Source organism: Candidatus Poriferisodalis sp. (assembly GCF_965208895.1).
In the GTDB taxonomy this organism is placed as follows: Bacteria; Actinomycetota; Acidimicrobiia; order Acidimicrobiales; family Poriferisodalaceae; genus Poriferisodalis.
In genome coordinates this window covers 3,145,656-3,203,326 of sequence record NZ_OZ242363.1, presented here as the reverse complement: position 1 = coordinate 3,203,326, position 57,671 = coordinate 3,145,656, and the positions used below count along the sequence as shown (strand labels likewise).

Annotated in this window: 53 protein-coding genes (2 of these 53 cut by a window edge); 25 read left to right on the top strand and 28 right to left on the bottom strand. The window is 65.3% G+C overall.

The window, feature by feature from the left end; translation table 11 throughout:
• Positions 1-1,136 carry the 5' end (the start) of a GLUG motif-containing protein gene (locus ACOGJB_RS14510; protein WP_419837800.1) on the bottom strand. The gene continues 2,221 nt to the left of window position 1, outside the view, so the window shows 1,136 of its 3,357 coding nt (coding positions 1-1,136); it begins with the start codon at positions 1,134-1,136; its stop codon lies off the left edge, out of view.
• A gap of 345 nt (positions 1,137-1,481) precedes the next feature.
• Here ACOGJB_RS14510 and ACOGJB_RS14505 point away from each other — a divergent pair, with 345 nt between their 5' ends.
• The 3 genes from ACOGJB_RS14505 to ACOGJB_RS14495 are packed head-to-tail and all read left to right on the top strand — an operon-like array spanning position 1,482 to position 8,379.
• Positions 1,482-4,418 carry an ABC transporter permease subunit gene (locus ACOGJB_RS14505; protein ID WP_419837799.1) on the top strand — a complete coding sequence of 979 codons (2,937 nt, stop codon included), beginning with the start codon at positions 1,482-1,484 and terminating at the stop codon, positions 4,416-4,418.
• Positions 4,415-7,180: a hypothetical protein gene (locus ACOGJB_RS14500; RefSeq protein ID WP_419837798.1), complete on the top strand. Its 2,766-nt coding sequence runs from the start codon at positions 4,415-4,417 to the stop codon at positions 7,178-7,180. The genes ACOGJB_RS14505 and ACOGJB_RS14500 overlap by 4 nt, the downstream gene beginning before the upstream one ends.
• Before the next feature lie 8 nt (positions 7,181-7,188).
• On the top strand, positions 7,189-8,379 hold the full coding sequence (locus ACOGJB_RS14495; RefSeq protein ID WP_419837797.1) for an RNA-binding domain-containing protein: 1,191 nt from the start codon (positions 7,189-7,191) through the stop codon (positions 8,377-8,379).
• Positions 8,380-8,440: 61 nt separating this feature from the next.
• On the opposite strand, the gene ACOGJB_RS14490 is transcribed toward ACOGJB_RS14495, so the two are convergent.
• The 4 genes from ACOGJB_RS14490 to ACOGJB_RS14475 all read right to left on the bottom strand — a co-directional run bounded on the left by ACOGJB_RS14490 (position 8,441) and on the right by ACOGJB_RS14475 (position 12,770).
• Positions 8,441-10,840, bottom strand: a complete 2,400-nt coding sequence (locus tag ACOGJB_RS14490; protein ID WP_419837796.1) for a xanthine dehydrogenase family protein molybdopterin-binding subunit — start codon at positions 10,838-10,840, stop codon at positions 8,441-8,443.
• A 66-nt stretch (positions 10,841-10,906) separates the two neighbouring features.
• Entirely contained in the window at positions 10,907-11,674 is a 768-nt protein-coding gene (locus ACOGJB_RS14485; RefSeq protein ID WP_419837795.1) for an SDR family NAD(P)-dependent oxidoreductase, read from the bottom strand.
• A gap of 116 nt (positions 11,675-11,790) precedes the next feature.
• The gene (locus ACOGJB_RS14480) at positions 11,791-12,342 is read right to left on the bottom strand and encodes a hypothetical protein (RefSeq protein WP_419837794.1); all 552 of its coding nucleotides are present in this window, start codon (positions 12,340-12,342) and stop codon (positions 11,791-11,793) included.
• 59 nt (positions 12,343-12,401) lie between these two features.
• A complete protein-coding gene (locus ACOGJB_RS14475; RefSeq protein WP_419837793.1) occupies positions 12,402-12,770 on the bottom strand; it encodes a hypothetical protein in 369 nt (122 codons plus the stop codon).
• A gap of 210 nt (positions 12,771-12,980) precedes the next feature.
• Between ACOGJB_RS14475 and ACOGJB_RS14470 the strand changes: the two genes are divergently transcribed.
• The 7 genes from ACOGJB_RS14470 (at position 12,981) to bfr (ending at position 17,996) form a co-directional block, all read left to right on the top strand.
• Positions 12,981-14,153, top strand: a complete 1,173-nt coding sequence (locus ACOGJB_RS14470; RefSeq protein ID WP_419840750.1) for an ISAzo13 family transposase — start codon at positions 12,981-12,983, stop codon at positions 14,151-14,153.
• A gap of 336 nt (positions 14,154-14,489) precedes the next feature.
• A complete protein-coding gene (locus ACOGJB_RS14465) occupies positions 14,490-14,747 on the top strand; it encodes a hypothetical protein (RefSeq protein ID WP_419837792.1) in 258 nt (85 codons plus the stop codon).
• Between the two features lie 200 nt (positions 14,748-14,947).
• The gene (locus ACOGJB_RS14460) at positions 14,948-15,544 is read left to right on the top strand and encodes a hypothetical protein (protein WP_419837791.1); all 597 of its coding nucleotides are present in this window, start codon (positions 14,948-14,950) and stop codon (positions 15,542-15,544) included.
• A gap of 56 nt (positions 15,545-15,600) precedes the next feature.
• Positions 15,601-16,155 carry an RES family NAD+ phosphorylase gene (locus ACOGJB_RS14455; RefSeq protein ID WP_419840749.1) on the top strand — a complete coding sequence of 185 codons (555 nt, stop codon included), beginning with the start codon at positions 15,601-15,603 and terminating at the stop codon, positions 16,153-16,155.
• A 76-nt stretch (positions 16,156-16,231) separates the two neighbouring features.
• Positions 16,232-16,909 (top strand): metal-dependent transcriptional regulator, encoded by a 678-nt coding sequence (locus ACOGJB_RS14450; RefSeq protein WP_419837790.1) that lies wholly within the window; start codon positions 16,232-16,234, stop codon positions 16,907-16,909.
• Between the two features lie 138 nt (positions 16,910-17,047).
• A complete protein-coding gene (locus ACOGJB_RS14445; protein WP_419837789.1) occupies positions 17,048-17,335 on the top strand; it encodes a (2Fe-2S)-binding protein in 288 nt (95 codons plus the stop codon).
• 184 nt (positions 17,336-17,519) lie between these two features.
• Positions 17,520-17,996, top strand: a complete 477-nt coding sequence (gene bfr, locus ACOGJB_RS14440) for a bacterioferritin (protein WP_419837788.1) — start codon at positions 17,520-17,522, stop codon at positions 17,994-17,996.
• A 132-nt stretch (positions 17,997-18,128) separates the two neighbouring features.
• On the opposite strand, the gene ACOGJB_RS14435 is transcribed toward bfr, so the two are convergent.
• Both ACOGJB_RS14435 and ACOGJB_RS14430 read right to left on the bottom strand, forming a co-directional pair.
• Positions 18,129-19,523 carry a DUF3179 domain-containing protein gene (locus ACOGJB_RS14435; RefSeq protein ID WP_419837787.1) on the bottom strand — a complete coding sequence of 465 codons (1,395 nt, stop codon included), beginning with the start codon at positions 19,521-19,523 and terminating at the stop codon, positions 18,129-18,131.
• 36 nt (positions 19,524-19,559) lie between these two features.
• Positions 19,560-21,524: a hypothetical protein gene (locus tag ACOGJB_RS14430; RefSeq protein WP_419837786.1), complete on the bottom strand. Its 1,965-nt coding sequence runs from the start codon at positions 21,522-21,524 to the stop codon at positions 19,560-19,562.
• Positions 21,525-21,693: 169 nt separating this feature from the next.
• On the opposite strand from ACOGJB_RS14430, the gene ACOGJB_RS14425 reads away from it, so the two are divergent.
• Complete coding sequence (locus ACOGJB_RS14425; protein ID WP_419837785.1) at positions 21,694-23,613, top strand: flavin-containing monooxygenase; 1,920 nt, start codon at positions 21,694-21,696, stop codon at positions 23,611-23,613.
• Between the two features lie 51 nt (positions 23,614-23,664).
• Here the strand turns inward: ACOGJB_RS14425 and ACOGJB_RS14420 are convergent, their stop codons facing one another.
• Together ACOGJB_RS14420 and ACOGJB_RS14415 are read right to left on the bottom strand one after the other, a co-directional pair.
• Positions 23,665-24,591, bottom strand: coding sequence for an NYN domain-containing protein (locus tag ACOGJB_RS14420; RefSeq protein WP_419837784.1), 927 nt, complete (start codon positions 24,589-24,591; stop codon positions 23,665-23,667).
• 335 nt (positions 24,592-24,926) lie between these two features.
• On the bottom strand, positions 24,927-25,742 hold the full coding sequence (locus ACOGJB_RS14415; protein WP_419837783.1) for an enoyl-CoA hydratase/isomerase family protein: 816 nt from the start codon (positions 25,740-25,742) through the stop codon (positions 24,927-24,929).
• A gap of 282 nt (positions 25,743-26,024) precedes the next feature.
• Here ACOGJB_RS14415 and ACOGJB_RS14410 point away from each other — a divergent pair, with 282 nt between their 5' ends.
• Together ACOGJB_RS14410 and ACOGJB_RS14405 are read left to right on the top strand one after the other, a co-directional pair.
• Positions 26,025-27,086: an LLM class flavin-dependent oxidoreductase gene (locus tag ACOGJB_RS14410; protein ID WP_419837782.1), complete on the top strand. Its 1,062-nt coding sequence runs from the start codon at positions 26,025-26,027 to the stop codon at positions 27,084-27,086.
• 195 nt (positions 27,087-27,281) lie between these two features.
• Positions 27,282-27,674, top strand: a complete 393-nt coding sequence (locus ACOGJB_RS14405) for a nuclear transport factor 2 family protein (RefSeq protein WP_419837781.1) — start codon at positions 27,282-27,284, stop codon at positions 27,672-27,674.
• A gap of 59 nt (positions 27,675-27,733) precedes the next feature.
• Here the strand turns inward: ACOGJB_RS14405 and ACOGJB_RS14400 are convergent, their stop codons facing one another.
• The 15 genes from ACOGJB_RS14400 to ACOGJB_RS14330 form a co-directional block, all read right to left on the bottom strand.
• A complete protein-coding gene (locus ACOGJB_RS14400) occupies positions 27,734-27,994 on the bottom strand; it encodes a type II toxin-antitoxin system Phd/YefM family antitoxin (RefSeq protein ID WP_419837780.1) in 261 nt (86 codons plus the stop codon).
• A gap of 29 nt (positions 27,995-28,023) precedes the next feature.
• On the bottom strand, positions 28,024-28,797 hold the full coding sequence (locus ACOGJB_RS14395) for an SRPBCC family protein (protein ID WP_419837779.1): 774 nt from the start codon (positions 28,795-28,797) through the stop codon (positions 28,024-28,026).
• A gap of 148 nt (positions 28,798-28,945) precedes the next feature.
• Complete coding sequence (locus tag ACOGJB_RS14390) at positions 28,946-29,254, bottom strand: helix-turn-helix transcriptional regulator (protein ID WP_419837778.1); 309 nt, start codon at positions 29,252-29,254, stop codon at positions 28,946-28,948.
• Positions 29,255-29,278: 24 nt separating this feature from the next.
• The gene (locus ACOGJB_RS14385; RefSeq protein ID WP_419837777.1) at positions 29,279-29,440 is read right to left on the bottom strand and encodes a hypothetical protein; all 162 of its coding nucleotides are present in this window, start codon (positions 29,438-29,440) and stop codon (positions 29,279-29,281) included.
• Between the two features lie 236 nt (positions 29,441-29,676).
• A complete protein-coding gene (locus ACOGJB_RS14380) occupies positions 29,677-29,931 on the bottom strand; it encodes a type II toxin-antitoxin system RelE family toxin (protein ID WP_419837776.1) in 255 nt (84 codons plus the stop codon).
• A 17-nt stretch (positions 29,932-29,948) separates the two neighbouring features.
• On the bottom strand, positions 29,949-30,224 hold the full coding sequence (locus tag ACOGJB_RS14375) for a type II toxin-antitoxin system Phd/YefM family antitoxin (protein ID WP_419837775.1): 276 nt from the start codon (positions 30,222-30,224) through the stop codon (positions 29,949-29,951).
• Positions 30,225-30,331: 107 nt separating this feature from the next.
• Complete coding sequence (locus tag ACOGJB_RS14370; RefSeq protein WP_419837774.1) at positions 30,332-31,105, bottom strand: SRPBCC family protein; 774 nt, start codon at positions 31,103-31,105, stop codon at positions 30,332-30,334.
• Between the two features lie 69 nt (positions 31,106-31,174).
• Positions 31,175-33,517 (bottom strand): S8 family peptidase, encoded by a 2,343-nt coding sequence (locus ACOGJB_RS14365; protein ID WP_419837773.1) that lies wholly within the window; start codon positions 33,515-33,517, stop codon positions 31,175-31,177.
• A gap of 200 nt (positions 33,518-33,717) precedes the next feature.
• A complete protein-coding gene (locus tag ACOGJB_RS14360) occupies positions 33,718-34,692 on the bottom strand; it encodes an AAA family ATPase (RefSeq protein ID WP_419837772.1) in 975 nt (324 codons plus the stop codon).
• A gap of 124 nt (positions 34,693-34,816) precedes the next feature.
• Positions 34,817-35,569 (bottom strand): M48 family metallopeptidase, encoded by a 753-nt coding sequence (locus ACOGJB_RS14355; protein ID WP_419837771.1) that lies wholly within the window; start codon positions 35,567-35,569, stop codon positions 34,817-34,819.
• A 67-nt stretch (positions 35,570-35,636) separates the two neighbouring features.
• Positions 35,637-38,885, bottom strand: coding sequence for a type I restriction endonuclease subunit R (locus tag ACOGJB_RS14350; protein WP_419837770.1), 3,249 nt, complete (start codon positions 38,883-38,885; stop codon positions 35,637-35,639).
• A complete protein-coding gene (locus ACOGJB_RS14345) occupies positions 38,882-40,057 on the bottom strand; it encodes a restriction endonuclease subunit S (protein WP_419837769.1) in 1,176 nt (391 codons plus the stop codon). Before ACOGJB_RS14345 ends, ACOGJB_RS14350 begins: the two co-directional genes overlap by 4 nt.
• Complete coding sequence (locus ACOGJB_RS14340) at positions 40,050-42,434, bottom strand: N-6 DNA methylase (RefSeq protein ID WP_419837768.1); 2,385 nt, start codon at positions 42,432-42,434, stop codon at positions 40,050-40,052. Before ACOGJB_RS14340 ends, ACOGJB_RS14345 begins: the two co-directional genes overlap by 8 nt.
• 63 nt (positions 42,435-42,497) lie before the next feature.
• Complete coding sequence (locus ACOGJB_RS14335) at positions 42,498-43,151, bottom strand: hypothetical protein (RefSeq protein WP_419837767.1); 654 nt, start codon at positions 43,149-43,151, stop codon at positions 42,498-42,500.
• On the bottom strand, positions 43,144-44,349 hold the full coding sequence (locus ACOGJB_RS14330) for an ImmA/IrrE family metallo-endopeptidase (protein WP_419837766.1): 1,206 nt from the start codon (positions 44,347-44,349) through the stop codon (positions 43,144-43,146). The genes ACOGJB_RS14335 and ACOGJB_RS14330 overlap by 8 nt, the downstream gene beginning before the upstream one ends.
• A 134-nt stretch (positions 44,350-44,483) precedes the next feature.
• Here ACOGJB_RS14330 and ACOGJB_RS14325 point away from each other — a divergent pair, with 134 nt between their 5' ends.
• The 5 genes from ACOGJB_RS14325 to ACOGJB_RS14305 all read left to right on the top strand — a co-directional run bounded on the left by ACOGJB_RS14325 (position 44,484) and on the right by ACOGJB_RS14305 (position 47,061).
• Complete coding sequence (locus ACOGJB_RS14325) at positions 44,484-44,723, top strand: hypothetical protein (protein WP_419837765.1); 240 nt, start codon at positions 44,484-44,486, stop codon at positions 44,721-44,723.
• A 44-nt stretch (positions 44,724-44,767) separates the two neighbouring features.
• Positions 44,768-44,995, top strand: a complete 228-nt coding sequence (locus tag ACOGJB_RS14320; RefSeq protein WP_419837764.1) for a hypothetical protein — start codon at positions 44,768-44,770, stop codon at positions 44,993-44,995.
• A 156-nt stretch (positions 44,996-45,151) separates the two neighbouring features.
• Positions 45,152-45,514 carry a hypothetical protein gene (locus ACOGJB_RS14315; protein WP_419837763.1) on the top strand — a complete coding sequence of 121 codons (363 nt, stop codon included), beginning with the start codon at positions 45,152-45,154 and terminating at the stop codon, positions 45,512-45,514.
• A 77-nt stretch (positions 45,515-45,591) separates the two neighbouring features.
• Complete coding sequence (locus ACOGJB_RS14310) at positions 45,592-46,707, top strand: hypothetical protein (RefSeq protein WP_419837762.1); 1,116 nt, start codon at positions 45,592-45,594, stop codon at positions 46,705-46,707.
• A gap of 102 nt (positions 46,708-46,809) precedes the next feature.
• Positions 46,810-47,061, top strand: coding sequence for a DUF4143 domain-containing protein (locus tag ACOGJB_RS14305; RefSeq protein ID WP_419837761.1), 252 nt, complete (start codon positions 46,810-46,812; stop codon positions 47,059-47,061).
• A gap of 135 nt (positions 47,062-47,196) precedes the next feature.
• Here ACOGJB_RS14305 and ACOGJB_RS14300 read toward each other — a convergent pair whose 3' ends face one another.
• On the bottom strand, positions 47,197-48,117 hold the full coding sequence (locus ACOGJB_RS14300) for a dienelactone hydrolase family protein (RefSeq protein ID WP_419837760.1): 921 nt from the start codon (positions 48,115-48,117) through the stop codon (positions 47,197-47,199).
• A 207-nt stretch (positions 48,118-48,324) separates the two neighbouring features.
• Here ACOGJB_RS14300 and ACOGJB_RS14295 point away from each other — a divergent pair, with 207 nt between their 5' ends.
• From ACOGJB_RS14295 to ACOGJB_RS14270, 6 genes are all read left to right on the top strand, one after another.
• Complete coding sequence (locus tag ACOGJB_RS14295) at positions 48,325-48,612, top strand: RDD family protein (protein ID WP_419837759.1); 288 nt, start codon at positions 48,325-48,327, stop codon at positions 48,610-48,612.
• A gap of 401 nt (positions 48,613-49,013) precedes the next feature.
• Positions 49,014-50,174, top strand: coding sequence for an NAD(P)/FAD-dependent oxidoreductase (locus ACOGJB_RS14290; protein ID WP_419837758.1), 1,161 nt, complete (start codon positions 49,014-49,016; stop codon positions 50,172-50,174).
• Positions 50,175-50,204: 30 nt separating this feature from the next.
• A complete protein-coding gene (locus ACOGJB_RS14285) occupies positions 50,205-50,939 on the top strand; it encodes an SDR family NAD(P)-dependent oxidoreductase (RefSeq protein WP_419837757.1) in 735 nt (244 codons plus the stop codon).
• 87 nt (positions 50,940-51,026) lie between these two features.
• On the top strand, positions 51,027-52,229 hold the full coding sequence (locus ACOGJB_RS14280) for a mandelate racemase/muconate lactonizing enzyme family protein (RefSeq protein WP_419837756.1): 1,203 nt from the start codon (positions 51,027-51,029) through the stop codon (positions 52,227-52,229).
• A gap of 3 nt (positions 52,230-52,232) precedes the next feature.
• Positions 52,233-53,531 carry a TauD/TfdA family dioxygenase gene (locus ACOGJB_RS14275; protein WP_419837755.1) on the top strand — a complete coding sequence of 433 codons (1,299 nt, stop codon included), beginning with the start codon at positions 52,233-52,235 and terminating at the stop codon, positions 53,529-53,531.
• A gap of 34 nt (positions 53,532-53,565) precedes the next feature.
• Positions 53,566-54,327: an SDR family NAD(P)-dependent oxidoreductase gene (locus tag ACOGJB_RS14270; RefSeq protein ID WP_419837754.1), complete on the top strand. Its 762-nt coding sequence runs from the start codon at positions 53,566-53,568 to the stop codon at positions 54,325-54,327.
• Positions 54,328-54,455: 128 nt separating this feature from the next.
• Here the strand turns inward: ACOGJB_RS14270 and ACOGJB_RS14265 are convergent, their stop codons facing one another.
• Positions 54,456-55,799 carry an MFS transporter gene (locus ACOGJB_RS14265; RefSeq protein ID WP_419837753.1) on the bottom strand — a complete coding sequence of 448 codons (1,344 nt, stop codon included), beginning with the start codon at positions 55,797-55,799 and terminating at the stop codon, positions 54,456-54,458.
• Positions 55,800-56,031: 232 nt separating this feature from the next.
• On the opposite strand from ACOGJB_RS14265, the gene ACOGJB_RS14260 reads away from it, so the two are divergent.
• Positions 56,032-56,910: an LLM class F420-dependent oxidoreductase gene (locus ACOGJB_RS14260; RefSeq protein ID WP_419837752.1), complete on the top strand. Its 879-nt coding sequence runs from the start codon at positions 56,032-56,034 to the stop codon at positions 56,908-56,910.
• An 82-nt stretch (positions 56,911-56,992) separates the two neighbouring features.
• Here ACOGJB_RS14260 and ACOGJB_RS14255 read toward each other — a convergent pair whose 3' ends face one another.
• On the bottom strand, positions 56,993-57,442 hold the full coding sequence (locus tag ACOGJB_RS14255) for a hypothetical protein (RefSeq protein WP_419837751.1): 450 nt from the start codon (positions 57,440-57,442) through the stop codon (positions 56,993-56,995).
• Positions 57,435-57,671: the final stretch of an enoyl-CoA hydratase/isomerase family protein gene (locus ACOGJB_RS14250; protein WP_419837750.1), read on the bottom strand. 558 nt of this gene lie beyond the right edge of the window; only the last 237 of its 795 coding nucleotides appear in the window; its start codon lies beyond the right edge, outside the window; the stop codon is at positions 57,435-57,437. Before ACOGJB_RS14250 ends, ACOGJB_RS14255 begins: the two co-directional genes overlap by 8 nt.

The window sequence follows — 57,671 nt, the reverse complement described above, 5'->3', positions numbered from 1 at the left end:
GATCTCACGAACACGCCGTCCACCTTGCATCTGCTTGCTCCGGTGGCGGTCACCGAACCGGTGGCATAGGCCGCCCGGATGTGGCCGTCGATCCGCCGCCCGATGAGCCCTCCCGCTACGCAGCGTGCTGTCACGTCGCCGGTGGCGTAGCTCGCAACGGCACCGGGTCCCGCGTTGAGGATCCCGATCAAGCCGCCCACAAGCGCCATGCCGGTCACGTCGCCGGTGGCGTAGCTCTCGACCACAGCGCTGAAGTTCCAGCTCGCCCCGACCAGGCCCCCGACTTCGGTCCTGCTGCCGGTCACGTCGACATCGGACCACACACCGCTGACAATGCCCCCCTCCACCGTGCCTGCCAGCGCCCCCACATGACGGTCGCCGCGCACCCCGCTGTCGGAGTTGGGGGCCGGCAGCCCCACATTGCGCACATGCCCGCCAGGGCCGACATAGCTAAACAGCCCCACATACCGCCGATCAGGATCGTCGATGAACAAATTCGAGATCGTGCGGCCGTTGCCCTCGAACACCGCGGTGAACATGCGAGCACGCGAATTCGGCCCGCTGGTACCCGCGTAGTCCATAAAACGCAAATCCGCATCCCAATCGCGGATCGCCTCGCCGCCCATCAACGGCAACCAACCCAGGCCGCCGTTCCAGAAGGCGTCACCCGCGTCGGCCTGCCCGTTGGCGTTGGTGTCGAAGTCCAAGTCCGCAGCCAGCTCATAGCCGACACACCCATCAGACGTGCAGCCCATGCCCGCCACCGCGTTCGGGAACGCTGCCGCATGCTTCGTAGCGCCGTCTGGGTCATGACCGGTGCGGCCCGCAATATCGGGCGGGTACACATCAGCGGTGCCGTCGCCGTCGAGATCCCACCGGATCGCGTTCAACTGCGCCAAGCTCGAAACCTCGATCAAGCCGTCATCATCGACGTCGTAATCCACCGCCGGAGGGGGGTTCTGCGCCCACGCCGGACCTGCCGACACCGGCACCACCAGCCCAGCCGCCAGCACCGCGACCACACCCGCAGCCACGCGGCGCCGCCCGGCGCCCGATCTCCGCGGCGCCGCCCGGCGACCATCGCCATCAGAGCCCGAACTGCTGCCCCGGCCCCGATCAGTGTCTCCTGCCAGCATGACCACCGTCCTTGAGCGTCGCTATGTCTGTGTCGCATCAGACCGAACCGCACCACGATCCCGTCCCGAGCACCCGAACACTACGTCAAGCAAACACCGGTGTACGCGACACGCGGCCCATCTGCCACACCAGCAGTGCCACGGCGCAGACGTGGGCCAGCAAGCTGCGATGAGACCCAGCGGCCGTCGCGCACCAACCCGCGACCCGCGCGTGACGCGGCCGGTGACACACCTGGACCCGAGCCGCGCTCGGGCGCCCAGATTCTCACGAGGACGGGAAAGAAGAGCGAGACACAGAACAAGCACTACGACACCTCACGCCCATCTGCGAGCATTCCCAGATGAGTGATCGGCCGGTCTGAGGTGAATCAGTACCTCCTCTTCGCGATCGTCGGCCTGGGATTCGGCTGCATCTACGCAGCGCTGTCGATGGGCTTGGTCATCACATACCGGGGCACGGGCGTCATCAACTTCGCCACCGGGGCCATGGCGATGTGGGGGGCCTACGTCTACGACGAGCTCGCCCGAACCGGCGACCTCGTGCTGCCGGTGGTGGTCCTGCGCAATCGGATCGGACTCGGCGGCAGTTCGGGCACGGTGCCGTTCGCGGTGGCGATCGTGCTCGCCGTGCTGTCGTGCAGCCTCATCGGCCTGATGGTGCACTTCCTGGTTTTCCGACCGCTTCGACGCGCCCCGATCCTGGCCCGCGTCGTGGCGTCGGTGGGCGTGCTGCTCGTGATCCAAGCCATGATCGTGATGCACTTCACGAGCACAGCACGCGTCGTCGCTCCGATCCTGCCGAACGAGCCGGTGAGCTTCGCCGGCATCAGCTTCTCTCGCGACCGCCTGTGGCTCACCGCCGTCGTGCTGGCGACTGCCGTGGCGGCGTGGGCATGGTTTCGCTTCACGCGACTGGGGCTCGCCACGCGGGCGTCCACCGAGAACGAGCGGGCGGTCAGCCTGGCCCGCTACTCGCCGCAGGTGCTGGCGGGCGCCACGTGGGTGCTCTCGAGCACCGTCGTCGGTTTCATCGTCATCCTGACCTCGCCGATCGTCACCTTGAGCCCGCTGACCTACATCCTCGCGATCGTGCCCGCGCTGGCCGCGGCGGTCATCGGTCGCCTGCTGTCGATTGCGGTCAGCGTGACGGCGGGGTTCGGCCTCGGCATCTTCCAGTCGATCGTCGTGTACCAGACCACCAACCCGTGGTGGCCCGACTGGGCCATCACCGGGATTTCCCATGCGCTTCCGTTCGGCGTCATCGTGCTCGCCCTGTTCGGCTTGGGTCACACCCTGCCGTCCCGCGGTGCTGTCGAAGCCGATTCCCTGCCCGAAGTGGTGAGGCCGAAGATGCGCCCCGGTGTGGTGACAGCCGCCGTGGTGGCCGCGATCGTGCTGACCGTGGTGACGCAAGGCAGCTATCGCATCGGAATCATCACCAGCATGATCATGACCATCGTCATGCTGTCGCTGGTGGTGCTGACCGGCCTCGTCGGCCAGATCTCGCTGGCCCAAGCCGCGATCGCAGGGGCGTCAGGCTTTGCGCTCAGCAAGCTGGGCGACTCCCTCGGCATCCCGTTTCCCATCTCCCTGCTGCTGGCGGCACTCATGGCCACCGGATTCGGCCTCGTGGTGGGTATCTCCGCCCTGCGGATCCGCGGCGCGCAGCTTGCTGTGGTCACGCTGGCGGGTGCCGTGGCGCTCGAGGAATTCGTATTCCGCAACACCGCCATCACCGGCCTGTATGGCAACCCGATCTCAGGGCCGTCGCTCTTCGGTGTCGACCTGTCCATCCGCGAAGGCAGGAATTTCGCGCGCATGGAATTCGGGCTCTTGGTGGTCGCGGTGGTGACCGTGTGCGCGATCGCCGTGGGAAACCTGGCGCGCAGCGCGACGGGGCGCCGGTTCCTGGCCGTGCGCTCGAATGAGCGGGCCGGGGCGTCGATCGGCATCTCGGTGGCCAAGACCAAGATGCTGGCGTTCGGGATCGCGTCGTTCCTCGCCGGCCTCGGCGGCGCATTCATCGGCTACAGCAGGGGCCAGCTGTCCGCAGAGAGCTTCGCCGTACTGATCGGCTTGAGTTTCCTGGCGCTGGCGTACCTGTGCGGCATCACGAGCGTCGCCGGAGCAATCATCGCCGGGCTGTTCGCGCCGCTCGGCATCGTCTACATCACCGCCGACCGGATCGCCGAGCTCGGCCGCTGGTACCAGTTCTCGGCTGGTGTGGCACTCGTGGTCACCGCCATCTTCTTTCCCGAGGGCCTTGCCGGCGCGTACCGGCAGAACCTCGCACGGTTCAAGGCGGTTCGGGCAGGCAGGCGCGCCAGGGCCGCGGTCCGCGGCGGCGAGTTCGGCACTGTGTTTGCCGCCGATGCCGCAGAGTCTCCCGGCGAGGTCCCAGCAGCATCGCGCTACCGGCGCAAGGTGCGCCCCCGAAGCTTCGAAGATGCACCCGTCGTGCTGGATGTCACCGATCTGACGGTTCGATTCGGCGGCCTGAAGGCGGTAGACGGAGCATCGCTGCGGATCCGTGAGGGCGAGATCGTCGGGCTCATCGGGCCGAACGGCGCCGGCAAGACGACGTTCGTCGATGCCCTCACGGGTTTCGTCCCATCGCGAGGGCAGGTCACCTTCTGCGGGAAGCCGCTCACCAGCGAAGCACCCCATGTTCGCGCCCGGTTGGGCTTGACGCGCACATGGCAATCGCTCGAGTTGTTCGACGATCTGACGGTGCGAGAGAACGTGCAGGTCGCTGCGGAACGTTCCTCGTTCGGCTCCGTCCTCGCCGATTTCGTGGTGCCGACGCGACCCGCGGAAGAGTCCCGGGTGGATGGGGCGATGGAGCTGGTCGGGTTGAACCGCGACACCGAGGTGAAGCCCGCAAGCCTGCCGCTCGGCAGCCAGAAGCTGGTCGGCGTGGCGCGGGCGTTGGTGTCGGTGCCGCGGGTGATGCTCGCCGACGAGCCCGCAGCCGGGCTGACGACGCCCGAGAGCATTGCACTGGGCGTGCGGCTGCTTGATGTGGCTTCCGAAGGCGTGTCGATCTTGCTGATCGACCACGACATGGGTCTGGTGCTCGAGGTGTGCGACTACATCTACGTGCTCGAATTCGGCCGGGTCATCGCACAGGGCACATCGGCCGAGATCCGCGTCAATGAGGCCGTGGTGAACGCCTACCTCGGCTCAAGCGCCGAAGCCGGAGCACCGCCAAGCTCAACGGTGCCAAAGCAGCCCGCTGCGGCTGTACCGTCGCAACCTAGGAACCAGCGGTCGGGGGCGTGAGCGTGGGATTCGTACGCCAGCAAGCAGACAACTGGCGTCATGAAGTGCCAGGAGTCCGCTGGTTCAAGGCAGACCTGCAGATTCACACCATCGACGACGCGCCCGGCCGCTCGGAAGGATTGCCAAGCGGCATTGACGCCTCATCGCCGTCGTCAGAACAGCTCTCGACCTATGCACAGCAGTTCCTCGACGCCGCCATTTCGAGCGGGGTTCAGGTGCTCGGCATCACACCGCGCAGCCCACGCTTCGCCGGTTCCGGCGACCTGAGCGCCACTTGGCACATCGTCGAAGAATGGAACAACGGCATCGATCACAGTGGAACGCCATATCGCGAGCAGGTTTTTGCTGTCTTCCCTGGTTTCAAGCCGAGACTCAACGACGGGCGCGATGGCCTAGACCTTGTGTTCCTGTTCGACCCCGAGATTGGTCACGAGCGGTATCTGCAACTCTTCGACCTGCTGATGCAAGGCAGACAACCGTGGGCCGACAAGCGGGTTGCTACCGCTCCGCTCAGCGCCACAGGGGCATTTGCCATCGTGCGCGACAACCAACGACCCGATGGGGCGCCCAGCGACGCTGCACCATGGGATTGCCTTGCGCTGGCACCGCATGCGTTCGGCGAGACAGGACTTCTCGGCACGCCGGGCGAACACGTCGAACGAGAAGACTTCGACATCGGCAACCTTGTGGCTCTCGAACTCCCGAAGAACTCTCTCGAAGATGAAGCCCTTCAAGGCAAGCCCTGGGTCAACGAGTTTGTATCGACCAATCGATTGGCCTTCTTCCACAGCAGCGCAGCACACTCACTCGAGGACATCGGCAGCCGTCATGTCTGGGTCAAGATGGCCGACCCAACCATCGAGGCGCTGCGACAGGCATTCGTCGCCCGTGTTACGCGCCTGCGCCCAGGCCACGAGCTGGACGGCGGCGGCTCGCTCAGCGACCTGAGCGAACGACCCGACGCCATGCGAAACGAGCGCCCGTGGCTCAAGTCCGTGACCGTGGATGGAGCGGCATCGTTCTTTGTCTCCGAGCATGTCGCCCAGCCGGTCAGATTCGAGTTCAGCCCGGACTTGACGTGTGTCATCGGCGGCAGCATGACCGGAAAGAGCACACTCCTCGACGGACTGCGTGTGCACGTCGGCGCCCCATTGCCGCAGGACGTCCGAATGCAACGACAGGTCGGTGAGCGTGCAGCCGGGCGTTTTCTCGCCGGCGCACCGTCTATCGAACTCGACATTCCTGGCAGTGACCCGACCGCGGACGCGCACGAGCGGTGGCCTGCTGAGTTCTACACGCAAGGCGAGCTGCAGCACTTGGCCCAAGATCCGGAGGCGGTACAGCACATCCTGTCCAGGTTGGACGCTTCGTTGACGGATGAACTCCATAGCCGTGAACGCGACCTGCAGGCACGCGACCGGGACCTCAGCAGGGTTGCCAGCCGGCTTGCCGATATTGACGACGAGCTTGCGGACGCCGAGCAATCGCGTGATCGCAGCTCACGAGCACGGGCCGAATTGGGGGTGTTCGCCGCCGCCGGAATGGAAGAGCTGAATCGTGCCGAGTCATCCACGTCCTCGTGGCGCGAGACCGTGAAGGCGACAGGCGAAATCCTGCAGGAGACTGGCGATCTCATCTCGTCGCTGAACTCGGTGAGGCGCCCGGTCATTTCTATAGCCGTTGACGAGTCAACAGAACAGGTCGACGCCGAGGCGGAGCGGCTCGATCAAGTGTGGGAGCTGGCATCGGATGCCGCCGAAGCTCTTCGCGACCGACTTGTCGAGGCGCAACACCTCGCCAGGACTGGCCTGCGAACACACGAGACACGGCGCGGCGAGCTACATGCGGAAGTGGAACGGACCCTCGCCGATCAGGGATTCGACGGCGCGCGGATCAATGAGTCTCAGGCACTCAATGCCCAAGCGGCCCTGCTGGACAGTTACGAAGCGAACCTCGACAGGATTCGTGCCGCAGCCGATCGGCTCCGCTCGGCGTTCGAACAAGGACTGCAAGAACGGCGAGAGCTGGTTGCGGAGCAACGTCTGGCCTACGACAGCATCCTGAATGTGATCGAACGGCGATTCGATGGGCGAATGGTTGCCCGGCGCTTGAACGACGGAGACTTCGAGCCACTGGAGGCGTTTGTCACAGACTTGGGCCAACGTGGCATTACCCGCTGGTGGAACGACACTAAGAACGGAGTCGTTCCTTCGCCCCAAGTGCTGCTCGCACTACTTGATGCTGGAAGCCTGAGCAAAATCGGAATGAGCGACGCCGTTCAGCAGACGTTCGTGAGCTGTATGACGCCGAACCGGCGACGTGATCTCGCTGCGCTGCGCTGTCCTGATCGATACTGGCTCGAGTTCAGAACCATGGACGGGCAATACCGGCCGCTCGACAGGCTGTCCGGCGGTCAACGTGTCAACCTCTTGTTGTCGTTGCTGCTTGCAACGAACGACCATCGCCCGCTCGTCATCGACCAGCCTGAGGACGATCTCGACAATCGCTTCCTTTTTGAGACACTGTTGCCCGCGCTTCACCGTCTCAAGGGAATCCGTCAGGTCGTCGTCGCGACCCACAACGCCAACATCGTCGTGAACGGCGATGCGGACCAGGTCATTCAACTCGACGCCGAATCCGAGCACGGGCACATCGCGTGCGCCGGTGCCATCGAAGAGCCGACGGTGCGAAACGCCATCGTCCAGACCGTGGACGGAGGCGACGAGGCCTTCCGCCTGCGTCGGCTCAAGTACGGCTTCTGAGGCCCGCTATGGAGTGGACCGACATCCTCAACCGGATTGCCGAAGGCGAGGACGAGCACACCGAATTCAAACCACACTTCAAGGACAAGTCGAAGGTTGGCAAGGCGATATGCGCATTCGCCAACACCGAGGGTGGGCTCGTCGTGCTAGGGGTCAGCGACGATCAGCAGATCATCGGCGTTGCCGAGGACAGCGAGAAGCTGCAGGAGCGGTTGACATCGTTTCTTCAGAGCGGATGCAGTTCGCCGGTCAGCGCTCGCCTCGGCCGGCACGAAGACCTGCACGGCTGGGTCCATTGGATCGAAGTACCCCGCCAACGCGGTTTCGAGCCGATGCGTCACGACGGCCGCGTGTGGGTGCGCCGCGGTCGCAGCAGCGTCGAGCCGTCGTCCACCGAGTTGCAGGAGCTCTACAACATCTTCGGGTACGTCCTGACGGAGGAGCGGGCTATCGGCGCAGCAACGAGTGCCGACATCGATCTTGGGTCCTTTCGAAGCTATCTGCGCAGGCTCGGAATCGAGACCGACGCCGAGCCCCAGCCGCACACAGACGACGATCTGCTCAATCGTCACGCCATCGTGGAAATCGGCGGCGAACTGAAGCCGACGCTATACGGCGTCCTCGCCTTCGGAAAGGAGCCTCAGAGCTACCCGCAGACCAGAAACTTCCGAATCGAATGCGCTGCCTACGCGGGCAGCGATCGTGCCGGTGAATCGCTCCAAGTCACCAGCGCTACGGGGCGCCTGGACGAACAACTGCGAGTGGCCGTGCGCTGGTTTCAATCGCTCGGTCGACTCGAGGTCTACGGCGCCTTGGCTAGACGCGACCGCTACCTGCTTCCGTTGGAAGCACTGCGGGAGGCCCTGACGAATGCTGTCGCTCATCGCGACTACTCCATCACTGGCTCCACGGTTCAGCTCGACGTCTTCGATGAACGAGTTGAGTTGACCAGCCCGGGCGCCTTGCCAAACCACATGACCGTCGAAGGAGTCCGCGCAGGCGGAACTGCCCGCTCACGCAACGAGTCCATTGCCAACTATCTGCTCGCGTCGGGCTTCATGGAACAGCGAGCGCGCGGTTGGCCGCTCATGCGAGCCGCCATGCGCAACTTCAACGCCACTGAGCCCGAAATGGTGCAAGACGCCGAGACCAGGTTCGTGCGCGTGACATTCCGGCTCGGCTCGAGCTCCAATGCCTAAACAGCGCCGAGCTCGGCGGCGCAGGCGGTGATATTGGCGCGAGAGCGTCCGGTGCGGCGTCCTAACGGTGCGCGCCTGCAGCGACGATCGCTGCATGGACCCGGGCGGGGCTGAGAGGCAGCTCGTCGATCGTGATGCCCAGCGGGGCAAGTGCATCGCAGACTGCGTTCGCTATGGCGGCATAGGGACCGAGCGTGCCGCCCTCGCCCACGCCACGGATCTGGTTCAGGTTGTGGGCGGGATCGGCGATGTGGCCGAGCTCGATCGGCGGCACGCGATCGGACGAGATTGCCAAGTAGTCCATGAACGTGCCCGACTGCAGCTGCCCGTTGCCGTCGTACACCAAGTGCTCGTACAGCGCCCCGCCCACGCCCTGGGCGATGGCTCCTTGCATCTGGCCGTCCACGATCATCGGGTTGATCGCGCGCCCGGTGTCCTCCACGCACACGATGCGCTGCACGTCCACCTCGCCGGTGTCGGGGTCCACCTCGACGACGGCCGCCTGGGCACCCGCGGCAAACGTGCCGGTGATCGGATCGTAAAAGCGAGTTGCCTCCAGTCCCGGCTCCGTGCCGGGCGGGAGGCGATGCGGCTCGAAGTAGGCGACCGCAGCGACGTCTGACAGCGACACGCCCACAGCAGGCGCGTCGGCGGTGTGAATGAACCCGTCGTCGATGCTCAGCCACTCCGGCTCGGCTTCCAGCAGATGCGCGGCTATGACGAGCGCCTTGGCCCGCACCGTGCGTGCTGCGAGCGTGGCCGCTCCAGAGCCGATGACGCCCTGACGGCTGGCGAACGCCCCCAGCCCGAACGAGATCCGGTCGGTGTCACCCATCTCCACCAACACGTCGTCGACGCCGACGCCCAATTCGGCTGCCACCACCTGGGCCATGGTCGTCTCGAGGCCTTGGCCCTGGGAGGTCGCCCCCATCGCCGCGGTGACGGCACCGGCGGGGTCGATGCGCACGCTGGCCGATTCGTGCCCGGTGCGGAACGGCAGCCGCGGACCCGCCGAGGCCTTCTGTCCCAGACCGGTCAGCTCGTTGTAGCAAGCGAATCCGATCCCGACCAGCCGCCCATCGCCGCCGGGCGCGCCAGATGCCTTCTGCAACGTGCGGAAATCCTCGTAGCCGACGCGTTCGACCACTCCTTCGAGACAGTCGAGGTAGGTGCGCGAGTCGTGCACCAAGCGGGTGGGCGCGGTGTACGGCAGGTCCGCGGGTGCCACCAGGTTCTTGCGGCGGATGTCGAGCGGGTCGATGCCCAGCGCCGCGGCGGCGTCGTCGAGCAGGCGTTCCATCACGAACACCGTGGCGGGCCGCGCCACCCCGCGATAGGGGCCTGTCGGCGTGGTGTTCGTGGCAACGCCTTTCACGTCGCAGCGGTAGTGGCCGAGCTTGTAGGGCCCGGTCAGCAGCCCGCCCGCCATCAGCGGTTCGATGCCTGCTGTCCACGGCGGCGCGCTGTAGGCGCCCACGTTGGCGTGCAGCACGGCGTCGACCGCGATGAGCGTCCCGTCGGCGTCGAAGCCAGCCCGCGCTGTGTAGTGATGGTCGCGGGCGTGCAGCGCTGTCAGCAGATGCTCCGAGCGAGTCTCGACCCAGCCAACCGGTCGACCGAGCCGCCGAGCGAGCTGAGCCACCGCAGCGTCCTCGGGATACAGCACTGCCTTGATGCCGAAGCCGCCGCCCACGTCGCCGACGAGCAACTGCACGGCGCCGTCGGGCACGCCCAGCACCTTCGCGAGACCGTTGCGGTGCAGGTACGGGACCTGCGAGGTCGAATGCAATGTCAGCTTGGTCCGTTCGCTGTTCCAGAGCGCCACCGCGCCCCGGCCCTCCATCGGCGTGCCGCCGTGGCGGTTTGTGCGGTAGTCCCGCTCGATCACCAGGTGCGCATCGGCGAGGGCCCCATCGACATCGCCGGCATCGAACAGGCGCGTGACGATGAGATTGTCGGGAGCCATGTCGTGCACTGGATCGCTCGGATCCGCTGCGGCAGCGACAGCATCGACGTGGCAGGTCAGCTCGGCGTAGGTGACCTCGACCAGTTCGGCGGCATCGGTCGCCAAGGCTGCACTCGTGGCGACGACGGCGGCGACTGCCTCTCCCTGGTAGCGGACCTTCTGCGCCGCCAGCACCGGCTGGGGTGTCGCGATGTGGGTTGGCAGCGCCGATTCAGCCACCAGCGCCATGTGCTCGAAGTCGGCGTCATCTCCCGTGGCGATGTCGACCACGCCGGGAGCGTCGAGCGCCGCTGAGGTGTCGATGCCCACGATGCGAGCGTGCGCGACCGGGCTGCGCACGAACGCCACCGCGAGCTGCCCGTCGTAGCGGATGTTCGCGATGTAGCTGCCGCGTCCGCGCAGCAACCGGTTGTCTTCCCGCCGCGGGATCGGCTCGCCGAACGGGCCGCCTTCGGTGGGCGCTGTCTCGTCCAGCCGGAACGGCTCGTCTGCCACGCTGCTTGCCCTCCGACCGGCATCCCACCGGCACGCTGGCACGCACCGGAAAGACAGTTTGGCCGCCTAGACCATCGAGTAGCCGCCGTTGACCGAAATGGTCTGGCCGGTCGTCCAGCCCGACAGCGGCGAGGCCAGCAGCAGGACCATCGGCGGAACGTCATCGGGTGCACCGACCCGTCGCAACGGATACATCTTGGCGATGCGCGCCATGCGCTCGTCGTCCGCATTGCCGGTGTGGTGGGCGAAGCGCTCCGAGCGCACCAGCCCGAGCGACACGGTGTTGGCACGGATGCCGTTGCGGCCGAATTCCTTCGCCACCGACTTCATCAAACCCATCGTCGACGCCCTTGTGGCGGCCACGCCCGCCAGGCGGCTCTCGCCGACCCGGCCGGAGTCGCCCATGAGCGACACGATCGAGCCGTCGATGCCCTCGTCGACCATGTGGCGCACGACGGCCTGCGTCATCCGCATGGTGCCCATGACGGTCACGTCAACCATGCGCTGCAAATCGTCGGCGTCGATGTCGAGGAAGGGCCCCGTGTCGGTGTACGCAGCGTTATTGACCAGCACGTCGATGCTGCCGAGTTGGCTGACCACCTCGTCGACGGTGCGCTCCACGTCGCCTCCGTTGGTGACGTCGCACCGGATCGCCAGCGCCGCGCGGCCGGCTTCCTGGGCAGCAGCAGCGCCCTTCTCCGCACCCTCGCTCGAAACGTTGTAGGCGAAAGCCACGTTTGCGCCTTCGTCAGCGAACGCCGCAGCGATGGCCAGCCCGACCCCCTGCCCTGCTCCGGTCACGAGAACGTTCTTTGCTGCCAGCTGCAGATCCATCGCGCACTCCGATTCGTGAGCCCTTGACCCTCTTCGATTCTACCAGTCGGGCGGCGTGAAGCTAGTCAAACACAGCAGCCTGCCCAAACGCCAGATTCGCCTGTCCGCTCCTGCTCTCAGTCTGGAGACACGAGCGCAACATTCTCTCGAACGCAATCCGTGTAGGGCCGCGTCTTCCATCTGGAGATTTGGCCCTGCTCGAAATGAAGATCAATCGCAACAATATCGCCCGATCGAGCATATCCGATCTGCTCGCCCGATAACGCAGCCGGGGACCACTCCTCCGTTTCGCGTGGCCAGTGCATTACAGGCCCAACGGTGAGTTCTCCGTCTTGCGCTTGAACACTCTCGTCATTCTCAAATACCAACAACATAGTGGCACCTGACGAATCTAGTCCTTGAATACACCTAGCGTCAATCAGTAACTCTACATAGTCAACGTCGTATGAATCATCCACACCGAAAAAGCTGCGTTCGATAGTCACAAGCTGTGAAATGGGGCCGCGATGAAACTGACGCGCTGTATAGATTACTATTGCCGGCAAGGCAATGAACGCCACCAGGACTCCGAGCAGTATCAGAAGGAACGGGACTCGACCGGATAATCTACGAAACCGCATGTACGCTGTACTCTCGATTGCTGAACCGCTGAGGTTGTTCATCGCCACGACGTGCATCTTCGATCCCAAGAGTTGGAAGATCTGACCACGCGAGCACTGGGGATCGGTCAGCAGGGTCGTTCGGTTAGCACCATGGACGTTGCGAGCCATGGCTCGCGGCGGTGAATGCTGCCCCCCATAGAAGTGTTGTCGCCACCTGCCGATCCACCGAGCGAGACATGATCCCCATCGGTCATCGGCCCGTCGTCCCAAACCCAGATTGATCGAGTATTTGGATCGTAGCGGGTTCCGGTTCGTGGAAGATTGATCCAGAGATATTCGAGACTCCCATCGTGGGTTTTCCTGCGGAGACCCGGGTCGATGTTGGGATCCCAACCGTGGCCTGTCGCAAGTACATGCACATAGGGCTCTTCGATGATCAGATAGCCGCACAGTTGGGCGTCATGGTGTTCGTCACCCAGTTCATAGCTCCACATACCCTCGAACTCTGCCAGCGGAGCAGTCGTTACAGAAACACTCACTGTTGTGTCCGGACTCGTTTGCGCCGAACCCGTCGACGACCGTGGCGGCTCGGAAGACTCGGCACAGCCAGCCGCTAAGGGTCCGCCATAAGATAAATCGTGTGGTGTAGTGTCGGGTGTGTGGAGTTGTCGGCGGACGCGGCGGGAGTGTTCTTCGACACGGTGATGCCGCATCTGGGCGAGCGTCAGCGGCGTGTGGCGGCAGGAGCGCTGGCCGAGGCGCTGGGCCGCGGCGGGCAGGCGTTCGTTGTGGAGGCGTCGGCGATGTCGACCTCGACGGTGTCGCGGGCGGTGCGCGAGGTGCGCGCCGGGGTCGAGCCGTCGCACCGTCAGCGGGCGGAGGGCGGCGGGGACCGCCCGGCGGTCGTCAAGCAGCCCGGCCTGGCCGAGGCGCTCGACGAGCTGGTGCATCCCAGCACGCGCGGCAGCCCGACCTCTGCGCTGCGCTGGACGTTGAAGTCGACCTATCAGCTCGCACGCGAGCTCGCCGCGCAGGGCTTCAAGGCGTCCGCGGAGCTGGTGCGGCGGCTCCTGCACCAGATGGGCTACTCGCTGCAGGCGCCCGCCAAGCAGAACGAAGGCACGTCCCATCCCGACCGCGACGCCCAGTTCGCCTATCTCAACGGCCTAGCGCAGGAGTTCCTCGACGCCGGCGAGCCGGCGGTCAGCGTGGACACCAAAAAGAAAGAGCTGATCGGGAACTACGCCAACAAAGGCACCGAATGGCAGCCCGCCGGCGAGCCGCAGCGCGTCAGCGTGCACGACTTCGCGGACCGCTCACTGGGCGAGTTCGCCAAGGCCATCGGCTACGGCGTCTACGACCTCGCCAACAACGACGGCTGGGTCAGCGTCGGCGACACCGCAGACACCGCCGAGTTCGCCGTCAACTCCATCGCCCGCTGGTGGGACACCCTCGGACAGCAGCGGTTCCCCGACGCGACCCGGCTGCTCATCACCGCCGACGCCGGCGGATCCAACGGATACCGGCCACGCGCCTGGAAATGGTTCCTCGCCCGCCTCGCCGCCGACACCGGCCTCGAGATCACCGTCGTCCACTACCCGCCCGGCACCAGCAAATGGAACAAGATCGAACACCGCCTCTTCAGCTTCATCACCATGAACTGGCGAGGCAGACCACTCACCGACATCGCCACCATCGTCGAGCTCATCGCCTCCACCACCACCCAAACCGGACTCACCGTCCAAGCAGCCCACGACCCCAACTGGTACCAACGCGGCATCAAAATCACCGACAAACAGATGAAACAAATCCCGCTGCAACCCCACCAATGGCACGGCGAATGGAACTACACCATCACACCCAACCACGCGACCTAACCCGCGGCGAACCCTAATACCGCCACCGCGATGATCATCACCGAGACGCAATTCATCTTGTTGCTGATGAGCCGCACTACGTCAGCCGATTGTCACGTTGTTGGCCACCATCACTGTTACACCGAGAAAATCCTCTACCTCGTCGAGTGCCGAGAACGTCGCGTAGACGTCGAAGTGGCGGGCACCGTCGGTGTTTCAGCCGGTTCCGAGTCCTTGGATCGTTCTGGGTGTTCTTGTTCATTTCTGCACCTCCTTGCATTCACTTAACAAACGTTTAGCAAAATGCACCGTAGCCTGGCGGACAGCGCAACGCAAGACCCAGTCGCATCCGTCGCGTTGCGGGGTACCGCGATGGTGGCGATCATGGGCTGCAAGCCAGTGGAGCACCACCCTGCCTTCGAGGAGTACTCCGAGACGGTGCACGAACTGACCGAGGATGGCGTCGAGGTCATCCAGGCGCGCATCGCCGAACGGCTGGACGTCTCGCATCCAGCGGTGTCGGAAATGATCCGACGCATGCAGAGAGAATGCCTCGTCAAGGTCGACGATGACGCCCACAGAGGGCGCCGTCAGTCTGCCCCGAAGAGACCGTGAGTGCCGATGCACTCTGATACCGGACCATTGCGACGGTAAGAACCCAGCCCCACGCAAGACGTGGGCGCCCACGCGTTCCGGCGCCGATCAATATGCAGGGGCTCATTGATGAGTCGATCGGTTGACGGGTTGACGATCTAGTTTCTAGGCTTGCTCCGAGGCCGATACCCGAACCGCCGTCCTGAACCGCGAGGTGTCACATGCCAACGACCGCTAGCGACGACGCACTCACCGATGCGCTGCGACAGCGTCTGACCGTTGGCGAGAATGTCCAAAGCGAACACGAGGCGCCGATGGTGATCGTCGCTCAGAGCTTCATCGACTCTCTCGCCCGACAATCGGGCCACAAGTACACCACGGTGATCGATGACGAGACGGCGAGGCGGATGGGAAGCACCGCTGCGGAGCAGGTCATGGCCGTCGCAGCGTGGGAAGCGGCGATCGGAGATCGCCTCGATACCACCCAAGTACGTGAGCTGCTTGGCATCAGCCGCCAGGCGCTGGCAAAGCGGCAGCGCAGTGGCTCGCTCATCGCACTCGAAGGGCAGCGCACGAGTTGGTACCCCGTGTGGCAGTTCGATCGCGAGCAGCGACGCGTCCGGCCGATCGTCGCCGACATCATCGCAGCATTCGGCGAATACCTCGACGAGGCCGACCCCGTCGTCATCGCGGCATGGGCCACGACTCCCCAGCTTGACCTTGGCGATCGCACCCCCGCGCAGTGGATCGCCGACGCGAACGATGACGAGCAGCTGACTCGCGCCGCAAGGCGCGCGGCGGTCCGACTCGCACAGTGACCGACTGGGAAGAAGCCGGGTGAGAACGACCAGATTGGGCCGAGTTCCCAGAACGGATCCTCGAGTCGAACACTCCGCTGCATCGAATTCATCGAAATTCCCGCAGCGCCGTCTTCTTCGGCGTGAGCGGTGACCACAGATTCGATCCACCGCCGGGGCATCCGCTCGCCTTCGGCGTCCGCTACTTCGGGCTCGCTCCGCTGGCTGCATTTGTCGAAGTGTTCGGCAGGGTCCGACCCGTGCAACGTCCGGAAGTTGATGGGCGCCGGCTCTCGACCGTGCGCCCAACCCAGCCGTTGCGAATCGCAGACCTGACGCAGCGCGAGGTACTTGGACGATTCGGAGTGAACGCAGCTCACTCGACCGGATCGGACTACCGTCCTGCACAACTGCTGAGCGTGCAACTGCACGCAGCAGGATTCGACGGCATCGCCTACCGCATTCGGCACGATCCGCAGATGCTGCTTGAGGCACTCGCACTCTTCGGCGAACCCGAAGCGACAGCCCATGCTCGCCTGAGGCGAGACAATCCGTCACCCATTCCTGGATCACTCATCAACGACGGCCGGCAGTTCGGCATCGAAGTGCTGCCGAGGTGGGTCGGCGCGTAGTTGGGCGCTCGGCACGAATGCAGGCGCCCCCAAACCCGGTGCAGCCGATCTGCGGGGTACCGCTATGGTGGCGATCATGGGGTACAAGCCAGTGGAATACCACCCGGCCTTCGAGGAGTACTCCGAGACGGTGTACGAATTGGCCGAGGACGGCGTCGAGGTCATCCAGGCACGCATCGCCGAGCGGCTGGACGTCTCGCGTCCGGCCGTATCGGAAATGATCCGGCGCATGCAGCGCGAGGGCCTCGTCAAAGTCGACGATGACGCCCACATCACCCTCACCGACGAGGGCCAGCAGATCGCCACGACCGTGGTGCGCCGCCACCGACTGGCCGAGCGCTTCCTGACCGACATCTTGAAGCTGAACTGGGCAGACGCCCACCACGAGGCGGGTCGCTGGGAGCATGTGATCTCCCCCGTCGTGGAACGGGCGATGATGGACGTGCTCCACGATCCGAACACCTGCCCGCACGGCAACCCGATCCCCGGCTCCGACTACATCGCTCCCACCGATGCCAAGCCGCTCGCCGATGTCGGCACAGCCGGGAGCTTCACCGTGCAGCGCATTCCCGAGGAGCTCGAGTTCGAGCCTGGGCAGCTGGAGTTCCTGGAGCAATCGGGGCTCATGCCTGGGCGCGCAGGGACGGTCATGTCGGTGTCACCCGACGGCACCGCCACCATCGAGATGGACGAGGGCACCGTGGGCGTCAGCGCCTACACGGCTGCGCGCATCCTCGTCACTGCCACCGGCTGAGCAACGCAGGGCCGCACGCTCGCGGAGTTCTTGCTGCACCGGTGTGATTGCGCTGTGCCGATCAGCGCTTGCGCGCTGGCTCGACCAGCACTTGCGCGTTGTGCGTTAGCGTCGCCTAACATTGGACATCAAGGTTGCGTGCGCCGCTCACGCTCACTGGTGTGCGCCTGTGCCATTCCGGAGACCACCGCTTCGATGATCGTCTGCCAGTGTCTCACCACCAATGAGACGACTATCCGCCACCTTGCGGCCCAGGGCGCCGACTCCGTGGGCGCCATCGGGCGGGCGTGCGGTGCGGGCACCGATTGCGGCAGCTGCCTGATGACGATCCGGGCAGTGCTGGATCAGTGCCGGGATGTGGCGCTTGAGGGGGCGCACCACACGGTGCGCTCGATCGCATTCGACCCGATCGCTGTCGGCGCATAGAGGCTGAACCCGCAGGCGAAGCCGTGGCCCGAGCGGCCCGCGAGCGACAGCGAGCAAAAGCGGGAAACAGGAGTTGCGACAGCGGACGGGTTGATCTTTTCGCGCGTCCTATTGGCTGCGAGGGCGCCCGCTTGGGTCATCGGCCGCGGTGTGTCTGCGCGCAGCCTGCGCGTAGGGTGGAACCATGCGTGGAGTGCCCGAGGTCATCGAGTTTCTGAACGAAGCACTGACGGCCGAACTGACGGCCATCAACCAGTACTTCGCCGCTTCGAAAATCGCTGACAACTGGGGGTACGGGCGGCTGGCGTCGCAGTACCACGAAGAGTCCATCGAAGAAATGCGAGACGCCGAGAAGCTCATCGAGCGCATCCTGCTGCTCGACGCGCTGCCCAATATGCAGCGCCTCGGGACCGTGATGATCGGCGAGACCGTTCCCGAACAGCTCGCGCTGGATCGCCAGCTCGAGGAGAACGCCATCGACCGCTACCGCAGCGGTGTCCGCCTGTGCCTCGACCACGGAGATGCGGGCACCCGGGAGCTTCTCGAGCATCTGCTGGTCGGCGAGGAAGAGCATCTCGACTGGATCGAGACCCAGCAGAGCATCATCGAAGACATCGGCGTCGAGCGCTACCTGCAATCACAGATCGGCGACGGCGACTAGCGCAGCGCGCCCGGTTTGCATGGCGGAACCGCCCTCTGCTCCCGGAATCCAGCAGGTCCCAAGCTCGCAGAGTTCGGCGCCGCCATGCAGACCTGTCGAAGCGGTACCGACCCCGCCGAGCGCCCGGGAGCGTCAGGGCGTAGCGAGGAGGTCGATGTCGGGGTCGTTGGCGGCGGCTGCGAACCAGAACGTGTCGATGTGCTCGATGGGCTGTAGCTGGGTTCCGGCTAGCGGGCCGTCGAGGGCGCGGCCGAGTATCGACCAGGTCGTGCCGGTCTGATCGTCGGTGAATCCTCCTGGGCCGTCCGAGCTCGCAGCGTCGGGCACGCGCGTGAAGGTGAGCATCTGGCCGTCCACCGATGGGTCGAACACTCCGGTCGCGCCGACATCGCGGCCGAACGCGACCTGATCGTGCTGGATCGGCGTGGCGGTGCCCGGCAGATGGAAGGCGACGACCTGCGAGCCGTCCAGATCCAGCGACAGCACGCCTTCGGACTGCAGCGTGTCGTGCTGCACCGCGACCGACTCGCCGCCGTGGCGGATGACCAGCACGCGGGTCTGCAGGGGCAGGCTCGGATCGGGCACGTTGACGGGGAAGATCGGTCTGCCGTCGGGAGAGTCGTAGTTGGCATAGGGATTGGTGCCGTATTGGCGCCCGAAACCGCCGGGCCGCGTCAGCACCAGGCCCTTGGGGTGCTCGTCGAGGAACGTCTCGAAGGCCACCGTGGCGACTGGTATGAACTCGAGTTGGGATCCGGTGAGCGCGCCTGCGATGGCTTGGCCGGTGTAGTGCGCCCACAAGCTCTCGGTCTGGCGGTCGTACATGACAAGCGCCGAGTTGTAGAGCCGGCCTGAGGTGCCGAAGTCGAGAATCCGGTCGTCGAGCTGCCGGTAGTACCCGATGGCGGTGTTGCACAGCGGGCAGTACGTGATGGTGACGGGCTCGCCGCCGACGGTGTCATTGACAATCTCGTGCCATATCAGCACCTGCACCGGGTAGGCGCGGGCATCGCCGTTGAGGGTGAGCGTGACGACGGCCTCCTGGGGCTGCAGGAATCCGACATCGGTGGCTCGTTCGAATTCCGGAACGTCGATGGAGGGGATGCCGTCGGGCGCCGGCCCGCCGGACAGGACATCGAGCGGCGAGACCAGCGGGTCGGGCAACAGCGGTGCAGTCATGCCCTCGCGCAGCGCCGAGACGGTGGCTTCGCGCGGGCCGCCGAGGATCTGCGTGACCTTGACGTCGACGATCACCTCGGCTCGAGTACTTGTCGGGGGCGCGGTCGTCGAAGGCACGCTGGCCGCCGTCGCCGGTGCGGTGTCGGCACTCGCTGCCTCGCTGGTATTGGTGGTCTCGGTGGTGACGCCGGCGTCAGACGCAGCTTGATTGTCGTCTGAGGATGTGTCAGAACACCCCAGTGCGACGAATGCAAGCGCTGCCGCCAGCAGTATCGGAATGCCGCCAGCGGCAAGTCGTCGTGCCGGAGAGATCTTCAGCCGGGACGGATGCCGCTGTCGTGGAGCCATCGTGCGACGCTACTCCGGCAGTCTTGGGCCCCATGTTCACAGGCCAATGCACATGCGCCGCGGCAGATGCCACAGAGCCCATGAGGCGGCGGGTTCGTCGACGAGGTGCCGGGCATTCGTGCAGCGCTCCGCGAGATCGTCGTCGGCAATGACCAGCTCCGAACAGGACGTGCTGCCGGAATTCAGGCGGACCCGTTCGTGTGCGATCTCGGGGACTTCCAAGCGGTAGAGCCACAGTGCGTACTCGGGCACGCCTGTTCGGTCGTGGGCGAGGCATTGCAGGTCGCCGAAGTCCGCGGCGTCGGCAACTGCATGGGCTGCGGTGACCTGGTTGTGTGCGACGTTGCCGACATCGGCGAGATGGTGGTGATTCAGCACGGTGGCTGCCGCTGCGAGCACGACGACTGCCGCGACGAGTGCAACAGCTGCCGTGGAGTTCTGCACGGGCATTCGTCGCCGTGTGACGCCGTGACGCGATGCCGCAGCACACGTCGAGCTCGACGGCCGGCCGTCTGCGTCCGGATCCGGCGACAGAGTTGCTGCATGCTCACGGGATGCACGCGCCACGGCTTCGCCTTCTGGCTCAGTTTCTCGACGCAGCACGACGGCAGCCATCAGTAAGCCGACGAGGGTTACGCCGAGCGCAGCCGCAGCAACGAGAGCCAATCGCTCGTCCAGCCAGATCCACGCCGGGCTGAATGACAGGGTCATGATGCGGCGGGGAGATGCGTCATAGGAGCTCGCTGTGCCCACGACCACGGCGCAGGCGACCAGCGGCACCGCTGCGCTCACCGCCAGCACTCTCGAGTCGCGGCGTTGCCTCGCAGATCGTGTTGCCAACCAACCAAGCGCCACGATGGCGAGCGGCACCGCCCACGGGTCGAGATAGCGCCCGTACAGCACCGCATCCGCCCGGTCGCTGCCGGTCAGCGTCCAACCGCCAACCAGCACGGCCCCCACGGCGCCGAGGGCTACGAACAGCGCCGTTGCCGCAAGCGGATCGCCCCGCTGCGAGCCCCCGTTGGCGCCTCCCCGCTGCCGCTGCCCGGAACAACCCTCTGGATCGGGCGCAACGGCGGTCGTCGCTGCCGGAGCGTCCCCGGCAATCAGCTCGTCCGGATTGCCAGCAGGCCCCCATCGGAACGGTCGGAACAGGTCGAATGCGGTACTGAGGCCGGCGATGAGGCCGATCAGGCCGAGGCCGACCGTTCCCGCGCCCAGGGCCAGCAACTGGCCGGACACCGTGGCGATCGGTTCGAGGCCACGGTCGAGCTGCGCTGCTTGGCTGAGCCGCGCTCGGGGCCACGTGTCGGTGAGCAGCAGCGCAATGGTTGTCGCGGCCGCGCCGATCAGCAGCCCGCCGCCGAGGGCCGCCCAGGCACGGCGGCCGATGCGGCACGCCGCTGCCGTCACGACGAGGGCGACTACCAGCACGACCATCCTGGCGTGGAGCGACACCGCCAGCGTGGCCAGCAGTCCTGCGCTGCCCCAGATCCGCCATGCGGCGGTACCGCGTTGGATTGCGAGGGCGACCACCGTCGCGACGCCGAGCACCGTCAGCCCAAGCAGCGTCTCAGGCCACGCGATGCGAGACGCACTCGACAGCGACGGATGCACGGCCGCGATCAACCCTGCGACACCTGCCACCCACCAGCGTCTGGACAGGATCATTCCCAGACGTGCCGCAACGAGGACCGCTGCAGCTGCCGCCAGCGAATTCACGATCAGCGCGAGCTGGTGCACCGCCTCGCCCTGGACACTCAGCAGCGAGACCCCAGACAGCGCCACGAGCGGTGCAAGCAGCAGTCCGTAGCCGGGCTGGAACGGAATGCTCTGGGGCGCGAGCCCGTCGCCGCCGACCCATTGGGCAATGCCCAGATAGGCCGGGACGTCGGGTACCGCCACCGGCCCGCCTGCGGCCATCGCCGTGATCAGGTGTCCCGAGAGCACGGCTGCCAGCACGCCCGTTCCCACTGCGATCCACACGAATGCTCGCGGCATGTCACGCTGCATGTCGTTGCGAAGGCTGTCACACCCGGCCGAGGCGGCCGCCCGGCAACGTGTCGCGCGCCTCCCCTAACATCGAACGGGGCATGGGGGTCGGCTGGCGCGGCCAGCACCCAGCCGACCCGGCGGCCCAGCGCAAAGCGCACGCATGGAGGTCAGAACCATGGCAGCAGGCCAGACGGCAGAGGATGTGGGCATGCGTCCAGCGATCAGCATCGACTCCGAAACGGGTCGCAAGGTCTTCAACACCCGAGCGGCGAAGGCATCGGAGAAGATCGCCGGCAAGGGCTACTCGGTGACAGCCGATGAGCACCTCAAGGAGCTGCCGCCTCCTCCGCCTGGTGCCGTGTTCAATGCCGAGGAGCAGGCCAAATACCGGGACTTCAAAGAACGACGCCGGGGCGCGGCGGATTACATGGCGATGGAGGGCGAGTTCAAGCGTTACCTCGACGACGTGTATTCGGAGCCGCCGATCGAGCGTGAGGCGCTCGACGACGAATGCGAGGTGTTGGTGATCGGGGCAGGGTTCGCCGGGCTGTTGCTGTGGCACAAGCTGAGCAACGCCGGCTTCACCGACGTGCGCTTCTGCGAGAAGGGCGGCGACGTCGGCGGCACCTGGTACTGGAACCGCTACCCGGGCATCGCCTGCGACGTGGAGTCCTACAGCTACCTGCCGCTGCTGGAGGAGATGGGCTACATCCCCTCGATGAAGTTCGCGTCGGGCTTCGAGATCCTCGAGTACTGCCAGTCGATGGCCGACAAGTTCGGCTTCTACGACCACTGCCTGTTCCACACCACGGTGGATTCGACCGTGTGGGACGAGCAGACCGGCCGCTGGACCGTCTACACCGACCGCGGCGATGCCATGAAAGCCCGCTACGTGATCCTGGCCAACGGCATCCTGACCAGCCCGAAGCTGGCCCGCATCGACGGCATGGCCAGCTTCGAGGGAGAGTCGTTCCACACGTCACGCTGGGACTACAACATCGATCTCGAAGGCAAGCGGGTCGGCATCATCGGCACCGGTGCCACGGCGGTGCAGGTCATTCCCGAGATCGCCAAGGTGGTCGGCGAGCTGTACGTGTTCCAGCGGACGCCTTCGTCGATCGACGTGCGCGACCAGCGGGCCACCGACCCTGAAGAGATCGCCGAGTGGTCGAAGGAGCCCGGCTGGGCGCGGGCCCGGCGCAAGCGCTTCTCGCGCATCTCGTCGGGCCGCACTGCCATCAAGGCCAACGACGACTACCTGGCCGGCCGAGTAGCGGACTTCAAGGAGCGCAAGCAGCACGAGCGCAAGCTGTCGCCCGAGGAGCTGGTGGAAAAGCAGCTCGACACGAACTTCCGCATCATGGAACAGATACGTGCCCGGGTCGACGCGATCGTGGAGGACCCTGCGACGGCCGAGGCGCTGAAGCCGTACTACCCCTACGGCTGCAAGCGACCGACGTTCCACGACGAGTACCTGCCCACGTTCAACCTGGCGCACGTGCACCTCGTAGACACCGCACCGATGGGAGTGCAGGAGATCAACGAGCGGGGTGTCGTGCACGAGGGCATCGAGTACCCCCTCGACGTGCTCATCTACGCCACCGGGTTCCAGTGGATGGCAACCTCGACGTTCAACATGATCGAGGGCCGCGACGGCGTGACGCTGAGCGAGAAGTGGCAGACCCAGGGCACCCGGACGTTTCTCGGCCTGCACAGCCACGGGTTCCCGAACCTGTTCATCGTGTCGGGCCCCCAAGGCGGCGGCGGCAGCTTCAACTTCACCGACGCCATCGACACCCACGGCGACTACATCATCTGGATGCTGACCGAGATGCGCGACAAAGCGCTCAACGTGGTCGACATCACCGCAGACTCAGAGGTGTCCTACGCAGAGCACTGCCGGGTGGCCGACATCACCACCGCTCCGCTGCGCGACTGCCTGTCGTATTACAACGGGCACGGCGATGCCCAGCCCGGCAGCTTGGCGTACTACGGCGGCGGCTACTGGCACAAGTTCCGGATCGCCGCCCAGGAATCGCTCGACCCGTATCTGTTCGAGTTCAAATCGGAACGGGTGGCCCAACCCGCCGGCTAGCCCGGGGCTGGGCTAAGACATCCTGAGACCCCCTCGATGCGGGTCTGAGGATCACTCTCGAGGATCGCGGTCAAGGCGTTCTTCCAGCCGCCCGTCGTCGGCCAGGATCAACTCGACTTCTTTCCAGAATTCAGCCCGAGCCCGCCACTTCTCGGATTCGGTGAGCCATCTGCCGAGACCTTCGGTCGCGAGTCGCAGCATCCATCCGTCGGTCCGTTGCGGGAGACGCCGGTTGGTCGCGGTGCTCTGCACCTCGTGCGCAAGGTGGGTGCGGTCGTCTGAACCAGCCTGTGACCAGTACTCGCGGGCTACCTGCCGCGCAGCCTGTTGCAGGCTCGCGTCGTCGTCGACAGTCGCGGCATGCCCGCCATGGTCTGTGGGCTCGTCATGGATGCGTGACGGCTCAGACAGGCTCGCCGCTGACTGGCGCGACGGCTCGTCGCCTCTCTTTTGATGCAGGATCTTCGACAGCACTTCTCGCTGGAGGACATAGATCGCATCAGCTGCTTGACGCAACGCGGCGGACTGATTGCTCTGGTTGGGCTCGATGCCGACCAGGTGGACTCGCACGCCGAGATCCTTCGCCGCATGTACTCCTTCGAGCAGGTCTTCGTCCCCCGCCACCAGAAACACGTCGTTGACGCGGCCAGATCTGGCCAGGGTGAAGAGATCGCGATAGATCAGTGAATCGACGCCCTTTTGGAGGCCCGCGTTTGACAAACGACCGAGGCGCAGTTGAACGCCCCGCAGGTTGGCAATGTGTTCGTGCTCAGGGGTAGGCATCCGGTTCGGCGCAGCGTCATACCAGTACAGCCGCAGCATGGAAGAGCCCGTCTCGTCGCGCCCGAACGACTCGAGATGGTCGCGCAAGGCACCGTGGTTCAGCAGGAGTTCGCGGCGAGCTGTCGTACCGTGAATCAGGGTCCCTGCTGCCGCGTAGACATACCCGGCGTCAACCAAGATCAGAAACGAGTCCACCTGTCCCCCAAACGCTAAAGCGGGGGCCCTTTTTGGCCCCCGCCAGACACCTCATCGGAGGCGCCAGTTCTATGTGCCGGGCTGTAGTGCTCGACGAGACACCTCATCGGAGGCGCCAGTTCTATGTGCATCATCCTATCGCGGTCACCGCCAAGAGCGAATCGTGCCCGAGGGCCATCAGTGCGAGGCCGAAGATTGCTCCGGGGTGCGTTCACGAGGACTGCATGAAAGCACGCCCGGGTCGTCGGATGCGAATCAATTTGATCTCGCGGCGCCGCGAGCAGGCCTAACGGCAATCTGCTTGGGCTGCGATTGAGCACATCAGAAGTGGCGCGTCAGCGATTGGACCACTTGACTTGGCGGCGTTCGAGGAACGACGCCATGGCCTCTTTGCTGTCCTCGGTGAGCGAGGACATGATCTGGGTGCGATTCTCGAGGTCGATGCCGGCGCGCAGGCTGCCGATCTCAAGGTTCGACCACATGACTTCCTTGGTCATCCACACGCCGAAGGGACTGTTCGCGGCAATTTCGGCGGCGACGCCCAAGCAGGTGTCCATGAGGTCGTCGTCGGGGACGACCGCGCTGACGAGCCCGATCCGGTCGGCTTCGGCGGCGTCGATGACCCTGCCGGTGAGCAGCAGTTCCCACGCCCGGGAGGCGCCGATGAGGCGAGGCAGCATCCAACTCACGCCGATGTCGCAGCCCGAGATGCCGAGCCGCACGAAAGCCGTGCCGAACTTGGCGTTCTCGGCGCAGTAACGAATGTCAGCGGCGCAAGCCATGGCGAATCCGCCACCGGCCGCGGCACCGTTGATTGCTGCGATGATCGGTTGGCGCACGTCGCGCATGTGGTGGACCAATTCGGCGATCTCCTGTTGGACTGCCATGCCGCGCTGGGGGCCACCGTGCTCCTCGGTACCCGGCACGGTGCCGTAGCCGGTCAGGTCCAGCCCGGCACAGAAACCCCGGCCGGCGCCCGTGAGCACGATGGCGCGGGCGTCGTGGTCGGCGTCGACGGCGCTCAGCGCGTCGTGTAGTTCGCTGACGAGTCCGTGAGTGATGGCATTGAGCCGTTCGGGCCGGTTGAGCGTGATGCGGGTGACACCGGGCGCTGGCGAATCTATGGCGAGGTTCTCGTAGCCGTTGGACATCTCTGGGAAGCCTCTCGCTGGTGCTTGCTGAGGGTGGTCGTGCAGCGATAGCACAGTAGCGAGCGGTGTCCATCCGCTCGCGGGGGATCCGATCGGATCTGTGCGGGTCGCGGGTACGGCCGGTCTCATGCCGAATGGACGCCGCCCGCTGCGGCATGCTGCACCGGCTGTTGCAGGCGTTCGTCAGCGAGCGCAAGGCTGCCGTTCCCGACGCCTGGTACTGAGCCCGGATGGCTCCACAAGCGTCGAACTAGCTTCCCGTATTCAAACGAGGAGTCCGCGATGGCGCAGTCGCTCAGGTTCGGGATCGTGCACGACTTCCGCTGCCCGCCGGGCAGCGACGTGACGATGCCGCAGGTGTATGCCGAGACATTCGAGCAGGTGGTCCTGGCCGAGCAGCTCGGCATGGAGCTGTGCTGGTTCACCGAGCATCACTTCATGGCCGACGGCTACCTGCCCAACTTCGTGCCGGTGGCAGGCGCTGCGGCGGCGCTCACCAGCAGCATCCGGTTCTCGACCGACATCTGTCTGATGCCGTTCCGCGATCCGGTGCGGCTGGCGGAGGACCTAGCGGTGCTCGACAACATCTCGGGCGGCCGGATGGAACTGGGCATCGGCATGGGCTACGCCGCGCACGAGTTCGCCGGGTTCGGCTTCCCCCTCAGCCGGCGGGTGTCGCTGACCGAGGAAGCCATCGAGATCCTGCGGCTGGCATGGTCGGGCGAGCCGTTCAGCTACGAGGGCAAGCGGTACTCGTACCGGGATCTGCGGGTCACGCCCGATCCCGTGCAACCCGGCGGACCGCCGTTGTGGGTGGCGGCCACCAGCGTGGCGGGCGCGCTGCGCGCCGCCCGATTCGACACGAGTCTGCTGCCCCAAGGGCCGAAAGCTGCCGTGCTCGAGCCGTGGAAGGAAGCGCTCGCGGCGGACGGCCGGGATCCCGGCGACAAGCGGGTGGGAATCATCCGGGGCGTCTATGTGACCGACGGTTCGGACCCTGCCGATGACCCCACCTGGGCGGCCGTCGCAGCGGCTGAGAAGTACCGCCGCGGCGTCTACGTCGGCATCATCAAGGCCAGCGCCGACCACAAGCAGACGGCCCGTGAGCGTTCGGCCCGGACCGGTCCGCGCCAGCCCGATCCGCTCAACCCGCTCGTGTGGACCGTCGGCGATGCCGACGATTGCGTCGCCGAGCTGACCGCCATGATCCGCGACCACGACGTCACCGACCTGGTCACCTGGGGCGGTCCGCCCGGCCTGCCGCCCTCGGTCATGAACGATTCGCTGGAACGCATGGCGCGCGATGTGATTCCCCAAGTCCGCGCCAATCTGGCATCGGCTTGATCAGCTCGGAAGTCCCTTTCGGCGGACTTCGGATGGCTCGACCTGCGCCTGTGGCATGAGATAGCGGTGGTGCCGCCAGGTTTCGTTCTGCTCGCAGGCGCCGACTCGTCCCCGCTGGCGCCTGCGAGCTGACGCTCCTCCGGTTGGTTGACGTCCGGAGGGCGGGCGGGTCGGCGGGTGCCGTAGGGTCCGGCCATGGATATTGGTGACCGTCTGGAAATACATGAGCTGCCGGGCCGCTACGGCGACATCATCGACGACCGGGACTGGGACCGGCTGGGGACGATCTTCACCGACGACGCGGTGTTCGACCTGACCGATTTGGGTGCGCCCCGGCTGGAGGGGCTGGCTGCGATCCGCAAATTCATGGCGGACGACGCAGAGCACCCCCGCACCCACACGATGACGAACATCTACGTGAACGAGACCGACGGCGGGGTGGAGCTGAAGTTCCGGATCCTGGCGCTGCTGGGCGGCGGCAAAGTGGGCACCGCGTCGTATCACGACCTGGTGGTGAAGACGCCGGACGGCTGGCGTGTGCAGGATCGGATGCTGAAGCGGCGCCGCACGCAGGTGTATCCCGACTGAAGGACCTCGGCTCCATCGGCCCGGCTATCAAGTGTCGGGGAATTGTCTGGCCTCGGCTGTCACACCTGCCGAAGCGCCAGGACTGCCTTGACGCCTCGCACGACATCACCCCGCTCTACTGCCTGCTCGCCCTCGGCAATCGCCCGCATCTCCTCAGGGTCGCTCAAGATCGCCACCGTCTCCTCGAGCGATTCGAGGTCTTCCGGGTTGATGAGGATGGCCACGGGCTGGTCGTTACGGGTTATGACGAACCGCTCATGGTCGCTATGGACCCGCTCGACAAGATCGGCGAGGTGACTGCGAGCCGACTGAATCGACACGGACCACATGAAACCGGCCGCCTGCCGATTCAGTCGGCTTGCGGGGCGCGGCTGTCGAGCCAGGCGCGCCAGCGGGTGTCGTCGCGTTCGGCGGCTGCTTCGCCGTCGGGACCGTAGAGGTAGAGCCACACCGAGACCATCGTGAAACCTCCACCATCCTCGGAGGTCAGGAATCCGGTGCCAGGTGCGGGGGTGTCCAGCAGCAGGCTGATGCGGCGCGGGCCAGTGTCGACGACCGTGCCGCCCAGCTTCGTGTCGTCGTCGGCGGCCACGTCGAACCGATCGCCGATGCTGGGCATCTGGCTGATGCCGAGCCCGCCGGCCAGGATCTCCCAGCCCTGCTCGGGAGTGACCGGCCACATCACCATGGGAAGCGCCGAGGTTGCCGTCTGTCCGGCGAAGTGCTCGAGGTGGAGCTGCAGGTTGGACATGAACAGCTTCCAGCCGTCAATCATGGCGTCGTACTGCGGGTCGTCGTCGCCGAAGCCGGCGTTGTGCAGCCGCACGGTGCAGGTGTTGTCGTCATGCGGCTCGACGATCCACTCGAACGACAGCCCCTCGACGCCCTCGCCCCCATCGAACACCACCCGGTGCGGCGGCTCCCAGACTGCGACCCGACCATCGATCTGCATCTCAGGCTCGGGGCCAAACGATGCCGTGCCCACGCCCCCAGCGCGCTCCTCAACGGTGTGAGGCACGTACCACGCCGAGATCCCCGGCCCCGTCGCCACCGCCCGCCACACCGTGTCAAGGTCGCCAACCACCTCAACCGATAGATCAATCACCCGTCCCGCGTCTGCCATGCCCACAGCCTGCCGTAGGGCCTCCATTCGCGCACCTGCTGACGGCAGTCGCTCAGCGCAATGATGGGCTTGGCTACGGCAGACTCGCCGCTGCCCGAAGTGCGATCCTGCTCCGCTTGACAAGTTCGCCGACCGGCAGATGCTCCAGTCATTCGGCGTCATCCGCCAATCGTTCGTGCTCCGCGCAGCGCGTGAGGTGCGAACGGTAGGAAATCTCCAAGCTGTTCCAGAGGTGTGCCGGTACGCCGGTGACCCGCTCCAGCCCCAGCGCTGTCTCGGTAGTAATCGGCGCTGCGCCCTTCACGATCTGATTGACGTGCTTCGGCGACAGTCCCGTGCGAGCAGCGAGCTCGACTTGGGTCATGCCGCGCTCGTCAAGCCATTCGGCCAACGTCTCGCCGGGTGGGAAAACCGTGTCGGGTTCGTAGGCGTAGCGCGGCTCGGTGCGGGTGCCCATGTTGATTTCTCCTGAGTGTCGTCATCAGTGGAAGCCATCGACATCTGAAACCGTCACGCTGTCGACGGATGACCAGACGAAGCTTCCGTCGGGGTGACGCGGCGGAGGGTCGCTGACGCCCTCGCCCCCATCGAACAGCACCCAGTGCGGCAGCTCCCACGCCGCCACCCGGCCAGCAATCTGCATCTCGGGATAAGGCCCGAACGGTGCCGCTACGCGAACCCACCGGTGCCGATAGCTGTCTCGACCTGGTGTCGATGGCGGGGATCACAGTGTGCCCATCGCTGTTCGGCTTCGTCGAGCGCCGCCAAGAAGACAAACCGTTGCCGGACGCGCCGTCACCAGATGAACACGCTGCTGTGGGAATCGCCGACGCTGTTTGGCGAGAGTCTGTTGCAACGCGCAGTTGCCTGTTGGGAGCGTCACAAACGGCCTCGATAGGCGTGCCGGCGATGAATGACACGCACGACCTCGACCTGCTGCGTCGTCTCATCGATTCGGTAGATCACGCGATATGTCCCCAGCCGGGCACTCCAGAGTCCGTCGTATTCGTCCCGCAGCGTTGCCCCGATGCGCCGAGGGTTCTCAATCAGGGGTCCGGTGATCAATTCGATTGCGGCCGCCGCCACAGCTTCCGGAAGCCGCTCCGAGAGGTCCGTGGCGGCAGGTCCGGTCACAATGAGTGCATAGGGCATCAAGGCCGTCGGGGGCGAAGCGCCCGCACAGCCTCGACACCGCGCACGACATCGCCCCGCTCGAGTGCCTGCATGCCTTCGGCAATCGCCGCCATTTCCTCCGGGTCGCTCAGGATCGCCAACGTCTCTTCGAGCGACTCGAGATCTTCGGGGCTGATGAGAACCGCGGCGGGCGTGCCATTGCGAGTGACCACGATGCGTTCGTGGTGCCTGCACACGCGATCGACGTAGTCGGAGAAGCCGTCTCGTACCGTGCGCAGCGATTCGGTCGTCATAGCCACAATTGTGCCACGACGCTGAACCTGACTCCAACCGGATTCCGGGAGCGACGCACGTGAGTCCTGCGATGCACCGTAAGGCGTCCGACGCTGCGGACGGCGATTCAGTCGGCTTGCGGGGCGCTGCTGTCGAGCCAGGCGCGCCAGCGGGTGTCGTCGCGTTCGGCGGCTGCTTCGCCGTCGGGACCGTAGAGGTAGAGCCACACCGAGACCATCGTGAAACCTCCACCATCCTCGGAGGTCAGGAATCCGGTGCCAGGTGCGGGGGTGTCCAGCAGCAGGCTGATGCGGCGCGGGCCAGTGTCGACGACCGTGCCGCCCAGCTTCGTGTCGTCGTCGGCGGCCACGTCGAACCGATCGCCGATGCTGGGCATCTGGCTGATGCCGAGCCCGCCGGCCAAGATCTCCCAGCCCTGCTCGGGAGTGACCGGCCACATCACCATGGGAAGCGCCGAGGTTGCCGTCTGTCCGGCGAAGTGCTCGAGGTGGAGCTGCAGGTTGGACATGAACAGCTTCCAGCCGTCAATCATGGCGTCGTACTGCGGGTCGTCGTCGCCGAAGCCGGCGTTGTGCAGCCGCACGGTGCAGGTGTTGTCGTCATGCGGCTCGACGATCCACTCGAACGACAGCCCCTCGACGCCCTCGCCCCCATCGAACACCACCCGGTGCGGCGGCTCCCAGACTGCGACCCGACCATCGATCTGCATCTCAGGCTCGGGGCCAAACGATGCCGTGCCCACGCCCCCAGCGCGCTCCTCAACGGTGTGAGGCACGTACCACGCCGAGATCCCCGGCCCCGTCGCCACCGCCCGCCACACCGTGTCAAGGTCGCCAACCACCTCAACCGATAGATCAATCACCCGTCCCGCGTCTGCCATGCCCACAGCTTGCCGCATTACGGCGGCGCTAGCGGATGCCCCGCAGTAAGGCAAGCTGCGGCCGAGGCATCAGGGTTCGGTACGTACTTCGATCGGGATGGCCGTGCCCGCTGCGACAGCGATGGGTGTCCAGAGATCCACCTCGACTTTGGGGCTCTCAATGGTGACGATGAGTGAGTAGCGAGCGCCGAGATCACTTCGGTCGCGGCCAGGGATTTCCTTCCACCAGCCGGTGACCGGATACACCGCGATCGTCGCGCGTTCGGCAAGATCAGCCGCAAATCCTGTCCAAATGTCGACGTGTAGCGAGCCACGCACGCGTTCGTTCGGTCCCAAGAACCACTCGCCGGAGTCATCGGCCGCAGGACTTCGCTCCTCGTCTTCTGCGCGGGCCAGCAGATTGAGACGCTCGCGCAGCTCATCCCGAGTCTCAGTTGGTCGTCGGGTATCGAACCTCAGCCCGTGCGACGCGTAACGAAACCGCCGAGTCCATCCACGGCGCGACGGGTTCGGCAACACGAAGTAGGACAATGCGATTCTCAGATTGACTTCGTTGTCCCCCAGTTCGGCCAGCACTTCTTTGGGCCACGGAAGATCGTGGAGGTGCATTTCCCGCATCTTCCCCTTGCGGTACGGGTGAATTGTGTCCTGAACGATCAAAGTCACCGCGTCGTCAGCACTGCGCAGCGCCCGTTCCCTATCCGGCACTCCCCACCCATAGCGGCGCACTCGATTTGCATGATCCTGTTTTCTCTTGCCGGGGGTGCTCCGTGACATCTGAGTCGACCAACGGGCCGACTGCACGATGAGACCTCGAAGAGTCTCCGGCCAGAAGTCTGGATAGCCCGTCCGCAGGTCGGTCGCCATACCGCTAACGGCAGCCGTGGCCGGGCTGGTTCCCGTCATCGTCGTGAGCAAGCGACCGCCCAACACTGTGGAGCGAGTGGTCACCACACCCAGCGCTCCTGGTGTGTCAACGGTCGTTCGTTCGGGCGATGCGGCGGCATTTCCACCTTCGAACACGACGTCCGGCTTATGGGCCCACTGAGGTTTGAAACCGACTGAAGTTCGGCTGAAGGGGGACAGCTCGCCGAGTGGGGCCAGCGGGGTCCAGTGGTTGAACTCGGTCTGAGAGGATAGGTCGTGCAATTCAGTCGACGCGCCGACCGTGATTACATTCCAAGCTTGGCCGGGATCTTCGACCGGCTCAAGATCAGATCGCGTGAGATGGTCAAGTTCGTATGGGCGGCGGACGTTCCCGGCAGACACAAAGAAGAGCCGTTGACTCACATGCTCATCCTCAAGGATCGCCACGTTGCCGTTATCGGATACGTCGATCGCCTGCCCAGCCGCTAGTGCGTCAAGTGCAGCCGACCATCCGGTTGGCTGACCGAGTTCCGCGCCAGGCGCATCCTGAGGACTTGCGGCAGACACAGCTATGACGAAAATGCGGTCTCGTGCCGGGCGCGCAATTTCTGGTAGCGAGACAGCCTGCGCCGTCAGCGAGGCGTACAGTCGCTCATCGTTCAGGCCCTGGTTGGGCAGAATCTTTACTGACTCAAGCCAGCCGGAGAGTGTCACCGGTTGGTTTGAGAGAAGCGATTGGCCGAGATTGCCATAGAGAGCGACTCCGGCCATTTGCGTTCCATGGCCTTGACGATCGTCTGGCCCCCACCGGGGATTGCAGACATGCGCGTCCGATGACGCAAAGGCGAGGGAGACCAGCGGGTGACCTACTTCAACGCCCGTATCGAGCAGACATATTGCCGGCGCGTCCGGTGCAGGCGGGCTGACACGGTCGGCCAGGTTGCGGACGAACTCACTCTGGTCAGCGAGAGACCAATCCGCCAACGGCTGAGCCGCAATCGATGGGCTACGAAGCTCCGCCAGGTCATCGAGCACACCCATCGCCGACGCCAATTGCCGTGCCGTCGCCTGAACGAGCATGACGCGACGCTCACTGAAGATCAATCGGGACTGCCCAACGGTCACGTCCGTCTGTTCGGCGAATGAGGCGACCCGTGCCTCGACTCCATCTCGCTCGCGTAGCCATAGCTCCCACCACGTGCGCTCGTCGGGCGACGGGAAGGAATCCGCCGCTTCGGTCCAGAATGCCTCCAGTGTCGCGAGGCGGAGGTCTGCTATTCGCTCGACGAGCTTCTGGTTGCGCGGTTTGCCGCCGGGCGTGTTCTCAGTGGCGTACTCCTCAAACTTGCGCAGAAAGCTGTCGACTTGCTGATCGGGCACAAACACGGTCGCTAGCTGAACGTCGCGGTCTTCTACGGTGATGTTCCTTACCGCTCGAAGCTCCGGATGATTCTTGGAACTGCGGGGTTCGAGAGATTGAAGTGCGAGCTCAAAGCCAGGGAGTGACTCGAATTCGACGTAGATGCCGTCGATTGTTCCTTCCACATGGATCTCGCGTGCAGGCGCGCGCTGGCCTTGGGCGACCTCAAATGCAGACTCAAGTTGCTCACTTAGGTGCTCAGCATGAGCTTGGCGATCGCCAGGCGACGGGGGTGACTTTCCATCGCGGCCGGGCACGGCCGGCCGATAGCTCTCCGCGGTGGCCGGTACAGCCACGACTACGTGGGGTCGATTTCGTGCGGCCACTACGAGATTGGGTCGTCACGATGACGCGCTTGGAGCGCATCCAGCAAGGTCTCGGTGTCCACGGAACGTCGGTCGGCCAAGATGACGGCTTTGGCGGCCTGCTCCGCTGCGAGGGTGATCTCGCTGTGGCTAAGCCCTTTCGCTGCAGAACCGACCTTGCGCCACTCGATGTCCGCGAGATCGAGCGCTGCGAGGCGGTTGCGGATGACCATGTTCCCGATCCGCACATCTGGAAGGCAGTACTCCAGTCGAGTGTCGAACCTGCGAAACAGTGCCCGATCAAGGGCTTCGGGCAGGTTGGACGTCGCGATCAGAACGCTGTCTGAATCGTCGTCTTCCAGAAACTGCAGGAACGAATTCAGCACCCGCTTGATCTCGCCAACGTCGTTAGTAGCGGCCCGCGTGCCCGCCAGCGCGTCGACTTCGTCGAAGAGATAGATGCCCGTCGTGGCGACCATGGCATCGAAGATCAAACGGAGCTTCGCGGCCGTCTCGCCCATGAACTTTGTGATGAGCCCGTCAAGCCGCACCGCAAGCAGCGGCAGCGACAGTTCGCCCGCCAATGCCCGCGCTGTCATCGTCTTGCCAGTACCAGGAGGCCCCACCAGCAGCAACCGTCGAGCAGGCGCGAACCCACGAGAACGCAACCGGTCCCGCTGGCGTTGCTCATGGAGCACTCGCTTTAGCTCACGGTGCAACGGCGCAGCCAAGGACAAGTCGGCCAGACGCTCATCGGGGTACGCAGCGGTGAGCAGCGACGCAAGCTCTCCGCGGGGTGACGCGACAGGGGTAGGCACCGCAGCACGCGGCTGGCCCCTCCCCGCGTCGATGAGGGCTTTGAGGTCCTGTGCGTAGCTTGCGTGACCGCTACGAGCCTCAGTAGCCGCAAGCTGCAGCGCGACTGCGTAGAACCGCTCGTCATCGCCAGACGCATGGCTCTTGATGAGCGCCTTGACCTGGTCCGCCGTAGCCATGCCGCCAGCCTTCCTGCGCCCCTGACGGTACCCCGACCCACCACCCCGCAGCAGACCATGCGCGGGCAGTGCGACTAGCACGAGGGTCAATACAGAGCCCTAGAAACAGGGCTTGAGATTGGTCCTACCAAACCTCAGTAACCGAACCGAGCCAGATGTTTTTGCCGATGGCGGCGAGGGTGGTCTTGTGGGTCTCGTAGCCGGGCATGAGGCGGGCGACGATGGCCCAGAACTCTTGGGTGTGGTTGGTCTCTCGTAGGTGGGCAAGTTCGTGGACGAGGATGTAGTCGATGAGGCTGGGTGGCAGTTGCAACGTGGCCCAGTGGAGGTTGATGTGTTGCGGGCCCTCGGTCGGACGAGCTGAGCCCCACCGGTAGCCGAGGTCGCGGACCTCGACACCCACGTCGTCCTCACCCATTCGGGTTGCCCAAGGGCGCACTCTTCGGCGGAGCCACTGGCTGCCGACGTCCGCGTACCAGCGGCGCATCGCGGTAGCGCCGTTCACGGCTTCGGCCTCTCGTAGGTGGAACCGGCCACGTTCGAGACGAACGGACCCTGAGCCTTCGAACTCGGTCGTGAGCGTCAGGCGGTAGCTGCGGCCGAGGTAGGCGAAGCCTTCGCCCTCGACGAACTGCTTGACGACCGCCGGGCCGGTGAGCGCATCCTTTTCGGCCAGCTTGCGATACACCCAGGATCGCTTCGACTTCACGAACTGCGTGGCGCGCTCGACCGTCGCCGTGGGCGGCGCTTTGAGCAGCAGCGAGGCATCGCGCTCGACCACGATCTCGATGGTCTTGCGATCGCTAGGCGGGTCCACTTGAAGCTCGAGGTCGCCCACGACCAGCGACGAGACATCGTGTAGCGGTGCAGAAGTCATGGCCACTGACGCCAACGAGCGCAGTGCTGCGTAGCTGGCACCGAGACTGGTGGCAACTCGGGGGCAGTCATGACAGACGGTGCTGGTTGGCCTTGGCGAGAGCGACCAACTCAACGGCCAGCTCATCGAGGCTGGCGTAGGCGAACAGGTTGCTGCGGTCGAGCGTCTGCTTGATCGCCTTGCGCAATTCGTCCTGCTTGGTGGCGTTGTCCCAGAAGCCGACCACGCCGATGATCCGGCGAATCTCGGCCACCAGCTCGCTCGTCAGCGCGACTAACCGTTCACTCGTGTCGGGCTGCGAGCTGGCGACCTTTTCGGCCATCTGGTTGTGGAAGGGCAGCTCGGAGTTCGGGTCCAGCCCCGTGTCTTCCTCATCGGTTCGGCCGGCGTTGATATCGGCCACCATCTCCTCGAACTCCAGCGCCAGCTGATCCCACCGTTCTTCGAGTCGTTCGAGGATCTCATCGACACGCTGCGAGAGTCGCTCGTAGTAGGTGGGGTCCTCGTCGATGTGCTCACGGATGTGGTGGCGCACGGCGTGTTCCATCTCCGATGCTTTCGCACGATCCGAGCCGATCCCGTTGATGTGAGCACTGAACGCCGGATCAGTGATCCTCACCGGCCGAATCTTCTGGCTGAGGTCCAGCACGGTGATGTGCCGGTCGATCAGTCGGCGGACCTTCTCCTTGTACTTGTGCGGATCGAAGTCGCCGTCGGGCGTATCGCGATAGCGGCGTCGGGCCAGCATTTGGATTTCGCCGAACAAGTTGACGTCATCGACGAACGGCAGCGCCTCGGGCCTGGGCAGCACCGTGTCAAACGTGGTCAAGAAAGTCCGCAGCGCAACGTCGAACCCAGCCCGCAGCCGCTCGTCGGCCAACACCTGCACGCAGGCTTCGATCGCGTCGACAGTCACCGCCGGCTCGACACCTCGCTGCACGAAGATCTGACGAACTCGCTGGCGCTGCGGCTCCAGCTTCTCGATCTCGGTGGTCAGCGGGCGCAGCGCGCCGTCCACATCGGGGTCCAGCTCGCCATCGGTGCTCGTGTACGCAGCGAGCGCAGTCGTGAGCTGGGCGGACACGCCGTAGTAGTCGACGACCAAGCCGTAGCTCTTCTTCGCCGCTGTCCGGTTGACACGGGCGACGGCCTGCAGCAGCTCGGCCTCTTGGATCATCCGGTCCAGGTAGAGCACCTGGGCCTGCGGCGCGTCGAACCCGGTCAGCAGCATCGATTTCACGATCAGCAGCGCAAGCGGGTCGTCCTCAGCGCTTCCCGGCCCGAGCGGCAGCTTGAAGCTCTGGATGCGCGCCTGCTGGCGGGCTTGGTCGGTCCACTGCGCGTAGTGCGGCGGGTCATTGTGGTCCCCCGAGATGACCGGCGCGAAGTCGAGCTCACGGATCAGGCCAATCTGCCCGGCGGCAGTGCGCATGAACAACTCATCAGAGTCGAGCGAGTCGCCGGGTCCATCGAGCGAGCCGGGCAGCCGCTGTTCCAGCTCAGCAACCAGATCGTCACGCGCACACCGCAATGCCTCGCGGTACCGCACGCATGCCTCTCGGCTGGTAGCGACGATCATCCCCTTGAATCCGTCGGGCATCACCGTGCCGATGTAGTGCCGGAGAATGTCCTTGGCTTTCGCCTCGATCAGCTCGGGCGCTTCGAGCACCTGTGCAGTCGTGGCGTACTTGCGCTGGAGTGTCTCGCGCTGCTCGTCGGTGAGTTCGGCGAACCACTGGAAGAAGACGTCGTCCATCTTCGAGGCGCCCTTGACCGCGGCATCAGTGGTGCGGCCCTCGTACAGGATCGGCACCGTCGAACCGTCGGCCTCAGACTCGGACAGCGTGTACCGGTCGAGGTAGCCGCCGAAGATCTCCAGCGTCTTCTTGCGCTTGCCCAAGATGATCGGAGTGCCGGTGAAGCCGATCCGGGCCGCGTTGGGCACTGCGTTCATCAAGTTGGCGTGCAGCGTCGATGCCTGTGAGCGATGCGCCTCATCGACCATCACCAGGATCGATTCCGACTCGTTCAGCGTTTCGAACGTCTCGCCTTCGCCCAACCCGTCGGCGTCGTCCCCAGGGGTGTCGCGGTACTTCTGGATCATCGCCATCACCACAGCCGGACCTGGCTGGCGCAGGAGCTCTCGGACCTCGGCCGCGCTTCGGGCGACCTTGATGGTCTCGCCGACCAGTGCTGCGACGCTGTTGAGCTGAGCCTGAAGGTCGGTGCGATCGGTGACCAGGACAATCTTGAAGCTTCGGAGCTGGGGGTGGCTGCGCATGGCCCGGATCAGGAACACCATGGTCAGGCTCTTGCCCGAACCCTGCGTATGCCAGATGATCCCGCCCCGACGGTCGACATGACCGTCGACGGAGCGGGTGCCGCCGGTGAGCAGCCGTCGCAGTGCTTTCTGGACACCGCGGTATTGCTGGTACCGGGCGACGAGTTTGATCGTGCGGCCGGCGCCAGCGCCGGCAAACAGCGTGAAGTGCCGGACGATGTCCAGCAGACGCTCGGGCGCCAGCATTCCTGCCGTCAGCAACTCCTGTTGCTTGACGGCATCGGCGGGCTTGCCGAGCGAGGCGGCGACCTCATCGACGGTGGCGGGGCATGGGTCTTTCCATGCCATGTAGTGCTCGGATTCGGCCGAGAACGTCCCCGCTTGGGCGCGTTCGCCGGTGGTGGCGACGGTGAGCTGATTCGTCCAGAAGAGCTGCTCGGCGCCTTCATTGGCTCCGATGTCTCGTTGGTTGGCGTAGCGGCGGAGTTGGTCAATTGCGTCGGCGATGGCACTGTCGTGGCCTGGCGGTTTGGCCTCGATGACGACCAGCGGAATGCCATTGACAAACAGCGTCACGTCGGGCCGGATGTTCGGCGCCTGCCCCGGCGTGGCCACCGAGAACTGCGACACGGCAAGGAAATCGTTGGCTGACCAGTCGTCCCAGTCGATGTAGTTGACGACCTGGTCTCGGCCCCTGTCCCAGCCGTCGAGCCCCGCGCCTGTGGTTCCGCCCAACAGCAAATCGGTCGACATCCGGTTTGCCTCCAGCAACTTGGCGCCCGCGGGCATTGACCGCAGTTCCGCGATCGCAGCGCTGATCCGAGCGTCGTCCAGCCACGGTGCGCCGTCCGCACCGCGGTTGATCTTCTTCAGCGCCGAATCAAGCCGCCGTTCAAGAAGTACATCGCGATCAGACGCCCGTGCGTCAACTCCGTCAGCCTGTCGCTCTGACCAGATCAGCGGTTCCCACCCGAACAAGGACAATTGGTCCAGCAGCGGCCGCTCCACCCGTTCCCACTCCGGACCCGACGTCACGTCGCCACCGTCCGAACTCGTCCAGACAACAGATCGCTCGATACGCCATTACGTATTCTGCACACCTTCTGTAGTTGTTCGTTCTCTACTTCGAGGCGTCGAGAAAGAGCCGCAAGAACACCAACTACGGTAGTCTGAACTTCTTTGCTCGGAACAGGAATCGGCAGACGAGCCAGTTGTTCACCGGTCAGATGGGCAATGCTTGTCTGTGAGGTGTGCATCTTGAAGAGATCTGACTCAGCTGCATATTTCATGTAATGAAGCATGAATTCTGGCATCACTTTTCCTCTTGTCCTTAGGCGGTGAATCGCCTTCTGAAAGAAACAAGTCTTTAGTTCACCATGCCAGATCGCTGTGCGTCCAACCTCGCCGCCCTCGCATACAAGGACATCACCCAGCTCAAGTGAGAATTTGACTCGCTCTGTATGCGTAAAATCCATCTCATCAAGATCATCGAGCGAGCATCTCTCCCACTGCACGTTACGATTGGCAAGATACGGTGCCGGGTTGGACCCAGTCCTTGCAGCGGGACTCAGCATTTTCCCAAGGGTCATCTCGAAACACTCGCCGACAGGATGGAACTCGCTTGATAACGCAAGACCGGCGAACTGCGACCGGCGGAGACCCTCACGAACTCTTATGAGTTTAGCAATGACGCGCTCAATGGCTTGGATGGCTTCGTCGATCGTGTCAAGGATGTCTGCGATCCGTTGTTGCTCATCCAGCGGCGGCAGCCGAATCAAGATGTGCTCGAACTCACGTGCCGAGATCTCCAAGAACGTCGTACCCGAGGCGCGTCTCGTCATTTCTCGGCCGAGAGTCTGGCCCAAGTGGAACAAGAAGGAAGGATCGACATCGGCGTGTGGAATCAAGCTCTTGAAGCCCTGATTCGTTGCCATCGGCTTGCCCGTCAAGGCGCAAGACCCGATCGAGGCGCGGCTCGTCACCAGGAGCGACCGCTCGGGCAATAGATTCGCGCCAGACACGGCAAGCCCGAGCTCGCTGAGGGAGTCTTGGGTCTCGGACACGAACTTCTTACGGTTGCCTGTGAGTTCGCCCGGAGTTATCCAAGGGATCGGTCCGTCCCAATACTCAGCGCGTTCGCGAGACGGAGTTCCGCCACCGCTCACGATCCCGAGGTCGCCGAGGCGGCAATCGCGCCAATCAGCCATACCCCAACCTCTTGAGTTGTTGATCTAGCCGAGCAGAGGCGACGTTTCGTTGAGCTTCGAGCTGTCGGAGGGTCGTGCCGTACTTGGCAACGAGTTCGTCGTACCAGGCCAGCGTGCTGCGCTCGATGTCGGCAAAGTGATTCGCCACGAGCTTCTCAATGCGGCTGCGAAGAACGCCAATGACCTCATCAGGAGCATCGGTTTCTGATACGGCAGTGAGGGTTTGGCGAGCCGTAGCGAGGAGTGAAGTGCCGATGTCCTTGAGCAACTTCTTTGACTTGGTGCGTTCCGATTTCATCTTCTTGATCTCGGCCAGAGTCGGGGCGTCCTCGCGGGGCATTTCCTCATCGTCGTAGGCGGCCTCGGCAGCCTTGATCTCGGCATCCAGGCTGGCGAGCGCGGCCGCAAGCTCGGCCCGGGAGGTCAACTGCGCCCCCGCAAGGAGTCTGATGGCGATCTGATCCGCCAAGTCAAGAGCGTTCTTGTCGTCTTGGCTGGCCTCGGCGGTGGTCAGCCAGGCCTCGATCACAGCCCTCCAGCCTCGGCTGACCGCAGTTTGGACTTCGTGGTTGGTGTCTTCCCACCATGTGGCCGCCAGGCCAGCTGCGACGAATCGGTCCATCCCGGCATCGACCATCTTGGCGGTGAAATCCTCAACGAGCTGTCGGCGCACGCCGGCGAGGCTGTCCATACCGGGCAGGTCGCGCAGCATTGCTTCGACGGTGTCGGCCCACCATTGGGGCCACGAGCACGCGGCTGCTCGCTGGGCCACGGCGTAGCCGATAGCGCCGTGTGCGGCTTCGCGCCCTTCGGGAGAGGCGATGTTGTGGCACCAGTCGGCGTAGCCGTCGCCGCGATCGGAGAACAGGACCTCAAGGGCATTCAGCCCGGCCCGCTCCAACAGCTCGGCGTCGTCGATTTCGGCCATGGGCACGCCGCCGTGGAGGTGGGCTCGCACGTCGTGGGGCTCGGGCGGCGGAGAGTTGTCGCCATAGCGGCGAATGTTGCAGTTGAAGTTGTTCTCGGCCAGCTCGCCGATGGTGACGATCTTGGCGAAGCCACCGACGTCGGCGAAGTCTCGGTAGGTCGCTGTGATCTTCTCTTCGTCCCGAGGACGCAGGTGATTCTGGGCACGGCCCTCGCCGTAGTCGCGATCGGCGTTGATGAACAGCACCTTGCCCCGTCGCTCGGGCGGCTTCGAACCCTTGGCTCGCAAAATCAGGATCGCAGCGGGGATGCCGGTTCCATAGAACAGATTCGGGCTGAGGCCGATGACGGTGTCGAGCAGGTCGTCTTCGATGATCTTCTGACGAATGGACCCTTCGACCCCGCCTCGAAACAGCACCCCGTGCGGCATGACCGTGGCGACGATGCCGTCGTCGGTGAGGACGGCCAGCATGTGCTGCAGGAACATGAGATCGGCCTTCTTGCCGCCCTCTGGGGTGTAGCCGTAGTGGAACCGCTCGGTGTGGGTGAGCGAGCCTTTGTCGTAGTTCTGGCTGAACGGCGGGTTGGTGATGACGCGGTCGAACCGCTTCAACTCGCCGCCGCTGGTGTGCTCGGGGTTGGTGAGTGTGTCGTTGTGCTTGAGGTCGGCGTCTCGGATGCCGTGCAGCAGCATGTTCATCTTCGAGATCGACCAAGTGGTGCCGTTGTTCTCCTGGCCGGCCAGTACGAGATTGGCAGCATTGCCGCCGTTGTCGACCACATGGTTGCGGGCGTAGATCAACATGCCTCCAGAACCCGAGCACGGGTCGTAGATGCTCATGCCGTCCTGCGGGTCGACCAGGCGCACCATCAGCTGGACCACCGGCCGAGGTGTGTAGAACTCGCCGCCCTTCTTGCCCGCAGAGTCGGCGAAGTCCCGGATCAGGTACTCGTAGGCCGCGCCGAGAAGGTCGGGGAACTCGAAGTCCTCATTGCGCAGCGGGTACTTCGTGAAGTGGTCAATGAGGTCGCGCCACTTCTTGTCCGTGACCGTCGACGTGCCCACCCGCCGGTTGAAGTCGATGTGCTGCAGGACGCCTGCGAGGGAGTGGTTGTGCTCTTCAAGAGCGCCAAGCGCCTTGTTAAGCCCGTCGCCGACCTGGTGGTGGAGCTCGTCGCGTAGCGTCGACCAGCGAGCCTGGGGCGGCACGAAGAACGCTTCGTTGTAGTAGTCAGGGTCGTCAGCGCGCTGCTCGGCTTCTTCCGGCGAGCGGCCCTGGGCAAGCTGGTCCTCGATGACCCGGCGGCGCTCCTCGTCGAACACATCGCTCGCCCGCTTCAGAAACAGCGCGCCGAAGATGTACTCCTTGAACTCCGACGCATCCATCTTCCCCCGCAAGATGTCCGCGGCAGCGAACAGATGCCGTTCGAGCTGAGGCAGTGTGAGCACGAGGCGAGACTAGATGAGCCTTCGTCTGCCTTGAGGATTCGGGCTACAGGGCTCGGCGTAGCGTCACGACGCTTCGGGAAACGGTTGGCCGGAGTCCCAGAATCCGAGGGTGCGCATCTCGTTGTGCAGGCGATTTGCCTCTTCACGCGAAATTCGTCCTTCATCAGCCGCACGAATGAGCAGCTTGCGGATGCGCTCGTAGGGGTAGTTCGGGCCGCCGTGCAGCTTGTCCAGCACCTTGAAGGCATCCGAGTCGTCGGTAGCAATGGTCCACCCGCGTTCGACAGCGATTGCGACACACGCCGCCTCGCCAGGCCCGAGTCCCATCTTGAGTCCGTATTCGGCAACGTCTCCGCCCTGCAGTCGAGCGGCTAGCAACTGCTCTGGGCGGGTCATTTCGATCGGTACGAGGCCACCTTCGTCGTAGAGCTCATCGACGCGTTTGATGCTCGTGAACGACTCCAACGCATGATCTGGGGACTCCGACTCCTCCGCCAAGGTGGCCGCGGCCTCGTAGTGCCCCACGACCTGTCTCATCTCTGACAGCAACTCGGGTCGCGACGCTGGCTCATGCGTGCGCGCTCGATCGGCAGGGTCGTAGACCGCAACCGGGACTTGCAAGGGTCTGCCGAGAAGATCGCCGAGTAACCCCTCCTGCCCGACGAGCAGGAAGTACATCAACACCACGGTGTCGACGACGTGAGTGCCTTCAGACAACGCCGGTGACCTCGAACTCGTTGAACTCCGCGTCGAGATGCGGCGATTCCTGCTCCGCACCGCCGAGAGGCTGGCCAAGGATCTGCACGACGTCGGGAATAGCCAATCCAGCAAACGAGGCGGCTGTCGGCGGCGACATGACCTCCGTCATCACTGCTTGGCGCAGCATCCGGCGAAACGCCATCGGGAAGCGCTGAACCCGCCACCGCTCGGCATCCTGCGCGTCCTCTTCCGGGTGGATCGTGTAGCCGAGCGCGCGGGCGAGCGACACTGGGCGGACGGAGGATCGCAATTCGTTGTAGGTACCTTGCGTGACCGCATTCATTTGGCGCAACCGCACCAAGGCCGTCGGCCACGAGACCTTGAAGTACCTCTGCATGTGAATGATGTCGACTGGGTCGACGATGCGCGGCGACAGGCCCACCTCCTCGGCAAAGCGCCGAATCCCTTCGCTCGGCATCAGGAACTCCCCAGCAAACGCGTCGGCGAAGCTCTCTCGTGGTCCCCCGCCGTGTGAGAGCACACGCTTTGTCTCGTTGCTGTGGAACAAGGCGTGCGCCAGCTCGTGTGCGACGGTGAACCGCCGCCGGCCTGGCGTCATGTCGAGGTTCACCAGGATCGCAAATCCGACCTCGGGATGACTCAGAAACGCCCCTGAAGGCGCTCGACGGAGGTCCGAGCCGAGAGGTGCTCGGTAGAGGGTGACGCCTAGTGCCTCGCAAACTGGGTCGAGATCCGAGATTGGACCGGAGCCGAGGCCGAGATGCGCGCGTACTTCCTCGGCCTTCCGACGAATGTCGTCCTTTTGAGTGAACTTGTGCCGAAACACAAAGGGACTTTGGGTAAGTCCCCGGATCGGTTCGCCCAGTGTTTCCGCCAGCTCAGCGAATCGGTCAAGGAACTGGACGAATTCGCGGATGCCTGGCGTGGCGCTGGGGTCGACAGCGTCATCAGCGCGCAACAGCATGCTCGCCAGGTCGTCAGCTCTCGGCTCGGCAACGCGACCCTCTAAGAGGTCCAGTGGTTCGACGGCGTAGAGCCGTGCCATCGCACTCAGCTGACGATCATTCGGAGTTCGGGTGCCAGCTTCCCAGTAGGACACCATGGCGCGGTCGATTCCGAGCGCTGCTCCCACATCGTTCTGCGAGTAGCGGGCGCTTGCGCGTGCGCGCGCGAGCGCCTCACCCAGCTGGCTCATCGCATCCCCCCTCGTTCCCCCTGCACAGGGTCTGTTACGCATTCTGCTACGTCTTGGGTCATGGCGCAACTACTCTCGGTTTGCTGTTACACTGAATCCGGTAGGAAGCCTAGCAACATAACAGAAGGTTGCCCATGTCTACTTCCACGCACCCCGAATTCGACGAGAACGTCATCGAGGTCTACGTCCACACGGTCGCCGAAGCGACCTGCGTCCACATGCTCCTGCACGAATCGGCGGAATCTGCCGAGACATCGTCGAGCCAAAGCGGCCATCGCACTTCGCGCCACGACGCACCCTCCTCGCGAACGCCGTCAGCATGGCCTATGGCGGCCGCACGCCCGCATGACTGGCCTCTTGATGGGCAGTTCTGAAAAATCTGCCTTCGAGCGCACAGTCGTCCAATACATTCGATGGCATGGTCAGGAGAACGGTGCGGCTGGACGACGAAGGCCGACAGATCCTCGAGCGGCTCGCGCCCAAGTTCGGCGGCAAGGCAGCCGCCATCCACGAAGCGCTGCAACGACTCGCCGCTGACCACGACCGCAAGGTGGCCTTCGATGCCTTCATGAAGGCGTGGGAGGAAGCGGACGGCCCGCTCAGCGACCAGGAGATCTCCGCCATGGCCAAGCGCTGCGGCCTGTGATTCCCGACGCTGGTCTTCCGATCTCGGCACATCGGCGGATCGCGAGGCCCGCAGCGTGCCTGTCGTCGCCGAGGACGATCGACGCGCATACTTGCTCGGCGGCCAACCGAGTTAATTCAGGCGACGGGCCAGCAGGCGTCCAATACAGTCGGCGCCATGGCGAAGACTGCCGTTCGGCTCGACGATGAACACCGCCAGCTCCTCGAACGGCTCGCTCCGGCATTCGGCGGAGTGGTGACAGCGACGGTGTGGCTCGCGAGGGAGGACCGTCAACTGCTTGAGCGGCTCGTGCCCAAGTTCGGCGGCAGGGCGGCAACGGTTCGCGAAGCGCTGCGGCGGCTGGCAGCCGATCACGATCGCATGGAAGCCTTCGGTGCCTTCGCACAGGCACGCGAAGGCGATTCAATCGTTGCGTCGTATCAGCAAGTGCCCCAAGACCCCGCCGAGGACGCGGCAGCTCTGGCCAATGCAATCGCAATGACTGAAGCCGAGCCCTGGAGATACAAGGCAGGCAGCTAATCGGCGCATGACGGCGGCACGGCCTCATGCCGAAATTCAGGCCCAGGTTGTGACAGCCCCTGCCTACGTTGCGGGCCATGACACAACACACCACACGCATCCTTCCCGACTACGACTCGGCCGAGCGGCCGCCGTGGCTGGTGCATGGCGCCAAAGAAGCGCTGTACGCCGCACTGCAGACGGAGAAGTCCATCGATTGGTCCGAATTCGTCGTGCGCGCGTGCGACGAAATGGCGGCCGCCGCCGATGGGCTCCCCGGCTTCCCCGGTCCCGGCAGCGACCCGCCGAGCGCAGTTGGGCGCCAAGCCGGCGGAGGCACCCACCAGCTGGCGACACGGGCCGATGCCCGGCGAGAACGCGGGGGCGGCGCGGCTGTTGAGACCTGCACGCCGGGTGGCGGCTTCGAGGTTGCCATGGCAGCAGAACTGTTGGGCGGAATCGCAACGAGAGCTGCGTCGCCGTACGACGCCAACGATCTTTGCCGCACGGCGTTTCCGCGCCGCTGGGATTCGGCGCTGGACGATGCGGCTGCCGACCCCCACGCAGCCCTCGAACCCGACCCCGTCCTCTACGACCACAGCGTCACGCTGCGGTCGGTGTGCGAAGCCGAGGGACCTTGGCCCGCAGGCATGTACGAGGCCCTTGACGCGGTCATGGATCTCGCGAATTTCGTGGGTGCTGCCAGCTCGCTCGGGCTGAGCTTGGCCCATGTCGCTCCCAGCCCGGTGGTGTGGCCACCGCCCGAAGCCTCGTCAGCGCTCGACGCCGCCCGGCGCGACCTTGATAGTGCCCTTACAGGAACGCTCGTCAGCCAGCACGAGCACACGGCCATGCTGCACAGCTACCTGTCGGCTCGTGACAATCCCGACGTGCCGGATCCCTCGCCGGCAGAGTCCGAACAGGTGGAGGCATCGGTACGCGACTGGTACGGCTCCGTCGTACCTGCCGCGGTGCGCCTCGCCACAGCCACGTTCGCCCACGCATACGAATGGGCCAGTGTCGACACCGACCGCTGGGACCCCGCAGTCATCGCCTACGCCCACACCGAGGCCTACCTGTCGATCCATCACCTGCGCCAGATCACCGACTCCTATGACCTCACCAATGGCGCCGTGTGCAGCTACGCTTGGTGGTGGTGTCACGACCGCCGGCTCGACTTGGCGGGCCTGCAAGAGCTGGCGAGCACCTGGTAGCTCCGACCTCAGGCAGGGAGCTGGCGTCTGCGGCATATGTACCGTTTGACATGCGGTAGTTGTGTAGTTATCAGTGCGTTAGTTGTACTGATAACACCGCGCGTGTATGCCCAGGCGGCCGAAGCCAGCGTGATGCATCTGCGCGACAGCGACGGCCGCCACGAAGTCGACTTCATCGTGGAAGGTCCCGATGGCAGGGTTGTGGCTGTCGAAGTGAAGTTCGCCGCACATGTCCGAGATCGACACACCGTTGGGCTCCGATGGCTCGCCGAACGCATCGGTGACCGACTTGCCGACGCCGTCATCGTGAACACAGGACCGCAGTCATATCGACTCAAGATGGCATCGCGGTAGTGCCAGCCGCCCTCCTCGGCCCCTGACTGGATTTGCACAGGCTGAGGCGCGCGCTCAGCGCCCTTCCCGATGCGACTGGGCTTGGCAAGCCGGCGGTAGTTGACGAGCACATGGCGACGCCGACCTAGATGGCATTCACTCCAAGGTCAGTGCCAGGACGTCGAGCCAGAAGGTGGTCATGTCTTCGACGAAGAGGGACGCGAGCTCGGGGCTGCCGCCGATGTGGGCGCCGCGGACGCCGTAGCCCGCGTTGATGGCGTAGAGGAAGCCGTCGAGATCGACCATCGATCGGTCTGGCTCGCCCGCGGTCGGCGGGATGAAGGCGCCGTCATCGGCGATGTAGACCGTGGGCGCTCCTGGCGTCACGGCAGCGTCGGGAATGTGCTCGAGCGGCGTGGTGCGGTCGAAGCTGTGGTGGGCGTCGGGCACGATTCGCACCGAGGCGTCGCCGCCCGCGACTCGCATGGCCCCGATGTGGGCTTGCACCTGCATCGGCGAGCACCAGTCGTCTCGGTCGCCGATGATCGCCCGGACACGCGTGCCGCCGACAGCAGGGTCGACGAACTGGTGGCCGCACCAGGGATAGGCGGCATAGACGCCCGCCAGCTTCGGGGCGCCGGAGGCTGCGGCGAGGTGCACCGACGCAGCGCTGAGCACCGCCGAGCCGCCCCGGCTGTGGCCCTGCGCACCGATGCGGGTCGCGTCGATATCGGGGCGTTGGGCGAGCACTTCGGCAGTAGCGAGGACATCCCATGCACTCGCCGCGAACGAGTACTGGACCTGGTTGGCGACCGTCGAGGTGACGCTGCGTGGGCCAAACGGGTCAACGCCACACGCAGCGATGCCAAGGTCAGTGAGCGCCGACGCGTGAGCGAGATGGTGGGGCTGAAGCCCGAGACTGCCGGGGACGACGATCACCACCGGGAACGGCCCAGGCCCGTCGGGCAGAACGAGCTCCGCCCAGATGTCTTGGCACTCCATGGCGTCGGGGTCGGAGATGGCCTGATGGAAGTTCGTGGGATTCGCCGACGGGATGGTGAGCGCAATGTCCGCCATCGACACAGCCTGCCGCGTCCCGATAGACGACCGTTACGCCTCCCCACACGCCGAACATCCGGCTGCCAGACTCCTGCCTATGTCAATGGAGCCGGAGCCATCACCACCCCCCCCGCACGCGAGGTCTCCCTCACTGACTTTGCCGCGGGAACCTTCCGGCGACTGATAGCCCACCTGATCGAAACATTCTTCGCGCTGCTGATTGTTGTGTTCTGGCCGCTCGTCTTCCCGTACCTCGCGTGGTGGCTCTTCGTGCTCGCACGAGGCCAGACGCCGGGCAAGCAGCTCACCGGGATATTTGCTGTGCGGCGAGACGCCTCGCGGTTCGGCTGGGGACGGATGTTCATCCGAGAGAACTTCAAGTTGCTGTTCTGGACCTTGACTCTCGGGCTCGGCAACTTCGCCGACAGCGCCGCCATCCTGCTGCGCAAGGATCGACGATCCGTGACCGACCTCGTCACCGGCAGCGTCCTCGTCTACGTCCCCAGCAACTGACGTTCGCCGAGGTCGAGCATCGTTCTGCATCGGGAACGACCCAGAAAACGATTGCCTCCGAGCGAGAACTGGCATCTATGGTCGTCACCATGGAAGGCCGAGCGGTTGACGAATCGTCTCCGAACGAACAGCGCCCTCAGTGGATGAGCCGCGAGCGCTTCATCGGCGACGTCTTGCCCCATCAAGCAGATCCCGGTTTGTCTGATGACCTGGCAGATCTAAAGTCCGAGACAACAGACGACTTGCGATGGTCGTAAGTCGCGGGCGGGGCGGACACGTCACTGTTAATCCCACATGAGACGGGTCGCCCTCTTGAGCTCGACGACTTGGGTGTCGTCCGAGTTTGACCACGAGACTCCGGTCACCGGAACTTCTGCCCCGAGAGCATCTAGCTTGCGGGCGTGTCGCAGTTCGAAGTTGCAGTAGTCGGGCGGGGTCTGATCGGCAGCGCTGCCGCCCGGCACTTGGCGGAAGCAGGGCATTCGGTGGCGCTGATCGGGTCTGGTGAGCCAGCGGATTATGCGACGTCATCGGGTCCGTTCGCGAGCCACTACGACGAGGGGCGCATCACCCGGATGATCGATCCCGATCCTGCGTGGTCGCACCTGGCGATCCGTTCGATCGGCAGGTACGCAGACATCGAGGAGCGCTCCGGCATCCCGTTCCATTCCGGTGCCGGGCTCGTCTACTCCCCCGCAGATCCCCAAGCGGATCTTGCTCACGCCCGCAAGCTTGACGTCGACGCACGTGAGATCAGCGCGGACGATGTCGCGGAGCGCTTCGGAATCGACATGTCGAGCGCGGACACGATCATCCTCGAGGCTGCACCGGCGGGCCACATCAACCCTCGACGGATGATCGCAGCGCAGAGCAAGCTGACGGCCGAAGCGGGCGGGACGGTCGTGGATGCGCCGGTGTCTGCGACCGTGCCGAGGGCCGACGGCGTGCATCTGACCGTCGGGAACGACACGCTGGTGGTCGAGGGCGTGCTGTTGTGCACCGGCGCCTGGGCAGCCGAACTCGTCGGAGTCGAGCTCCCGCTGGAGCGCAGCTTGCGGACGATCCTGATGGCCGAACTGGACGAGGGTCCGACGCTGCCGAGCCTCATTTCGCGGACTGACCCGGCCGCGTGTGAGACAGACCCCCGCCACGACGTCTACTGGGTTCCGCCGGTCCGATTCCCGGACGGTCGGGTCATGCTGAAGATCGGCGGTTACGATCCCGCCGCCACCATGGCCGACGACATCGCCACCGTGGTCGACTGGTTCCGCAGCGGCGGGAGCCAGGCCGAAGCAGACGATCTCGAGAGCCGGCTGCGGGAATTCCTCCCCAACCGCACGATCCGTTCACGCGATATCAAGCCCTGCGTCGTCACGAACACCCCGCACGACTTGCCCTGGATCGACTGGGTCGACGATCACGTCGCCGTCGCGGTCGGCGGCTGCGGCTCAGCAGCCAAGTCCGCCGATGAAATCGGGCGGCTGGCGGGGACGCTGTTCACCGACGAAGGCTGGACCGATCCCGTGCTCAAGCTTTCGTCGTTCCGGCCTTCGAACACTTGACGAGGCGAAGACGCTGACGGGAGGGCGACGGTGAGCAGTGTGGTGGTGACCGGGGCGAGCTCTGGCATCGGCGAGGCGATCGCACGGCGGTTCGTGGCCGACGGCTGGGATGTGCTGACCGGCAGTCGGAGCGAACCTGATCTCGGTGGCGCGGACTGGCTGCGCACTGACGTGGCCGATCCCGCTCAGGCCGATGCGCTCGTCGCTGCGGCCGTCGAGTGCTCCGGATCACTCGACGTGGTGGTCAACAATGCCGGCGTCCAAGTCGAGAAGACCGTCGCCGACACGTCCGACGCGGAGTTCGATCACGTCATGGACACGAATGTCCGGGGGGTGTTCAACATCTGCCGGGCCGCGGTGCGCCAGATGGCGAACCAGCCCGGCGGAGGCGTCATCATCAACATCGCCTCGATTGCCGCTACCCATGCCGACGCCGGCATGGCGGTGTACAACGCCTCGAAGGGTGCCGTCGAAGCCCTCACCCGAGCGATCGCCATCGACCATGGGCACCAGGGCATCCGCTGCGTCGCGGTCAGCCCCGGCTGGATCGCTACGGCACTGGCCGATGCCGTATTCGATCTCGAAGCAGACCCTGACGCAGCCCGACAAGCGGCCATCGAACGCCATCCGATCGGCCGGCTCGGCAATCCAGACGACATCGCCGAAATCGTCTTCTGGCTCGCAAGCCCTGCGGCCAGCTTCGTCTCGGGCAGCGTGTTTACTGTGGACGGTGGACTCACCGCCCAGAGCCCTATCGGTGGCTGAAGCGTCCGATCGCGCGCCGCTCAGCACGGACCGAGCGCGTGTGAACGCTCCGCTGAGCAGCCACGGAGCAAATCAGGCGGCACGGCGGTGACAGCTCCACGCCAGCCATGCCCGGTTGCCGCCGTCGAAGCGCTGATCGTGTCGGTGCCAGCGGTTGGCAACGCGTTTGCCGAGGGCTCCGAGGAGACCCTGCTGGTCAAGGTGACCGACGTTGACGGGCGGGTTGGCATCGGCGAGTCAGTGTGCACGCCCGCCGTCACGAAAGCGATGATCGACCAGCGCACCATCCACTTCTGGAGCAAGGGCATCACCGACGTGGTGGTCGGCGCCGACCCGATCGAAGCCGCAGCGCTGTACGACCGGGCGTATCACGGCAGCTTCTACCACGGCCGCCGCGGCACCTACATCCAGGCCTACTCAGCGGTCGACATCGCGCTCTACGACCTCGCCGGGCGCCAACTCGGACTGCCCGTCTACAAGCTGCTCGGCGGCGCCCGCACGGATCGAATCCGACCCTATGCGACCTGCTATCCGGGCGACATCTACGACGGACCGATGTCGGCAGTTCTCGACGAGGTCACCCGCCAAGCCACAGTCGCCGCGGACCAAGGCCTCACCGCCGTCAAAGTGCCGGTGCTGTTCGGTGCCGAGGTGTCCGACCGGGCCATCGTGACGTTCGTCGGAGACTGCCGGGCAGCGTTCGGTGACGAGCTCACCATGGCGCTCGACTTCGGCTACCGCTGGTGGGACTGGCACGACGCCGCCTGGACGCTGCGCCGCATCGAGGACTTCGACGTGACCTTCGCGGAGGCGCCGCTGCGCCATGACGACCTGGCCGGCCACGCCCGCCTCGCCGCCGTGTCGCCCGTCCGGGTCGGCGGCGCCGAATTCGCGGCGGGCCGCTGGGAAGTGCGGGAATGGCTGACGACCGGCGGCGTGTCGCTGGTGCAACCTGGCGTCAGCCGGGCCGGCGGGTTCACCGAGCTGATGCGCATCGCCGAGCTGTGCGAGCTGCACGGTGCGCAGCTCATCCCCCACAGCTTCGCCACCGGCATCACCGACGTCGCCAACTTCCACCTGCAGGCCGCAGCCCTGACCATCCCGATGGTGGAATTCCGCTCGTCGCGGCTCGGCGAGTCGCGCCTGCGCACCGAGCTGGTGCACCCGCCCGAACCCGAGATCGTCGACGGCTACGCAGCGCTGCCAACCGGTGCGGGCCTCGGCGTGGAGCTGAACGACGAGCTGGTGGCTGCCCACACGCTCGACGCAGCCGGCAACGGGAGCGATTGACCAGTGAGCGAGCCGTCGGCTGGGCTGTCGGCGGAGGCGCCGCCAAACGCGCCGGCGGCTGACGGAAGCGAACGCGGTGCTGTCGGTGACATCACCACGTACAACCCGCATCTCGGCAACCGGCTCGGCATCGCTGACGCACCTGCGGCGACCGGCGCGGCCATCGACGGGCGACGAGTGCTTGTCGAATTCGCCGACGGGCACGAGCGGACCTACGCGGCCCAATGGCTGCGACACTGCTGCTGGTGCGACGAATGCGGCAACCCCGCTGACGGCATCCGATTCACGACGGTGGCCAGCTTCCCGTCGGACATCGCCCCCGCCAGCGCCCACACCTGTGACGGCGACTTGGTGCTTTCCTGGCCCGACGGCCACCGATCATTCTACGGCGGCGACTGGCTCGCGGCGAACGCCTACGACGACGACGCCCGCAATCGGCGAGCCGCTTGGCAGCCCACCACCTGGCGAGCCGAGCTCGCAGACGACTTCCCGACCGTCGACTGGGACGAGGCCAGCGACGGAGGCAGCGGACAACTGCGCGCCTATCGGCTGCTGCGGGACTACGGCATCGTGCGCATCGACCACCTCGGCGCCGACCCCGCCTGCACCGAGCAGCTCGCCGACCTCGTCGGCCCGATCCATGAGACAACCGTCTACGGCCGCATCTACGACGTGCGGGCCGAACCTGTGGCGAAGCTCGGCGCCAAGACCGGCATGGCCCAAGCGCCCCACATCGACGACGCCTTCTACTACTGCCCGCCCGGCATCGACATCTTCCACTGCCTGGTCAATACCGACGTCGGCGGCATGAGCACCTACGTGGACGGCTTCTCCATCGCCGAGTCGCTTCGGGCCGACGAGCCCGACGCATTCGAGGCCCTCACCGCCCTGGCGGTCACCCACATCCGGCGCCATCCCGGCGAGATCAACCTGCGCAGCCGCAGCCCGGTCATCCGGCTCGACGAATTCGGACGCCCGAGCGGCATCCGCTACTTCGACCGGGCGCTCGGCCCGCTTGACGTCCCGCCAGACGACGTCGACCGCCTGTATGACGCCATCCGGGCCTTCAGCGACCGGATGCTAAGCCCCGAGTTCGCTGCCGCCATCCGGGTCGAGCCCGGGCAGGGCGTGCTCATCGACAACCACCGGGTCATGCACGGGCGGACCGCGTTCGACCCAGCCAGCGGGCGTCACATCCGCCTCTGTCACGTCCCCCGTGACGAGTTCCACGGCCGGCTGCGGGAACTCAGCCTGCGACTCGACCCGTGGTCCCACGACCAGTACCTGCCACAGGGTTCATGAGCACCTGTCCACGATCCACGAGAGGGGCCGCCACGTGATCAGCGCCGACCTCACCGGCAAGCGGAGCATCGTCAGCGGCGGGGCCAGCGGCATCGGCCTAGGCGTGACCCGCACGTTCGCCGACAACGGCAGCACTGTGGCCATCGCCGACCTGGCGGGCGACCGGCTCACCGCCACGGTGCGAGCGCTGACCGACGAAGGGCTCGACGTGTTTGGCGCACCCTGCGATCTGCGCGACAACGACTCTGTGGCTGCCATGGTCGACGCCGCCGCCGGACAAATGGGCGGCATCGACTACCTGCTCAACATCGCCGGCCATCCCGTCACGCTCCAGACGATTCCCGCGAGCGACCTCGAGTCGCAGACCGAGCAACTGTGGGCTGAGGCGCTGTCAATCAACCTGCTGTCGGCGTTCCGAACCGCCAAGGCCGCGGCGCCTTACCTGAAGGAATCCCGCGGCGCCATCGTGAACACGGCGTCGATGTCGGGCTGGCGCGGCGGCGGCTCCAGCTCGCCCTACAGCGTCGCCAAGGGCGGACTCATCACGCTCACCAAGGAACTGGCACGCGGCCTGGCCCCCGAAGTGCGGGTGAACGCCATCTCCCCCAGCTACGTGCACCCCGATTCCACCAACTTCCCGATCCGCTGGGAGACGGTCTTCGAAGATTCCGAGTCGCTGCCGCTGGGCCGGCCCGGCACTGCCGCCGAGTACGCCGACGCATGCCTGTTCCTCTGTGCCGGCGCCAGCTACATCACCGGCCAGACGATCCACGTCGACGGCGGTTGGAGCGCCTGAGCACCCGTGATCCGCAGAGCACTCCCGCGGGCCGCCGCGGCACTGGCACTAGCGGTCGGCGCGGGCGCGTGCGGCAGCAGCCCGTCGAGTAGCCGTCGAATTGTCCGGCGTTCCGCCGGCGCTGTAGCTCAGCCGCCGACGGCCACCGCTGACTGTTCGTGCTGCGGTCGTCGCGTCGCCCGGCGCATCCCGGTGTAGGTGAAGAAGGTGACCGCCACCAGCGCTATGCCGAACAGCGCGTTCGCATAGTTCACGCCGCGGTACTGGAACGTCTCGTACAGGGCGCCCGAGCTGAGCCCCGCCAGCGCACCCGCGCCGAGCATTGCGAAGTCGCCCACGCCCTGCACCGACACTCGCTGATGAAGCGGGTACAGCTCCACCAGCAAGCTCGACGCGGCTACCACGCCGAAACACCATCCCAGCCCGATCAGGAAATTGCCCATGAACACGCCGAGGACGCCCTCGGGCGGTGTCACCGCCGCCCACCACGCTCCCCACGTGCAGAGCCCTCCCGCGACATACAGCATCGGGTACTTGCCGACGGAGTCGGTGAGCCGGCCGATGAGCGGCGACAAGAGGTACATGCCCAAGATGTGGAACCCCATCATGAAACTGATGGCATGCTGGGACTGCTCGCCCGCGTTCATGTGCAGCGGGGTGAGCGCCATGACCCCCACCATCGTCACCTGAGAGACGATCATGGCGAATACGGCCAGGCGTGCCTGGCTCTGCTGCATGATCAGCGAGATCGCCTCCCGCACGGTCGCTCGCGCCTCGGCCTTGTGGGTCCCGTTGGCAACGCCCTCCGCCGCCAGCTCGTTGGCCATGTGCAGCGGATCGGGGCGCAGGAAGACCTCCACGATCGCCGCAGCCAGCAAGAACATCACCCCAGCGAACACGTACGAGCCGGTCTTGTCGGGCAAGCCGATCGAGACGCCGACCTCGCTCGCGTAGCCCGACACGACAGAGCCGGTGAAGGACCCGAACGTGGTTGCCCACACGATCATGCTGATGGTGCTGGCGCGGCGGTTCTCCTGTGCCAGGTCTGATGCCGCATACCGGGTTGCGAGATTGGCGGCGTTGCCGGCGCCGGCGCCGAATACGCCCAGGCACAGCAGGGGGAAGCTGAGCAGGATCGCTCCCAGCACAGCCAGCGTGGCGCCGCCCGCACCCACCAGGTACCCGAAGCGCAAGCCGGATCGGCGGCCGTACTTGTTCATCAGCTTCGACATCGGGGCGGCGACCGCGGCCGAGCCGATGGACAGGCTGCTCGCCGCGATCGTCGCCAGCCCCGAGCTGCCGGTGATGTCCTCGGCCAGCAGCGCGCTCACGATGTAGGTGGCAACCAGGCCGAAGCCGCCGGCGGCTTGGCTGGCGATGAGCACGATGACCGTGCGCTTTTGGACTCGCTCCTGATCCGCACGGGTGTACGCGGAGGCGCGCTCCACTGCGAAAACGGCGTCCCCCGACATCGCGACAGCATGGCCCACAAAGACACTGCGTGCACGACTGCGCGGAGCTCCAGGCCAGCAGGCAAGGGACGGGCCGGGCCGGGACGCGTAGGCCGGACGCTGACAACTGTGCGACGCGTCGAAACGGCGGGCTGGGCGGACGAGCTGGGCGGATGGGCGAGCTGCGCGGGCGAGCCAGGCGGAGAGGACGCGCGGGCGGCACCCGGTGCGGGTCTTGCGTACAGTCCCGCAGATGCACGTCGGCATTACACCCATCAACTCGGCCGCCTACCTCGATCCCGGGTACCTGCGGTCGTTCTCCCAGCAGCTCGAGGAACTCGGGTACGAGTCGGTCTGGACGTTCGAGCACGTCATCGTGCCGTACGACTACGAGAGCCGGTACCCCTACAACCCCAGCGGCAAGCTGGGCCTCCCCACCGACGCAGGCTTCACCGACCCGTTCATCGCCCTGACGTTCGTCGCCGGGGCAACGCAGCGGCTCCGGCTCGGCACCGGCGTCAACATCGTCACCCAAGCCAACGCGCTCTACTTCGCCAAGCAGGCGTCGTCGCTCGACCACCTGTCTGGCGGGCGGCTCGAACTGGGCATCGGCGTTGGCTGGCTGGAAGAGGAATTCGACGCGCTCGGCGTGCCCTTCGATCGGCGAGGCGCGCGGGCAGACGAATACATCGACGCGATGACCGCCGCCTGGTCCGGCGAGGATGTGAACTTCCAGGGCGAGTTCCTGAACTGGACCGGCTTTTCGATGCTGCCGACGCCGGCTCAGCGCCCCCGCATGCCGCTGCTCATCGGCGGCACGACGCCACCCGCCATCCGCCGCCTGGTGGCCCGGGGCGACGGCTGGTATGTGATCCACAAGGACCTCGACGACTTCAAGCGCCTGATCGGCGAGATGCACGCCGAATGCGACCGCCAGGGCCGCGACCCCGCCGAGCTGGCGCTGACCGCCTACTGGAACTACCACCGCGAGGGGCTCGAAGCCCTCGAGATCTACCGCGACCACGGCGTGGAGCGGTTGCTGGTCAACACCGCTGCGCTGCGCATGGGCCGGCCTGCAGACGCCATCGCGCAGTTTGCCGACGAGGCCTTGCCGGCCTGCAACGAGGCCTAGCGGTGTTGCTCCCGGAGGAATCCCGGCCAGCCGTGTCTCACCAGACGGCGTCTCGGCCGGCGGCGCAACAGCCGGCGGTGCTTCAGCCGTCGCCGATGGATATGCGGATGCTGCCCGCCGGGTGCAGCGAGCAATAGCTGTTGAACGCTGCCGCCTCGCCGAAGGTGTGCTCGGAGGTCTCGCCCGGCCCGACCTCAAAGGGGCCGATGGTGTGCTTCACCGAGTCGCGGTTCACGATGATCAGCAGGTCGCGCAGCTTGAATTCCAGCTCGTCTGGGACGATCTCGACGTCCTCGCCGGCGGCCAAGCGCTCCGCCGTGCCGGGCGGGATGTCGATGGTGTATGCCTCGCCGTCAGGCTGATCGACGAAGCGCGACACCACCACGGGGATTACGGCAATCAGCAGTCCTCCCACCAGGTACAGCAGGAGGGTCCGCTGGTTCGGCCAGCCCCGGTCGCGCCGGCGAGCTTCGGACCCAGAGTCGTGGTGCTGATCTTCGGGGTGTTCGGCAGCTTCGCCCGAATCAGTCATCGGACCAGGTGCGAGCGTCCGGATCGTCCCGGTCGAAGTAGCTGCGCACGGCGATGCGGGAACTCTCGCTCTTGCCCATGTAGCCGACGGCGATGTGGTCGAGGTGGTTGATCGCCCGGCCCAGCGGCATCGCCTGTGCGTTGATCGACGCCTTCGACGACGTGACCGGCACCGGCGGCTGGTTCACGATGGCCGCGGCCAGGTTCTCGGCGGCAGGCACCAGTTCGTC

Coding starts and splice junctions, on each gene's coding strand:
- ACOGJB_RS14495 (WP_419837797.1), top strand. CDS start 7,189: ATGGAGTGGACCGACATCCTCAACCGGATTGCCGAAGGCGAGGACGAG.
- ACOGJB_RS14450 (WP_419837790.1), top strand. CDS start 16,232: ATGGGGTACAAGCCAGTGGAATACCACCCGGCCTTCGAGGAGTACTCC.
- ACOGJB_RS14435 (WP_419837787.1), bottom strand. CDS start 19,523: ATGGCTCCACGACAGCGGCATCCGTCCCGGCTGAAGATCTCTCCGGCA.
- ACOGJB_RS14475 (WP_419837793.1), bottom strand. CDS start 12,770: ATGTGGAGCTATGAACTGGGTGACGAACACCATGACGCCCAACTGTGC.
- ACOGJB_RS14415 (WP_419837783.1), bottom strand. CDS start 25,742: ATGTCCAACGGCTACGAGAACCTCGCCATAGATTCGCCAGCGCCCGGT.
- ACOGJB_RS14325 (WP_419837765.1), top strand. CDS start 44,484: ATGTCTACTTCCACGCACCCCGAATTCGACGAGAACGTCATCGAGGTC.
- ACOGJB_RS14405 (WP_419837781.1), top strand. CDS start 27,282: ATGGATATTGGTGACCGTCTGGAAATACATGAGCTGCCGGGCCGCTAC.
- ACOGJB_RS14330 (WP_419837766.1), bottom strand. CDS start 44,349: ATGAGCCAGCTGGGTGAGGCGCTCGCGCGCGCACGCGCAAGCGCCCGC.
- ACOGJB_RS14300 (WP_419837760.1), bottom strand. CDS start 48,117: ATGGCGGACATTGCGCTCACCATCCCGTCGGCGAATCCCACGAACTTC.
- ACOGJB_RS14485 (WP_419837795.1), bottom strand. CDS start 11,674: ATGGATCTGCAGCTGGCAGCAAAGAACGTTCTCGTGACCGGAGCAGGG.
- ACOGJB_RS14425 (WP_419837785.1), top strand. CDS start 21,694: ATGGCAGCAGGCCAGACGGCAGAGGATGTGGGCATGCGTCCAGCGATC.
- ACOGJB_RS14460 (WP_419837791.1), top strand. CDS start 14,948: ATGCCAACGACCGCTAGCGACGACGCACTCACCGATGCGCTGCGACAG.
- ACOGJB_RS14390 (WP_419837778.1), bottom strand. CDS start 29,254: ATGGGCACCCGCACCGAGCCGCGCTACGCCTACGAACCCGACACGGTT.
- ACOGJB_RS14470 (WP_419840750.1), top strand. CDS start 12,981: ATGCCGCATCTGGGCGAGCGTCAGCGGCGTGTGGCGGCAGGAGCGCTG.
- ACOGJB_RS14395 (WP_419837779.1), bottom strand. CDS start 28,797: ATGGCAGACGCGGGACGGGTGATTGATCTATCGGTTGAGGTGGTTGGC.
- ACOGJB_RS14355 (WP_419837771.1), bottom strand. CDS start 35,569: ATGACTTCTGCACCGCTACACGATGTCTCGTCGCTGGTCGTGGGCGAC.
- ACOGJB_RS14385 (WP_419837777.1), bottom strand. CDS start 29,440: ATGCAGATTGCTGGCCGGGTGGCGGCGTGGGAGCTGCCGCACTGGGTG.
- ACOGJB_RS14265 (WP_419837753.1), bottom strand. CDS start 55,799: ATGTCGGGGGACGCCGTTTTCGCAGTGGAGCGCGCCTCCGCGTACACC.
- ACOGJB_RS14375 (WP_419837775.1), bottom strand. CDS start 30,224: ATGACGACCGAATCGCTGCGCACGGTACGAGACGGCTTCTCCGACTAC.
- ACOGJB_RS14315 (WP_419837763.1), top strand. CDS start 45,152: ATGGCGAAGACTGCCGTTCGGCTCGACGATGAACACCGCCAGCTCCTC.
- ACOGJB_RS14260 (WP_419837752.1), top strand. CDS start 56,032: ATGCACGTCGGCATTACACCCATCAACTCGGCCGCCTACCTCGATCCC.
- ACOGJB_RS14345 (WP_419837769.1), bottom strand. CDS start 40,057: ATGGCTGATTGGCGCGATTGCCGCCTCGGCGACCTCGGGATCGTGAGC.
- ACOGJB_RS14310 (WP_419837762.1), top strand. CDS start 45,592: ATGACACAACACACCACACGCATCCTTCCCGACTACGACTCGGCCGAG.
- ACOGJB_RS14320 (WP_419837764.1), top strand. CDS start 44,768: ATGGTCAGGAGAACGGTGCGGCTGGACGACGAAGGCCGACAGATCCTC.
- ACOGJB_RS14255 (WP_419837751.1), bottom strand. CDS start 57,442: ATGACTGATTCGGGCGAAGCTGCCGAACACCCCGAAGATCAGCACCAC.
- bfr (WP_419837788.1), top strand. CDS start 17,520: ATGCGTGGAGTGCCCGAGGTCATCGAGTTTCTGAACGAAGCACTGACG.
- ACOGJB_RS14370 (WP_419837774.1), bottom strand. CDS start 31,105: ATGGCAGACGCGGGACGGGTGATTGATCTATCGGTTGAGGTGGTTGGC.
- ACOGJB_RS14360 (WP_419837772.1), bottom strand. CDS start 34,692: ATGGCTACGGCGGACCAGGTCAAGGCGCTCATCAAGAGCCATGCGTCT.
- ACOGJB_RS14430 (WP_419837786.1), bottom strand. CDS start 21,524: ATGCCGCGAGCATTCGTGTGGATCGCAGTGGGAACGGGCGTGCTGGCA.
- ACOGJB_RS14410 (WP_419837782.1), top strand. CDS start 26,025: ATGGCGCAGTCGCTCAGGTTCGGGATCGTGCACGACTTCCGCTGCCCG.